This window comes from Nonomuraea basaltis (genome assembly GCF_005893125.1).
GTDB classification, from domain to species: Bacteria; Actinomycetota; Actinomycetes; order Streptosporangiales; family Streptosporangiaceae; genus Nonomuraea; species Nonomuraea basaltis.
This window is the reverse complement of record NZ_VCJS01000044.1, coordinates 1-55,353: the sequence shown is the minus strand read 5'-3', so window position 1 is coordinate 55,353 and position 55,353 is coordinate 1. Positions and strand designations below refer to the sequence as shown.

Genomic DNA, 55,353 nt, shown 5'->3' with positions numbered 1-55,353 from the left:
CTCGGCGGCGGCGCCGTGCTCAACGAGGAGACCCAGGCCCTGCTCGACGGCCACCACGTCGTCTACCTGCAGGTGGGGCTGTCCGACGCGATCCAGCGGGTCGGGCTCGCCTCGGCCCGGCCGCTGCTCGTGCTCAGCCCGCGCAGCCAGCTGAAGAAGCTCATGGACGAGCGGCGGCCCGTCTACGAGCGGCTGGCCGTGATGACCGTGGTGACGGACAAGCGCGCGCCCGAGGAGCTCGCCGACGAGATCGTGAGGGGGCTGCCCGCGTGATGACGGCGACAACGGTGAGAGGACTGCCCACATGAGCGCCGCGACGAGGATCACCGTACGCGGTGACAGCCCCTACGACGTGGTCGTCGGCACCGGCGTGCTGGCCGAGCTGACGACGCTGCTCAAGCCCGGCGTGCGCACGGTCGCCGTGATCCACCCGGCGAGCCTGCCGGAGATCTCCCGCCCGGTCTGCGCGGCGCTGTCCGAGAGCGGCTACGAGGTGGTCGAGCTGCCCGTGCCGGACGGCGAGCAGGCCAAGACCGTCGAGGTGGCCGCCCAGCTGTGGTCCGCGCTCGGCCGCTACGGCGTGACCCGCTCCGACGCCGTAGTCGGTGTGGGCGGGGGAGCGACGACCGACCTGGCCGGGTTCGTGGCCGGCACGTGGCTGCGCGGCATCCAGGTGGTGCTCGTGCCCACGACGCTGCTGGCCATGGTCGACGCGGCGGTCGGCGGCAAGAACGGCATCGACACGCCCGAGGGCAAGAATCTCGTCGGCACGTTCCTGCCGCCCGCGGGCGTGCTGTGCGAGCTGTCCACGCTGGACAGCATGCCGAAGGCCGACTACGTGGCGGGCCTGGCCGAGGTGATCAAGGGCGGCTTCATCGCCGACCCGAACATCCTCATGCTCATCGAAGAGGACCCCGAGGCCGCCACCCGCCCCGACGGCCCGCACACCCGCGAGCTGATCGAGCGCAAGATCCAGGTCAAGGCCGATGTCGTGGGCGCCGACCTGCGCGAGGCGGGGCTGCGCGAGATCCTCAACTACGGCCACACGCTGGCCCACGCCATCGAGCGCAACGAGCACTACGGCATCCGCCACGGCGAGGCCGTCGCCATCGGCATGGTCTACGCCGCCGAGCTGTCCAGGCTCTCAGGCCGCGCCAACCTCGTCGAACGCACCCGATCGATCCTCACCAGCGTCGGCCTGCCCATCTCCTACCACGCCGACGCCTGGCCGCAGCTGCGCGACCACATGCGGCTGGACAAGAAGAACCGCGGCGCCAAGCAGCGGTTCGTCGTCCTCGACGACCTGGCCAAGCCGGGCCGCCTCGAAGACCCCGCGGAAGAGCTGCTCGCAGCCGCCTACAAGGAGATCTCCGGATGATCCTCGTGCTCAACGGGCCCAACCTGCGCCGCCTCGGCACCCGCGAGCCGGACGTGTACGGCGCGGAGACGTTCGAGGACCTCGCCGAGCTGTGCCGCGACACGGGCCGCAAGCTCGGCGAGCAGGTCGAGGTGCGCCAGACCGACGACGAGGCCGAGATGATCGCCTGGCTGCACGAGGCCGCCGACGGCCGCATCCCGGTCGTGCTCAACCCGGCCGCCTTCACCCACTACTCCTACGCCTTGCGCGACGCGATCGCCCAGCGCAAGGCCCCGCTCGTCGAGGTGCACATCACCAACCCGGCCACCAGGGAAGAGTTTCGGCACACCTCCGTCGTCGCCGGGGTGGCGACGGGCACCATCGCGGGGTTCGGACTACAGTCATACGTTCTTGCGCTGCACGCGCTAGCGGAGATGAACACCACCTCATGAGGCACTACAGGTCCTTCGTCGCCCTGGGCGACAGCTTCACCGAAGGACTGAACGACGCCGGTCCCGACGGGCACTACCGCGGCTGGGCCGACCGGGTGGCCGAGCGGCTGGCCGCCGACGACCCGTCCTTCCGCTACGCCAACCTGGCGGTCCGCGGCAGGCTGCTCGACCAGATCATCGCCGAGCAGGTGCCGCAGGCCGTCGCGATGGCGCCCGATCTGGTCAGCTTCTGCGCCGGGGGCAACGACCTGCTCAGGCCGGGCAGCGATCCCGATGTGATGGCCAAGAAGGCCGCGCGCGCCGTACGCGAGCTGCGGGCGGGCGGCGCGGACGTGCTGCTGTTCACCGGGGTGGACCCGCGCGACACGCCCCTGATGCGGCGCCTGCGCGGCCGCTTCGCCATCTTCTACCTGCATGTGCGGTCCATCGCCGACCTGTACGGGTGCCGGCTCGTCGACCAGTGGTCGATGCAGGGGCTGCGCGACTGGCGGGCGTGGAGCGCGGACCGGCTGCACATGAACGAGGACGGCCACCGGCTGGTGGCGGCGCGGGTGCTGGACGTGCTGGGGGTGCCGTTCGAGGACTGGCGCAAGGACTGGCCGGCGCGTTCGGTGGATCCCCGCGCGCGGCGGCGCGAGGACGCCCAGTGGATCCGCGAGCACCTGGTTCCCTGGGTCGCCCGCCGCCTCCGCGGCACCTCTTCCGGCGACGGCGTCTCTCCGAAGCGTCCTGAGCTGTCCCCCTGGGTGCCTTAAAGCCCATATATTACGGCGGTGCCGTGGCCGGCCACCCGCCCTCCTGCCGCACCCGGCGCTCAGAACACGCGTCAGCCGGTCGACTCCGCTGCCAGGCGTTTCAGCGCCGCGCGTGGGATGGCCGGGTCAGTGGTGCGCCAGAACGGTGGGAGTGAGCCCAGGAGGAAGCCGCTGTAGCGGGCCGTGGCCAGGCGGGGGTCGAGGACGGCGATGACGCCCTTGTCGTCCTGGGCGCGCAGCAGGCGGCCCGCTCCCTGGGCCAGCAGCAGGGCGGCGTGGTTGGCCGCTACTGCCATGAAGCCGTTGCCGCCCTTCGCTGCCACGTGGCGCTGCCTGGCCGAGGTGAGAGGGTCGTCGGGGCGCGGGAACGGCACCCGGTCGATGATGACCAGCCGCAGCGACGGCCCCGGCACGTCCACGCCCTGCCACAGCGACAGCGTGCCGAACAGGCAGGTCGGCTCGTCCTCGGCGAACTGCTTGACCAGCAGCATCGTCGAGTCGTCCCCCTGGCACAGCAGCGGCACGTCCAGCCGTTCCCGCAGCGCCTCCGTGGCCGCCTTGGCCGCGCGCATCGACGAGAACAGCCCCAGCGTGCGCCCGCCCGCCGCCTCGATCAGCTCGGCGATCTCGTCGAGGTATTGCTGCGGCAGCCCGTCGCGCCCCGGCTGCGGCAGGTGCTTGGCGACGTACAGGATCCCGGCCTTCGGGTGGTCGAACGGCGAGCCCACGTCGATGCCCTGCCAGCCCTTGCCGTCGCCGAGCCCCCACTGCGCGGCCAGCGCGTCGAACGTGCCGCCCAGCGCCAGGGTGGCGGAGGTGAGGACCACCGTACGGTCCCCGAACAGCTTGTCGCGCAGCATGCCGCTGACGCTCAGCGGCGCCACCCGCAGCAGGGGCGGGCGCCGGTCGGTGCCCGCGTCGAGCCAGACCACCTCGGCCCGGTCGGCCTCCGAGTCGTGCCCGTACGCCTCCAGCATGCGCACCGCCGTGTCGTGCACCTCGTCCAGCGCCGTGAACGCCGCCTTGCGCTGCCCCGCCTTGTCCGGGTCGTCCTTGTCTGCGTTGCGCGGCCCCAGCGCTGAGATGCACCGCCAGGCCGTGTCGCGGATCAGCTGCAGCGTCAGGCCGAGCACCTGCGGCATCTCGTCGATGCGGCCCGGAGGCGCGGCGGCCAGCAGCGCCTTGAGGTCCTCGCCCGCCTCCAGCAACTGGTCGGCGATCGGCTGCTCGATCAGCCGGCCGACCCTGCGGACCGCCAGCCCGACCGACACCTCCGACAGCTCGCTGGTCACCACCGACGTCACCCGGTCGACCAGCTCGTGCGCCTCGTCCACGACCACGACCTCGTGCTCGGGCAGCACCGGCAGATCGCCCATGGCGTCGATGGCCAGCAGCGCGTGGTTGGTCACCACCACGTCGACCTCGCCCGCCCGCGCCCTGGCCAGCTCGGCGAAGCACTCGGCGCCGCTCGGGCAGCGGTTGGCCCCCAGGCACTCCTGTGCGCTCACCGAGAACTGCCGCCAGGCCTGCTCGCTCACCCCCGGCACCAGCTCGTCGCGGTCGCCGGTCTCGGTCTCCTCGGCCCACTCCTGGATGCGCTGCACCATGCGGCCGGTCGCGCTCACCTCGCGCGGGTCGAACAGCTGGTCCTGCTCATCGTCCTCGGGCCAGCCCGCCGTGGCCTTGTAGCGGCACAGGTAGTTGCGGCGGCCCTTCAGGATCGCGAACGTCGGCTCGTGCGGCAGCTCCTTGGCCAGCGCCTCGGACAGCCTGGGCAGGTCGCGGTCGACGAGCTGGCGCTGCAGCGCGATGGTGGCCGTGGAGATCACGACGGGCGATTCGCTGTCCATCGCGTGGCGGATCGACGGCACGAGGTACGCCAGCGACTTGCCGGTGCCCGTGCCGGCCTGGACCGCCAGGTGCTCCTCGCCGTCGATGGCCTGCTGCACGGCACGGACCATCGTGACCTGGCCCTGCCGTTCGCTCCCTCCGAGAGCGTTGACCGCGATGCTGAGCAGTTCGTCGACTGGCGGAAGATGGGAGTCCGGCACGGCAGTAAACGCTACCCGCATTTACCGGGTCGCCGTGCCGAACGCGGTGTGATCGGCCATACGCATCCCGGCATTCCGGAATCGTTTCGGCGACTCGCGTGGCAGACTGGTCGATCGGGACTCCAACTGGTCAAACAGATCTTCCTGTGTGTGATCAGAGGGGGTCACGGTGTATATGGGAAGGCCGGTTCAGTAGGGTTTTCCGAGGTTGAGTGGACGAATAAAGGCTGGTTAAAGCAGTATGTCTGCCATGTCGGAAGTTGTCCCGTTGCCGTCGTTCGGCGAAGTCTTCTTCGATGCACGAGGTCAGGAGCGGTGTCTCCGGGTCACGTGGCATGAGGGCACCCTGGTCCTCAGCCTGTGGCGTGGAGAGATGTGCACAGCGAGCTTCCGCATGCCGATGGAGGACGTCGGCCGGCTGCTCGACACCCTCGACGAGGGCTTTGCCGAGGCCACGGGCGAGCAGCCCGCCGTGCCCGCGCACGATCCGGGCACCGAGGTCATTCCGGGCACCGGTCAATACCAGCGGCCGCAGCCCGCCCCTCAGCAGCACCATCAGCAGCAGCCGCAGCAGCCCCTCGACGATCGGCCCACGGCCGCACTGTCGCCCAACGACGTCCTCGTGGCCAGGGGGCCGGCCCCGCAGGACAAGCTGGTCGCCTCGTACGGAGAGACCACGGGCCCCAGGGACGCGACTCCCGCCTACGGCGAGCGGCCCGCCGCCTTCACCGGCCCCCAATACGTCGAGCCGACCGCGCCGCAATACACCGGAGACCCCTTCAGCGGTCCCCAGTACACCGGAGACCCTCTCAGCGGCCCCCAATACGCAGGGGACCCCCTCAGCGGCCCGCAGCACTACCAGCAGCAGCCCGAGCCCTTCACCGGCCCCCAGTACATCGTCGAGAGCGATCCCGTCTACCAACTGCCCGGCGACCAGCGCCGGCCGGCGCCCAGCACCGACCCGCTCGGCTTCCCCTCCCAGGCCGCCGACCCCTACGCGGCCCCCCAGCACCGGTCCGACCAGTACCCCTCCGACCCGTACCAATCGGACCCGTACTCGTCCGACGCGTACACGCGGCGACCCGACGGCTACCAGCACTCCCAGCCCCAGCCACAGCCCCAGCAACAGCCACAGACTCAAAACCAGGCCGCCGGCCTGGGCACGCCCATGCACGGCATCCCGGGGGCAGGCCGCCGACGCTCGGCTCCCCAGCAGGCGCAGCAGCCCGTCCGGGACGACTACGGGGCCTACCAGCAGCGGGCCCCGCAGCCCAACCCGGTGGACCCGCTGCTGGCGCTCGGCCGACAGGAGCAGCAGTACCAGCCGCAGCAGCCCGACCCGAACATGTCCGCCCCGTACGCCGGGGACCCCATGTTCTCCACGGGCGAGCGCCTGCGCCCCGAGCAGCCGGACTATCACGAGCGGAGCGACCGCAGGGAGTGGTGACGCGCGGTTCGCTCCCGCCTCTGCCCACCGGTACTCTCTCGGCGAGGTGATTGGGCCGAGGCAGAAGGAGCGCCGGTGAATCCCACCCTGGGCCTGCAACTGCTGCTGGTGGCCGGCGGCGCCATCGCGGTGGCCGCCGTGGCCCGGCGCAAGGGCTGGCCTGCCCCGCTGCTCCTGGTGGCGGCCGGGCTGCTGGTCTCGCCCCTGGTGCCGGCGGTGCCGCTGGATCCGGACCTGGTGCTGTTCGTGTTCCTGCCGCCGCTGCTCTACTCGGCCGCGCTCGACAGCTCCTACCTGCGCCTGCGCGACGTCAAGCGGGCGGTGGCGCTGCTGTCGATCGGGCTGGTGCTGTTCACCACGGCCGTCGTCGGGCTGGTCGTGCACCTGCTGCTGCCCGACCTGCCGCTCGCGCTGGCGTTCGCGCTGGGCGCCATCATCGCGCCACCCGACGCCGTGGCCGCCGTCGCGGTCGGCCGGCGGCTGGGCCTGCCGCGCCGGTCGCTGACGATCCTGATCGGCGAGAGCCTGTTCAACGACGCCACGGCGCTGACGGCGTACCGGGTGGCGATCGGGGCGGCCGTGGGCGGCACCGTGGACCTGCTCGACAGCGTCGGCCAGTTTCTGATCGCCGCGGTGGGCGGGGTGGCGATCGGGCTGGCGCTGGCGTTCGCGCTCGCCTGGCTGTTCCAGCACACGCGCGACTCGCTGGTCGAGAACACGCTGATGCTGCTGATCCCGTTCGCCGCCTTCGCCGCGGCCGAGACCGTGCACGCCTCCGGGGTGATCGCGGTGGTGATCGTCGGCCTCTACCTGGGCCACCGCATGCACCTGCGCGGGTTCGGCACGCGGCTGGTGTCGGACGCGGTGTGGAAGGTCACCGACTTCTTCCTCGAGACGATCGTGTTCGCGCTGATCGGGCTGCAGCTCGTGACCGTGATCGAGGGCATCACCGGCTACAGCCCATGGGCGGTGGCGGGATACGCCGCCGCGGTGCTCGCGGTGACGATCGTCAGCAGGTTCGCCTGGGTGTTCGCCGCCAGCTCCCTGATCCGTGTGTTCGCCAGGGGGAGCACGCAGCCGCCGACCCGGCAGCAGTCGGTGATCCTCAGCTGGGCGGGCATGCGCGGGGTGGTGTCGCTGGCGGCGGCGTTCGCCATCCCGCCGGAGGTCGCCCCGCGCGATCGCGCGATGCTGCTGTTCCTCACGTTCACGACCGTGATCGGCACGCTGCTCATCCACGGCACCACGTTCCCCGCGCTGATCAGACGGTTGGGCGTGTCGAGCCGGCAGGAGCAGTACGAGGACCGTCTGGCCGAGGCGGCGGCCCAGCAGGCGGCGCTGGAGGCCGGCCTGGCCGAGCTGGAGCGGCTGGTCGCCGAGCAGGACAAGGAACCCGACGAGATCCAGAAGCAGGTCATCGACCAGCTCAGGGAGAAGTCGTGGCGCCGCTCGCTGAGCGCGTGGGAGCGCCTGGGCGGCGGCACCGGACAGGGTGGCGCGGAGACCCCGAGCGCGCTCTACCGGCGGCTGCGCCGCGACATGCTCCAGGCCGAGCGCCAGGTCTTCGTGCGCATGCGCGACGAGCGCCGCCTCGACGACGAGGTGCTGCGCGAGGTGATGGCCCAGCTCGACTTCGAGGAGGCCATCCTCGAGCGCTGAGCCCTAGCCCATCTGGCTCAGCCCATCTGGCTGTCCACGAAACACCACCGCCAGCTCTCGCCGCGCTCGAACGACTGGATCGCCGGATGGGCGGTGGCGTGGAAGTGCGCGGTGGCGTGCTTCATGGGCGAGGAGTCGCAGCAGCCGATGTGGCCGCACTCCAGGCAGCGCCGCAGATGGACCCACCGGCCGCCGGCGGCCAGGCACTCCTCGCAGCCGTCCGGAGTCGTCGCCGCGGGGTCGCCGGCCTGGGAAAGATGCTCGCACATTGCCATAACAGAAATCTTAGGGCCATCGTGCCGAGTTATTTTCGGTCGGCCCTCTTGTCGGTTGCCGGGCAAGCGTGGACATTGTGGTCATCGGGGGAGTGATGTAGGCCACACTGTCCGGAGGAGCTGCGCGTGCTGGAGGTTCGCAACCTCGAGGTCGTCTACGACGATGTGATGCTCGTGCTGCGTGGCGTGAGCCTCAACGTCCCGCCAGGCTCGATCGTGGCGCTGCTCGGCGCGAACGGCGCGGGCAAGACCACACTGCTGCGAGCGCTGTCCGGACTGCTCGACGTGCACGACGGCGAGATCACCAAGGGTGGCGTCACGCTGGAGGGCGAGCCCATCCACCACCTCAAACCGGCCCAGATCGTCCGGCGCGGGATCAGCCAGGTCATGGAGGGCCGCCGCATCCTGGCCGAGCTGACCGTCGAGGAGAACCTCAAAGTCGGCGGTCACACCGCGGCCACGTCCCACCTCGACCGCGTCTACGGGCTGTTCCCGCTGCTGCGCGAGCGGCGCAAGAGCGTCGCGGGCTACCTGTCGGGCGGCGAGCAGCAGATGCTGGCCGTCGGCCGCGCCCTCATGGCGGGGCCGTCGTACCTGCTGCTCGACGAGCCCAGCCTGGGGCTCGCACCGTCGCTGGTCGGGCAGGTACGCGACCTCATCGTGGAGATCAACCGGCAGGGCACCACGGTCCTGCTGGTCGAGCAGAACGCCACCATGGCCCTGTCCATCGCCTCCCACGGCTACGTCATGGAGACCGGGAAGATCGTCATGGACAAGCCTTCCAAGGAACTGCTCGCCGACGAGGACATCAAGGAGTTCTATCTGGGGGCCGTCCGGTCCTTCCGCGAGGTCAAGCACTACAAGCGGAGGAAGCGATGGCTCTCCTGACGTTCGAGGACGTGCACCTGAGCTTCGCCGGCGTCAAGGCCGTCGACGGGGTCTCCTTCGAGGTGGGACAGGCCGAGCTGCTGGCCGTCATCGGTCCGAACGGCGCCGGCAAGACGTCGATCTTCAACGTGCTCTCCGGCGTCTACCGGCCCCAGCGCGGCCGGGTCACTTTCCTGGGCGAGGACCTGCTGCTCAAGCGGCCGCACGAGATCGCCGCCATGGGCCTGGCGAGGACGTTCCAGAACGTCGAGCTGTTCCACAACCTCACCGTCCTGGACAACCTCATGCTCGGCCGCCACCACCACTTCCGCTACGGCGCCATCTCGGCCCTCCTCTGGTACGGCCGCGCCAGGCGGGCCGAACTGGCCGCCCGCGCCAAGGTCGAGGACATCATCGACTTCCTGGAGCTGGAGGCCTGGCGCCGCCACCCCGTGCGGCTGATCCCGTACGGGATCCAGAAGCGGGTCGAGCTGGGCCGGGCGCTGGCCATGGAGCCGCGGCTGCTGCTGCTCGACGAGCCGGTGGCCGGGATGAACCTGGAGGAGACCGAGGACATGGCCAGGTTCGTCCTCGACATCCGCGACGAGCTGGGCATCCCGGTCGTCCTCGTGGACCACGACATGGGGCTGGTCATGGACCTGGCCGACCGGGTGCTCGTGCTGGACTTCGGCCGCCCGGTCGCACTCGGCAGCCCGGCCGAGGTGCAGCAGGACCCCAAGGTGATCGAGGCGTACCTGGGAGGGGCCCATGGCCGGACGAAATGAGGCCATCATCAGACACAGCACCTTGGTCATGAGGCCGGCGAAGGAGACCTCATGACCATCGCGGACAGAGTGCTTGAGCGGGCCAGGGCGAACCCCGACGCCGTCGCCATGCGGCACAAGGACTTCGGCATCTGGCAGGAGGTGACCTGGGCCGCGTACTGGACCCAGGTCGAGCTGGTCGCGCACGCCCTGCTCGCGCTCGGCGTCGAGCCGGGCGACCGGGTGGCGATCCACTCCGAGAACCGCCCCGAATGGCTGTACGGCGACCTCGGCACGGTCGCCGTGCGCGGCATCACGGTCGGCCTCTACCCGACGAACCCGCCCGCCGAGGTCGCGTACCTGCTGGCCGACTCCGGCGCCACGGTCCTCATCGCCGAGGACCAGGAGCAGGTCGACAAGGCCCTGGCCGTCCTCGACGAGTGCCCCGGCCTGCGGCGCATCGTCTACATGGAGCCGCGCGGCATCCGCGGCCGCTACGACGACGAGATCCTGATGTCCTGGCCCGAGCTGCTCGCGCTGGGCGCCGAGCACCGGGCCGAGCACCCGGACGCGGTGGAGCGCCGCATGGCCGGCGCCGCACCCGACGACGTGATGACGCTGATCTACACCTCCGGCACCACCGGGCCGCCCAAGGGCGTCATGCTCACCGTCGCGAACGTCGAGTTCGCCGTCGAAACGCTCGTCACCGGCGGCGGCTTCACCTCGCCGCCGCCGTCCGAACGCGACCTCGCGCTGTCGTACCTGCCGCTGTGCCACGTCGCCGAGCGCGCGTTCACCGTGTGGTTCAACGCGGCGGCCGGTGCCCAGGTGAACTTCGCCGAGTCCATCGACACCGTGCAGGCCAACCTGCGCGAGGTGCAGCCGACGATCCTGTTCGGGGTGCCGCGGATCTGGGAGAAGGTCCTCGCCCAGGTCAACATCAAGCTGGAGTCCGCCTCCCCGCTCAAGCGGGCGATCACCAGGTTCTGGCTGCGGGTGGCGGACCGGATCGGCGACGCGCTGGTGCGCACGGGCGGCACGCACACGCTCGGGACGCGGCTGGCGTACGGGCTCGGCTGGGTGCTCTGCTTCCGCGCGCTGCGCGAGCGGCTCGGCATGCGGCGCGTCCGCTACGCCGCCTCAGGCGCCGCGCCCATCGCGCCCGACGTGCTCAAGTTCTACATGGGGATCGGCATCCCCATGCATGAGGTGTACGGCATGAGCGAGAACACCGCCATCGCCACCGCCAACCGCCCCGGCCGGGTGCGCCTCGGCACGGTCGGCGAGCCGCATCCCGGCATCGAGCTGAAGATCGACGAGGCCACCGGCGAGATCATGACCAGGCACCCGGGGAACTTCGCCGGCTACTGGCGCAACCCGCGCGCCACCGCCGACGTGCTTGATCCCGACGGCTGGCTGCACACCGGCGACGTGGGGGAGTGGGTCGGCGGCACGCATGTGCGGATCACCGACCGGATGAAGGACATCATCATCACGGCCGGGGGCAAGAACGTCGCGCCCAGCGAGATCGAGAACGCGCTGAAGGCGTCGCCGTACCTGAAGGAGGCCGTGGTCATCGGGGACCAGCGGCCGTACCTGGTGGCGTTGATCGGGATCGAGCCGGACACGGTGGGGGAGTGGGCGCGGCGGCGCGGCCTGCCGTACACGACCTATCGGGATTTGTCGGAGAAGCCGGAGACGCGGGAGCTCGTCCGGGGGATCGTCGACGAGGTGAACGCCCGGTTCGCGCGGGCCGAGCAGGTCAGGCGGTTCGCGTTCCTGCCCAAGGAGCTCGACCACGAGGACGGCGAGCTGACCGCCACCCAGAAGGTCAAGCGCAGCGCCATCGCCAAGCTGTTCGAGGACCTGGTCGAAGGGATGTACAGCCGGTGAAGGGGCTGCTGGAGTCCGTCATCAGGGGCCTGGGCAACGGCTCGGTGTACGCGCTGCTCGCCCTCGGGTTCGTGATCATCTACAAGGCCACGCGCGTGATCAGCTTCGCGCAGCCCGCGCTGATGCTGGCCGGGGCCGTCGCGGTGAGCTACCTGGCCGAGGTGACCGGCTTCTACGCCGCCGTGCTGCTGGCCGCGCTGCTCATCGCCGGGGTGGCGCTAGGCATCGAGCGGGTCGCGATCAGGCCCATGGTGGGACGGCCGGTGTTCGTGGTGGCGATCATCACGCTCGGCATCGACGTGGTCGTGCGGGTGGTGGTCAACGGTTTCATCGGGCGCGACGTGCGGCAGATGGGCGACCCATGGGGGTTCACGCAGGTCTCGCTCGGGCCGCTCGTGGTGCAGCAGCGCTGGCTGGCCATGCTGCTGGTGACGGCCGTGCTGGTCGCGCTGCTGTTCGCGTTCTTCCGTTTCACGAAGTACGGGCTCGCCATGCGGGCGGCCGCCTTCGACCAGGAGACCGCCCTGGCGCAGGGCGTCTCCGTGGGCGCGGTGTTCGCGCTGTCGTGGGGGCTGGCCGGATTCCTGGCGGCGATCGCCGGGATGTTCGTCGGCACCGGGCAAGGGATCGAGCAGCTGACCTGGGTGGTCGCGTTGAAGGCGCTGCCGGCGATCATCGTGGGCGGGCTCGACTCGCTCGGCGGGGCCGTCGTCGGCGGGCTGGTCGTGGGGGTGGTGGAGTCGCTGTTCCAGTCGTACCAGGGGGAGTTCGCGCCTTGGCTGGGACAGAACGTAGCGGTTGTATCGCCGTACATGGTGATGCTGATCGTCCTGCTGGTCAGGCCGTACGGCCTGTTCGGGACCCGGGAGGTCGAGCGGGTATGACCGAGACGCGCTCCACGGCGGCTCCGGCCGCCCCTGACATACCGACCGGACGGTCTCGTAAGGTACGCGGCCGGCCGCTGCTTTACACCTCTTACGCCCAGGACATGGCGCTGCTCGACACCCGGGCCAAACGGGTGTGGACGGGGCTGCTGGTGCTGCTCGCGTTCGGGCTGGCGGTGCTGCTGCAGGACCGGTCGCTGGAGGTGCTGGCGGGGGCGTACGTGCTGGCCATCGGTGCGATCGGGCTCAACATCGTCACCGGGTACGCCGGCCAGGTCTCCCTCGGCCACGCCTTCTTCGTCGCCATCGGCGCCTACACCGCAGCCGCCCTGTCCGGACCCGCCGGCGGAGTTCGGCTCGGCTACGGGATCGCGGAGATCTGGATCTGGCTGCCCGCCGCCGGGCTCGTGGCCGCAGCGGCCGGGGTGCTCGTCGCGCCGCTGGCCACCCGGCTGCGCGGCCTCTACCTGGCCATCGTGACGCTCGGCCTGGTCTTCCTCGGCGAGCACATCTTCAAGGAGTGGAAGGAGCTGACGGGCGGCCCCGGTGTGGGACGGGAGGCGGCGATCCCGCAGCTCTTCGGCGTGCGCCTGGACCAGGACGGCCCGCTCGGCACCAAGGAGCAGTTGCTCTACACGCTCATGCTGGTGCTGCTGATCGTCTTCGCCGTCGCGGCCCGCAACCTGGCCCGCTCGCGCATCGGCCGCGCCTTCGCCGCCATCCGTGACCGGGACATCGCCGCCGCGGTCATCGGGGTGCCGCTGACCCGCTACAAGGTCCTGGCCTTCGGCATCAGCTCCTTCTACGCCGGGTGCGCGGGCGCCCTCCTCTACACGATCTCCGGGTACGTGGAGCCCGGCTCGTTCAGCCTGCTCATGTCGGTCCAATTCATCGCGATGGTCCTGATCGGTGGCGTGGCCACCGTGTCCGGGGCGATCGCGGGCGCGCTGTTCATCTCGCTGTTGCAGCCTCTCACGAGGTCGCTGCCCGCGCTGGTGCCGTTCGTCAGTGGCGACACCACGCAGACCCCCAACGTGTTCCAGGTCGAGACCGTGCTGTACGGGCTGCTGATCGTGCTGTTCCTCATCTTCGAGCCGCGCGGCCTGTTCGGTCTGTGGATCCGGATCCGCAACTACTGGAAATCCTGGCCTTTTTCATACTGAGAAGGGATTTTTCATGAAGAGTCGCTCTCTGGTGGCATGCACTGCGATGGTTGCCCTTCTGTCCGCATGCGGCGTCTTCCGGGGGGACGACGAGGGCAGCAAGGGCGGCGTCCAGGCTCCAGGCATCACCGCGGAGCCCTGTCCCAGCGCGGTCGACAGGAACAAGGGCTGCATCTACCTCGGCACGATCTCCGACCTGACCTCGGGGCCGTTCGCGGCGCTGGCCGTGCCGATCACCGACGCTCAGAAGGCGTTCTGGGCCCGCGTCAACAAGGCGGGTGGGATCGGCGGAAAATACGAGGTGGACGTCACGCGCTACGTCCGGGACAACAAGTACAACCCGGAGGTGCACCGGCAGGTCTACAACGAGATCAAGGACCAGGTGCTCGGCCTGACCCAGACGCTCGGCTCGCCCACGACCGCCGCCATCATCGCCGACCTCAAAGCCAACAGCATCGTCTCCGCCCCCGCCTCGTGGACCTCGGCGTGGGAGTTCGAGGACGTGATCGTCGAGAGCGGGGCCAACTACTGCGTCGAGGCGATGAACTCGGTGGACTACGCGGTGGAGACGTACAAGCCGAAGTCGGTCATGGCCGTCCACCTGGCGGGCGACTACGGCGCGGACGCGGCGGCCGGCGCCAAGATCGCCGCGGAGAAGAACGGCCTGCAGTTCACCAGCGTGGAGACCCCCACGGGGGCCAACGAACAGGGCCGCGCCATCACCGAGATCACCAAGAACAAGCCGGACCTGGTCATCCTCACGACCGGCCCGGCCGACGCCGCGACGATCATCGGCCAGTCGGCGGCGGCCGGCTACAAGGGCAGATTCATCGGTACGGGCCCCACCTGGAACCCGGCGTTGCTGAAGTCCCCCGCCGCCCCGGCGCTGAAGGCCCTGTACGAACAGTCGGCTCCCGGCAAGCCCTGGGGCGCCGACACCCCCGGCCACCAGGCCATGCGCGAGGCGTTCCCCAACGTGACGGCCAACGAGGGGTACACCTCGGGCTGGGCGTGGGCGTATCCGCTGAAGGCGGCACTGGACAAGATGGTCGCCGGCGGAGACGTGAGCCGTAAAGGCCTGCTGGCAGCGGTGAAGACCCTGAAGACCGTGGACTACGAGGGCATGCTCCCACCGGAGGCCGGCAACTTCGCCGACGACGCCAACACGGCGACGTTCCGCCAAACCTTGATCAACAAGGTAGACGACAAGGCACCCACGGGCGTCTCCATCGTCAAGGACTTCTTCACAGGCCCAACGGCCCAGTCGTACACCTTCGACGGCCCCTGCTTCGCCAAGCTCTAGATGCTCCGGGAGGCCCAGGTAGCCAAGGACAACTGCTTGGGCCTCCGCAATGAGACGCGCTACGCGCGACAAGAGCTCGGACTGCGCCCTGTGGGGGCAAGCCCCCACACCCCCAGCTGGGGATCTTCCGATCCCCAGACCCCAGGTCGTTGGCCGGTTTCCGCATGTGCGACGTAGAGGCCCTCACACTCAGCAGGCGGCGAGGCCGTCTACGGCGCGAACAGTGTCGGCTTTACGCGTGATCGCTGTCGACGCAGCCTTCACCGGCGCTCGATCGGCCTGGTCGACTGTCGCGGCCATCTCCAGCCCATGGTCGATGGCCACAGCAGCGGTGAACGACCGGGACTTGAGGATCGAGGTGAACAGTCGAGAGAGCTCACTCTGGCCCTTCGCCTTGAGGATCTGGCGTCGTTCCTGCCGACTGATCTCAGCATAGGCCCACAGGTTGGACGTGTTCCCGTGGCCATCCAGGCACTCGAAGATGTAGTACCTGCGGTGCTGCTGGATGATCCCAGAGAGTGGAATGTCGTAGTGGTTGAGGATTTTGTCGATCTTCGCGGTATCGGCCGGGCGCCACGGCTCAGCGCCGATCCGTAGATGGATCTGATCACTCATCTCCGCCCTCCTTCCACTCTGGCTCGCCGAAGCATCCATTGAAACGGACGCTGTCATCATTAGACCATTCCCGCTTCTCGTCTAGATTCTCAACCGAAACGTGCAGCTGGTTCCATCTACTGGGGGTGTATTTGACCCGAAATCCTTTCTCGCGGAGTCTCCTGGCCGTCGTGTAGCGAACACCTTCTCCCTTGCGAGCACTCGCTGTCCGGTTCGGGAAGTTCGCCACGGCCTCGTCGACCGTGAGCTTGCCACGCATGAGCGAGATCGCGTTCGCGATATGCGGACGGACCGGATGGTCCTTGAACGGCTTGCCGTTGATCGGCCGCTCTCGTTGATGCCGAGCGTGAACGTCTCGTACTCCTGCAGCTTCTGCCCGTCCGAGCGATGGATGCCCAGCGACTTGGCGGTGGTGACGGTCTCACAGAGCCCGACCCGCTGCTCCAGTTCCATGAAGAACGTGTTCACCGACCCCCACGTGCCGGTCCGCAGTGTCTTCCACCCTGGCGAGCCCTCGTCGTTGGTGACCGTGTGGGTGGGGTCGCCGATGCTCTCGCCCTTGCAGTTCTTGAACGTCGCGTAGCCGGGCGCCCGGTAGCCGGCGCCCGCGGTGAGTCCGTCGTCAAGCTTCATGCCCTGCTCCAGCGCGCTGATCAGGGTGAAGGTCTTGAACGTGGACCCGGCCTGGAAGCCGATCCCGCCGCCGTGGGCGGCGTCCGCGACGACGTTGTACGAGATCTCGTTCCGAGCCTTGCGCCCGCCGTACGGCCTGCTGGCGGCCATCGCCTTGATCGCCCCGGTGCCCGGTTGGACCAGGGCCTCGGCGGCGACCGGGGCGTCGGAGGCTCGTACGTATGTCTGGATGGCCCGGTCCGCGGCCGCCTGCATGGCCGGGTCGATCGTGGTCCTGATCGTCAGGCCGCCGCGGTTGAGGGTCGCCAGGCGGGCCTTGGCCGTCTTGCCGAAGTCGGGATTGCTGAGGATCTCGTGCCGGACGTACAAGCAAAAATAGGGATATTTGCTGGATTCGCAGCCGCCGGGGAGCTCTGTGCCCTTGTAACCGAGCTTGGCGGACCTGGCCTTCGCCGCTTCGGCGGTGGTGATCTCGCCTAGCTCCGCCATCCGGTTCAGCACGACGTTGCGGCGGTTAACGAGCCGCTCCCGGTGCTTCCTGCCGAGGTTGGGGTCGGTGGCGTTGGGGTCCTGTACGGCGCCCGCCAGCGTCGCCGCCTGCGGCAGCGTCAGGTCGGCGGCCTTGACGCCGAAGAAGCGCTTGGCCGCCGCCTCGACCCCGTAGGCGCCGGCGCCGAAGTAGGCGATGTTCAGATATTTCCCGAGGATCTGCTCCTTGGTGTACTTCTCCTCGACGCCCATGGCGTACCGCAGCTCGTTCAGCTTGCGCGCGTAGCTGGCCTCCAGCGCCGCGTTCCGCTCCTCGTCGGTGCCGGCGGAGTTGAGCAGCACCTGCTTGACGTACTGCTGGGTGATGCTCGACCCGCCCTGGCTCACCCTGCCCGCCTGCATGTTTCTGGCGAACGCGCGGATCGTGCCCTCGATGTCGATCGCGCCGTGCTCGTAGAAGCGGTAGTCCTCGATCGAGACGATCGCCGTCTTCATGACCTCGGCGATCTCGTCGGAGCCGACGACCTCGCGATACTCCTCGTAGAACCGCGCGATCTCGCTCCCCTTGTCGTCCTGCACGATCGTGACCTCGGCCGGCGGCGGCTCAGTGAGGTCGGCCGGCCTGAGGTCGACCTCGCCGGCCGCCGTCACGAGCCCGAAGCCCGCGCCCCCCACGGCCGGGACTGCGATCCCGGCCACGAGCACGCCCGCCGCCGCGCCCGCGGCGGCGAGACGTACGATCTTCGTCCCCCGATTGGACATCAGAGCTTGCCGAGCCCGCGGGCCAGGATGGTGGCGGTCTTCGCGATGGCCTTGTCGTCGGTGGCGAGGCCCGGGGAGCGGTTGGTGTAGATCGCCATGATGATGGGAGCGACGCCCTTCTCAGGCCAGATGACGGCGATGTCGTTCCCACCGCCGAACCCCGTCGAGTTGGTGCCGGTCTTGTCGCCGATCGTCCAGGTCTTGGGCAGGCCGGCGCGGATGCGCGCGTCACCGGTCTTGCTCGCCAGCAGCCAGGCGTTGAACTGCTCGCGGTCCTTGGCCTGCAGGGCGTTCCCGGTCGTGAGCAGCCGCAGGTCGCGGGCGATGGCCGCGGGCGTGGTGGTGTCGCGCTTTTCCTTGGGCGTCCAGTCGTTGAGTTCGGGCTCATAGCGGTCGAGGCGGGAGATCGGGTCCTTCAGCGAACGGAAGTACTTCGTCAGGCCGGCGGGCCCGCCGATCCGCTTCAGCACCATGTTGGCCGCGGTGTTGTCGCTCACGGTGACGGCCGCCTCGCATAGCTGGGCGACGGTCAGGCCGTCCTTGACGTGCTTTTCGGTGACCGGTGAGTTGGGCCGCAGGTCGGCGGCCGTCCACTTGACGAGCTTGTCCATCAGGCCGGGCTCGGCAGTGCGGGCCCTGTGCAGCGCGGCCGCGCAGAGGGGCGCCTTGAAGGTGGACAGCATCGGGAAGCGCTCGCCCGCCCGGTACGTCACCGTCCTACCGGTCGCCGTGTCCAGGGCGTACGCGCCGATGCGGCCCTTGAAGGACGCCTCCAGCTTGCGCAGGTCCTTCCTGACCTGGGCCTCTCCCGAAACCGAAACCGCAACCGCTGGGGACGCCGCCACCGTCGCGGCCGAGGCCGTGCCCCCGCCGAGGGCGCCACCGGACAGGAGGGAGATGGCCAACGCGGTCGCGGGCAGCGCTGCTGCGAGGCGGCGGGGGCGGAGGTATCGCATGTCAAATCCTTGCCTGTCGTCTGTCAGAGGGCAGGAGCAAAGCAGATGCGATCAGGTGATGTCTAATAGCGATATCGGTAATCGATCGATATAGATTCTCATATGCATGCAGGTCAGGAGCTTGTGCTCACCTGCTACCGCAACGTGGACCGGGTGGTCTCCCTGGGCCGGCGACCAGGGTGACCACATCCTCTCCCGAGTCGTCGCACAGCACGTCATGACCCGTCCAAGGGGCGATGCTTGGGTAGGGTCGAGGTATGCGACTCCACAAGAGCCGGTTCGTGCCCCTCGCCGCCTTCGCCATCTGCGTCTTCGCCGTCGGGTGCGGTGAGGTCAACAGCACCATCGACAAGGCCCAGGCGTGCCTGGAGGCACCGAAGATCGTCACCCAGCTGGGCGCGCAGGTCACCAAGCTCACCGACGACCCCCAGGCCATGGACAAGGCCCTGGACGATGCCGCGGCCAAGCTCAACGACGTGGCCGACAAGGCCGCCAACACCACGATCAAGGAGGCGTCCGACGACTTCGCCAAGACGCTGAGCGGCATCAACGTCACCAACGTCAACGACGCCGTCGACGCGGCTCAGAAGGTCGCCACCGACTCGGCCGCCTACCTGGAGAAGGTGACCAAGGCCTGCACCGGCTGAGCCGGGATCCATCCCCCGCGGAACAGGCAATCCCGCGTTCTCTAGGGGGAATGTAGACGAATTACCGTTTTTTCCATGGAACCCGACCCGCGCTTCACGTTGGCCAACGAACGCACCTTCCTCACCTGGTTGAGCACGGCCCTGGCGCTCAGCGCGGGTGGGGTGGCCATGGCGGCGGTGCCGGCCGACGTGTTCGTGCCGTGGATCCGTACCGGACTGGCCGTCTTCCTCGTGACGCTCTCGGCGCTGGCGGCGGGCATGGCGTACCCGCGCTGGCGCAACATCCAGCGGGCGCTGCGCAACCAGGCGCCGCTGCCGCCGCCCGCGCTCGCCGCCGTCTTCGGGTACGGCGTGGCGGCTGTGGCCGTGATCGCCCTCGTTCTCATCGTCCTCTCAGCTTGAGGGGCCGATGATGGCACCCGAGGAGGAGGTCTGGGACCGTGGACTGCAGAGCGAGCGCACCAGGCTCGCGTGGGTGCGTACGGCCGTGGCACTGTCCACCGGCGGGCTCGGCGCGGCCGGGCTGTCGGTCAGGCACGGCCTGCCGGCACTCGCGGTGGCCGCGTTCGCGCTGGCCGCACTGTGCGGCGGCGTGCTGCTCATCAGGACGAGGGCCCGGTTCCGGCGGGTACAGGCGGCGCTGCACGGCGGCAGGCCCCTGGACGACGGACCCGACGCGGTCTTCGCCTGGCTGGGCACGCTCGGCGTGGTCGCAGGCGCCCTGACCTTTGTCTTCACGGTCCGGTGAGTCAGCTTGCGAGAATCCGTCGAACGGGCGGAGACTCGGAACCAAGGGGGTGACCTAAGTGGAGGAAGAGCGCAGAATCGTGCCTTTCGAGTGCCGTAGCTGCTGGCACGTCTGGGAAGAGGAGTATGTGGTCAGGCACGCCGAGGACGAGCACGGCAACGAGGGCGAGGTCTGGTTGCGCCACGGCCTGCCCGTGCCGCCGCCCTCGCCGGGCGCCATCTGCCCGCGGTGCGGCTGCCAGCACGCAATCATGTTCCCCGAGGGCTATCTGTCACGACATCCGGAACTGATTCCGCCGGAGAAGCCGGCGGCGCCCGACGCGACTCCGCTGCTCAGCCCGGTGCCGCGGCCTCTCTACTGACCATTAACCTGACAGAGGGTAAGGATTTAGTAACGGCAAGTGTCACAAGCCCGTCTTGCGAGGGCTGCGAAGCCGGACGGACACTCGGGTCGAACGGCGATCCGCAGCCGGGGGTGGTTCTCGTGCCCGACGGGTTCGAAACCCGTGTGACATGGCCTTTCGAATGCCTGCGTTGCCTGCGCGTGTGGGAGGAGGACTTCGTCGTCCGCCATCTCGCCGACGACCACGGCAACGAGACGCAGGTCTGGCTCAGTTCGGGAGTGACGGTGCAGCCGCCATGGTCGGGGAGCTGTTGCCCCGGCTGCGGCGCCTACCACGTGACGTCGTTCCCGTCCGGGCACCTGGCCCGGCATCCCGAGCTCCTGCCCGGGCCCGGGCCCGAGCCGGAGCCGGAGCCGGAGCCGTGCCTGGAGCCGCTGCCCGAGCCGGGCAGGGTGCCCGCTGAGCGGACACCGCTGCCCGGCCGGCTGCTCGTGGCGATCGGGGTGCCGGTGGCGCTGTTCGTCGGCTACGAGCTGTACACGAACCTCGTCGCCGCGGCGCACCCGCACCACTGAGGCGCTAGCTGAGGCTGTCCAGCCAGGCCTGGTGCAGGCCGGCGAAGCGGCCCGAGGCCGCGATGAGCCGGTCCGGTGGCCCGTCCTCGACGATCTCGCCCCGTTCCATGACCAGCACGCGGTCGGCGATCTCCACCGTCGACAGCCGGTGCGCGATGATCAGCGCCGTGCGGTCGGCCAAGATGGTCCGCAGCGCGCGCTGCACCAGGCGCTCGCTGGGCACGTCCAGGCTGGAGGTGGCCTCGTCCAGGATCAGCACGGCGGGATCGGCGAGGAACGCCCGGGCGAACGCGACGAGCTGGCGCTGCCCGGCGGACATGCGGCCGCCGCGCTTGCCGACCGCGGTGTCGTACCCGTCGGGCAGGCTCGCGATGAACTCGTGCGCGCCGATCGCCTTGGCCGCCTCGCGCACCTGCCGGTCGGTCGCCTCGGGCCGGCCGAACCTGATGTTGTCCGCCACCGTGCCGCTGAACAGGAAGTTCTCCTGCGTCACCATGACCACGGCCTGGCGCAGCGTGGGCTCGTCAAGGGTGCGCAGGTCGACGCCGTCGAGCAGCACCCGGCCTGCCGTGGGGTCGTAGAAGCGGGAGATCAGCTTGGCCAGCGTCGTCTTGCCCGCGCCCGTCGACCCGACCAGCGCCACGCTCTGCCCGGCCGGGATCGTCAGGTCGAGTCCGGGCAGGATCGGCATCTCCTCGACGTAGGCGAACCTGACGCCCTCGAAGCGCACCTTGCCACGCGCCCTGCCCTGCGGCAGCTCCTGCGGCTTGCGCGGCTCGGGCACCGACGGCTCCTCCTCGAGCACGCCCGACAGCTTCTCCAGCGCCGCGCCCGCCGACTGAAGCGTGTTGTAGAACTGGCTGACCTCCTGCATCGGCTCGTAGAACTGGCGCAGGTAGAGCATGAACGCGGCCAGCACGCCGACCTTGACCTCGCCGTTCAGCGCCAGCCAGCCGCCGTACAGCAGCACCCCGCCGATCGTCAGGTTGCCGATCAGCTTGATGCCGGTCATGAACGTGGCGCCGATCCGCATGCCCTGAGCGTTCGCGCCCCGGTAGTCGTCGTTGAGCTGCTCGAAGATCTCCTGGTTGCGCGGCTCCCTGCGGAAGGCCTGCACCGCGCGGATGCCGGTCATCGACTCCACGAAGTGCACGATCACCAGTGCCACCGTCTCCCGCGTGCGCCGGTAGACGATTACCGACTGCCGCCGGAACCACCGGGTGAACAGCAGCAGCAGCGGCAGCGGGATCAGCGCCATCAGGCCGAGGTGCACGTCCAGCACCAGCAGCAGCACGGCCGTGCCCACCAGCGTCAGCACGGCCTTGACCAGCGCGTCGAAGCCCGACTGCAGCAGCTCGGCGATGGCCTCGATGTCCGAGGTCAGCCGCGAGATGACGCGGCCTGAGGTGTACTTCTCGTGGAAGCTCAGGGACAGCCGCTGGAAGTGGTCGAACACCCTCCTGCGCAGCTCCAGCAGGATGCTCTGGCCGATCCCGCCCGACAGCCGCAGGAACGCCTGCCGGGTCAGCGCCTGCGTGACGGCAGCGGCCAGGATCACCCCGACCACGGTCAGCAGGACCGACGGGGCCGATCCGCGGGTGATCGGCGGGATCCCCTCGTCGATGCCGAGCGAGACCAGGAAGGGGATGGAGAGCCCGGCCGCGTTCGACACCACGATGATCGCGACGAGCAGCGCGATCCTCTTCCGGTACGGCCTGATCAGGTCGCCGAGCAGCCTGCGGGAGCGCTCCCGCAGCAGGACCGAGACCTTCTCCGGCAGCTCGTCCTGCTCCTCGGAGGCGACTCCGCGCCAGGACGCCGTGGACTCGGTGGACTCGGTGGTCGTCGTGGTCATCGCAGTGCTCCTTCCGAGGCGTCGTCGAAGTCGGCGTCCTGGGCCAGCAGCTCCCGGTATTCGGGTACTTCGGCCAGCAGCTGCTGGTGCTGCCCGACGTGCGTGATCGTGCCGTCGCGCAGCAGCGCCACCTTGTCGGCCAGCAGCACGGTGGAGGCGCGGTGGGCGACCACGATGCCGGTGGCGTCGCGCAGCACGTGCCGCAGCGCCTCCTCCACCAGCGCCTCGGTCTCCACGTCGAGCGCGGACAGGGTGTCGTCGAGCACCAGGATCCGCGGCCTGCTCAGCACGGCCCGGGCCAGGGCGAGCCGCTGCCGCTGGCCGCCGGACAGGGACAGGCCCTGCTCGCCGATGCGGGTGTCGAGGCCCCACGGCAGGTCGTACACGAACATGGCCTGGGCCGTCTGGATGGCGTCGGCCAGCTCTTCCTCTGTGGCGTCGAGGCGGCCCAGGGTGAGGTTCTCGCGCACGCTCATCGAGAACAGCGTCGGCTCCTCGAACGCCGTGGACACCACCGAGCGCAGGGTGGGCAGCTCCAGGTCGCGCACGTCGTGCCCGTCGATGGTGACGCGGCCCTCGGTGGGATCGATCAGCCGGGGCACCAGCGCGGTGAGAGTGGTCTTGCCCGCGCCGGTCGCGCCGACGACGGCCACCGTCTCGCCGGGGGACACCTCCAGCCAGACGTCGCGCAGCACCGGCTGGTCGGAGCCGGGGAAGCGGAACCCGACGCCCTCGAAGCGCAGGTGGCCGTGCGGCTGCTCGATCGTCTCGGTCCCGCCCTCGATGGCCGGGACCGTGTCCATGACCTCCATGAGGCGGTCGGCGGAGGTCATGGCCTCCTGGCCCATGGCCAGGATGTAGCCCATGCTCGCGATCGGCCACACGAGCTGCAGCATCAGCGTGGTGAAGGCGACCAGCGCGCCCAGCGTCAGCGAGCCCGTGCCGACGGCCAGCGCGCCGAGCAGCAGCACCAGGGCCAGCGTGATGTTGGGGATCACCTCGAGGAAGGCGAAGAACTTCGCCGACAGGCGCGCCTTGTCCATCGACGTGTCGTAGACCTTGCGCGCGCCGTCGTCGTAGCGGTCGTAGACGTGGTGGCGGCGGCCGAACGCCTTGATCGTGCGGATGCCGATCGCGGACTCCTCGACGAGCGTGGCGAGGTCGCCCTGCTCGTCCTGCACCTGGCGGGAGATCCTGATGTAGCGCTTCTCGAACCGCAGCGACGTCCACACGATCGGCACGGACGAGGCCAGCACCAGCAGCCCGAGCGGCCAGTACATGTTCAGCAGCAGCACGGTCACCGCGATCAGCTGCAGGATGTTCATGACCAGGAAGAGCATGCCGAAGCCGAGGAAACGGCGGATCGTGGACAGGTCCGTCGTGGCCCTCGATAACAGCTGGCCCGACTGCCAGTCGCCGTGAAAGCCCATCGGCAGGCGCTGCAGGTGCTCGTAGAGGTCGTCGCGGATGGCGGTCTCCAGGCCGAGGACCGGTTTGACCTGGGCCCACCGCCTGAGGAAGATCAGCAGCGCCTCGACGACGCCGACGCCGATCGCGAGCAGCCCGAGCGGGAGCAGCCCTTCGGAGTCACCGTGGGCCACGGGGCCGTCGATGACCTGCTTGCTGATGAGGGGAAGGGCGATCCCGGCGGCGATGCCGACGAGCGCGGACAGCCAGATGAAGACCAGTCTGGCGACGTAGGGGCGGAGGTAGGACTTCATCCGCCACAGGGAGTTGGAGGACAGCAGGGGACGGCTAGGGATGTGCGTATCGGGAGGCATCTCCTCCAGGCTAATACGCTGGATCAACCTATTTTCTGGGGTCGCGGGTGAGTTTCCCGTACCTGACGTGCGGAAACGTGAAGGATCATGTACTTTCGACGGTCCGCCGAAGGCGAACGGCGCGTGGGCAGCCGTCCCGGCGAGGCATAGAATGGGGCACCGATGATCAGTGAATCCGAGATGCCGCACCTGCGCCGCTGCGTCGAGCTGGCCGCGCAGGCGCTGGAGGCAGGCGACGAGCCGTTCGGCTCCGTGCTCGTCTCCGCCGGCGGCGCCGTCCTGGCCGAGGACCACAACCGGGTGGCGTCCGGTGACCGTACCCAGCATCCGGAGTTCGCGCTGGCGCGCTGGTCGGCGGCGCACCTGACGCCGGAGGAGCGGGGCGCGGCCACCGTCTACACCTCGGGCGAGCACTGCCCGATGTGCGCGGCCGCGCACGCCTGGGTGGGGCTGGGGCGGATCGTGTACGTGGCGTCGTCGGCGCAGCTCGCCGCCTGGCTGGCCGAGCTCGGCGTCCCCGCGCCGCCCGTCCGCACGCTGCCGATCAACGACGTCGCGCCCGGCGTGCCGGTGGAAGGGCCGGTGCCGGAGCTGGCCGAGCAGGTCAGGGAGCTGCACCGCCGCTGCTACCGCTAGCGGGTCTCCCCGTAGTCCGCCGGGGATGAGCGGCCTCGGTGTCTAGGAATCCGTGCCGAGGGTGATCGTCTCGGTGACCTCAGCGTGCCGCTCGGCCTCCTCCTGGGCGAAGCGCTCCGCGTCGAGCTTGTCGGCGATCTCCTCGTCCTGGTTCATCAGCGCGTCCAGCGACTGGCCGGCCATGTCCAGCACGCCCATATCCGCGTACGCCTGCTGCAGCCGCGGGCTCCACAGACCGATGTCCTTGACGCACGGCACGATCCTGCTGAACAGCAGCGACCGGAACAGCCGCAGGTACTCCGACTGGTCCGTGGCCTGCATGGCCTCCTCGACCTCGGACTTCGACAGGCCCAGGTTCTCCCAGGTCTCCCGGCCGCGCAGCCGGTCGCGCATCAGGTAGCAGCCCTCGATGACGAAGTCCTCGCGCTCGCGCACCTCCGTCTCGGACAGGTCCCGGTAATAGTCGCGCAGCGCCATCCGGCCGAACGCGACGTGCCTGGCCTCGTCCTGCATCACGTACGCGAGGATCTGCTTGGGCAGCGGCTTGGTCGTGATGTCGCGCATCACCCCGAACGCCGCCAGCGCCAGCCCCTCGATGAGGACCTGCATGCCCAGGTACGGCATGTCCCAGCGCGAGTCGCTCAGCGTGCTGTCCAGCAACGCCTTGAGATGCTCGTTGATCGGGTACGCCAGGCCCACCTTCTCCTGCAGGAACCGGGCGTACGTCTCGGCGTGGCGGGCCTCGTCCATCGTCTGCGTGGCCGCGTAGAACTTCGAGTCGAGGTCGGGGACCGACTCCACGATCTTGGCGGAGCAGATCATCGCGCCCTGCTCGCCGTGCAGGAACTGGGAGAACTGCCAGGCCGCGCCGTGCAGCCGGACATCCTGGCGGGTCTTCTCGCTCATCCGGTCCCAGAGCGGGGTGCCGTAGATGGCGATGGTCTGGTCGGGGATCCCGAGCACGTTGTACGGATCGACCTCGAGGTCCCAGTCGATGCGTTTGGCCGAGTCCCACTGCTTGTCCTTGCCCTTCTGGTACAGGGCCAGCATCCGATCTCTGCCGTCGTCGTATTCCCAGGTGAACCGGCTGGCGCCGGACATCTCGACGTCCCAGGTGGAGAGCTCGGCGGGGATGGTGTAGAGATCGTGCGTCGACATAGGTCCTCCGCAGGGGGGTTACGTACACCGTACGTCCACGTTTCGAGACTTGCACGTACGGTGTACGTCAGTCAATAGAATGAGCTATGCCCACGGAGCCCCTGTCTCGCGGCCGCATCGTCGCCACGGCCATAGACCTCATCGAGCGCGAGGGCGCCGACGCGGTCTCCATGCGGCGCATCGCGGCCGAGCTGGGCGTCGGCGTGATGTCTCTCTACAACCACGTGCCCAGCAAGGACGCACTGCTCAACGGCGTGGCCGAGGCGGTGCTGAGCGAGATCGAGTTCACCGACGACCCCGACGCGCACTGGACCGACCGGGTGCGGATGCAGGCGCGGGCGTTCCGGCAGATCGCGCACGACCACCCGCGCTCGACCATGCTCGTGGTCAGCCGCCAGCTCCACTCCGCCGCCGGCCTGCTGCCCGTCGAACGCGCGCTGGCCACGCTGCGCAGCGCCGGGTTCGTCGGAGCGGACGCGGTCAGGATGCTGCGGATGTTCATCGCGTACATCGTGGGCTCCCTGCTGCGGGAGGTCGGCGTGACGCCTTCCTTCGCGCCCGTCCACGACCGGACGGTCACGGCGGAGGGCGTCGATCCCACCCTGTTCCCCGAGGTCAGCTCGCTTGCGCCGCTGCTGGACGAGTGCGACCACGAGGCCGAGTTCGAGTTCGGGCTCGAGCTGCTGATCCAGGCGATCGTGGCGCACGCGGCTCGTAAGGAGGGCACCCGGTGAGGGGTGCCCTCCCGGTCGTCAGTACCAGTTGTGCGATCTCCAGTGGCCCCAGGCGCCGCACGGCCTGCCGTACCTCCCCTTGATGTAGGCGAGGCCCCACCGGATCTGAGTCTCCGGGTTGGACCTCCAGTCGCGGCCCGCGCCGCTCATCTTGCCCGCGGGCAGCGCCTGCGGGATGCCGTACGCGCCCGACGAACGGTTGAGCGCACGATGGTTCCAGTTGCTCTCCCTGGTCCACAGGTTGTCCAGGCAGCGGAATTCCCGAAGGTTCCACGATCGCTGGACTATGTGGTCCAGAGCGATCTTCTTGTTCCTGTTCCCCGGCCGGACTGTCGTGATCTTGGGTTGCGCTGATGTCGTCCAGTGCCGGATCCTGATCGAGGGCGCCGCCTCCGCCGAGGCCGTCGTGGTGGCGCCGAATGCGGTGAACGCGCTGACGGAGATGAGAGTGCTGCTGAGCACGCGTTTGCTGTCCAAGTCGATCCTCGCTGTCGGGTCGCGTGCGGACAGGCGCACTTGATCTCGGCGCCCTGCCGGTCCGCGTCCGTGGCTCGGACGCGGAGGGTCCGCCCCGGCCCTCCGGGTCCTGCTCCGCCCGATCGCGCTGGGCGGCCCGGAGGGCTCCGCGACGTGTCCTTTAGCACGATTCCTATTACGCGCTGTCACGTTGGGTCATACATCTCGACACGCGAAGGACAGGTGTTTGTGTGATCGTTGCGGATAAAAGGCCCGCTCGCTGTACCGGGATTGCCCGGCCCGCCGCTCACATGGCGTTCCCTTGCCGGAAAGTGCGGGCAAGCCTGGGGTTTAGCTCAGTACCAACGGTGGGATTGGAAGTGCGCCCACGCGCGACACGGCGAGCCGTACCTCTGCTTGATGTATCCGAGTCCCCACTTGATCTGGGTGCGGGGGTTCGTTCGCCAGTCACGGCCCGATGAGGCCATCTTGCGCCCGGGCAGCGCCTGCGGGATGCCGTAGGCGCCCGAGGAGCCGTTGGCGGCGCGGTGGTTCCAGCCGCTCTCTCTGGCCCAGAGCCTTTCCAGGCACCTGAACTGGGCTTTGTTCCAGCCTCGCGCGGACACCAAGGGCTTGGCGATCGACTTGTTCCTGCTGCTCGTCTGGGAGCTCTGCGCCTGTGCGGCCGAGGCGCCGCCTGCCGCCACCAGGGTGGCGGTCAGGACGAGGACGCCGATACGGCGGAGCATGGGCATGCGGATTCCCTCTCGAAGGGGGTACATGGACCGCGCCACCCTGCCCGATAGGCACCTTTCATCGCGAATTGACCATGAAAGGGTAGATCGTCAGCAAAGATCCCAATATTCGGTTGTTCAGCGGTTTTGTCGGATAAATGAGGACTACGTCACATTTCTGGGTCTGGAGCCCCCGGCGGGGTTCTGTAAGGTCTGAACATGAGCCTCAGTGACATCCCGCTCCGCACCGTCACGGACACTCCCACCACTTTGGGCGAGCTGACGGCCGGCAAGCTCGCCCTCATCGTGAACGTCGCCTCCCGCTGCGGCCTCACTCCGCAGTACGACGGCCTGGTCAAACTGCAGGAACAGTACGGTCCGCGCGGCTTCACGGTGATCGGCGTACCATGCAACCAGTTCGCCGGCCAGGAGCCCGGCTCGGCGGAGGAGATCCAGGAGTTCTGCTCGACGACGTACGGCGTGGACTTCCCGCTCCTGGAGAAGACCGACGTCAACGGCCCGACCCGGCACCCGCTCTACGCGGAGCTCACTCAACTGCCGGACGCGACCGGCGAGGCGGGGGACGTCCAGTGGAACTTCGAGAAGTTCTTGGTGGACGGAGAGGGCAGGCCGGTTGCCCGTTTCCGCCCCGGCACAACCCCCGAGGACCCCTCAATAACCTCAGCCCTCGAAAAGCTCCTTTAACCGGGCGCGGGGCCCAAACAGGCCGCCCGTTCGAGCGATTTCGCCGTTGCCTTCCTCGCCATGCAGCACATCACTTCATCGAGTGAATCAATGCCATCGATGTAGTAATGCGTGTGCTGTACCATTCGGCGCTGTGGGTGAGGAACTGGGACGCCGGGAACGCAAAAAACAGCGCACGCGCGAGGCGCTCGCCGCCGCGGCGGTGCGGCTGTTCGAGAGGCAGGGCTACGACGAGACCACGGTCGCCGAGATCGCCGAGGCGGCCGACGTGTCCACCCGGACCTTCTTCCTGCACTTCCCCGCGAAAGAGGACGTGCTGCTGGCCAACGTCCAGGTACGGGTCGACATCGGGCTGCACACCATCGCCGGGCGACGCCCCGGTGAGGCGGCGCCCGACGTCCTGGCGCGGGCGGTCGAGGAGATGATCGCCAACACCTGGCGTACCGACTTGCCCAGCGGGATGGCGGGGTTGCGGGCCGGCCTGGTCACCTCGTCCCCGGCGGTGCAGGCCCGGCTGCTGCAGCGTGTGCTCGCCGCGCACGCCGAGCTGGCTCAGGCGCTGCGGCAGGCCTACCCGGAGGAACTGGACGAGGTGGACGCCTCCGCGCTGGTCGGCGCGGTGATGGGCGCCGTCGGCGCCGCCGGGCTCACCAGCCTGCGGCGGGGCGACGCGCCCGAGCAGGTCCGCGACGCCATGCGCCGCGCGGCCGATCTCGCCGTCCATCGCCGCTGAGTACACGCGATCGGTCAGTTCTTCGTGAGGTCGGCTGCCAGGTCAGGGGTTGTGGAAGGCGATCTCGGGGTTGGCCGGTGAGGGACCGCTGAGCAGCGGTTGCTTCTTGCCCTTGAGATGCAGGTCGAAGAAGGCGCCGATGTAGGTACGGGTGATCTCCAGCGAGCGCTGCGGGGAGAGGTTGCCGGGGCCGGACATGCCGGCCTCCTTCTGGAGGATGGACAGGTCGGTGAAGCTGGTGTGGTCGGTATGGGCCATGGTGAGCCAGCGCTTCCAGCCGCTCATGTTCGGCCAGTTGCCGTCCCAGGTGTGGTCCTTGCCGGGGATGTGGTCGGCCTGGCTGCCCAGCAGGAGGAAGGGGCGGCCGCCGAGACTGTTGGCGGGGATCGAGGCTCCCGCGCCGCTACACCGGCGCGCCTGCGCGGTGAGACGTCGTGTTCCCATGTGTTGTAGGGCGAGAAGCGCGAAACGATCAGCAGTGAGCCAGGATTTCAGGGCCATCTCAGTGGGTTTTTCTCCTGGCTGGGCGTAAAGTAGGGTCCCGCATCCTATGTAGCTAGGGGTTTCGGCATGCTGGTGGGATTTCGGGCCGCTAATGTGCTGTCGTTTTGCGGAGAATTGGAGCTGTCGCTCCTTGCCCCGGATGGGAGCGACCGCGCCGCACGCGCGGCCGGCGGCTTGCGTATCTCCTCAGTGGCCGCAGTCTTCGGGGCCAACGCCTCCGGTAAGACCAATGTCTTGGAAGCCATGCGCTGGATGCATCATGCGGTGCTGGACTCGGTAGCCGACTGGGCGCGGGTCGAAGGCGTACCCAGACGGCCTTTCGCGCTGGAGCGCGAAGCCGCGAACGAAGCCTCCCTGTTCGAGGTGGACGTCGTCCTCGGGCAGGACAGGTATGTCTACGGCTTCGAGGTGTCGGACGTGCGCGTGGAGACCGAATGGCTCCACGTCTATCCGGGTGGAAGCCGTCGTCGGCAGGTCTGGTTCGAGCGAGACGCCGAACGACCGGAGCACGGCCTGCCTGAATACCGCTTTCCCAGCGACTGGCTGAAGGGCGCGAAGCGGCCCTTGATCGACTACACCAGGCCCAACGCGCTGTTCCTCACGGCGGCGGGGTCGCTTCAGATGAAGCAGCTGGCGCCGTTGCATGACTGGTTCAAACACAATCTATGGTTTGTCAGGCCGGGGGACGACCTGCGACAGCGTGACGCGCGCATGCGATGGGCGCTCCTGCGCCCGGGATTCCGCGAGCGGGTCGAAGGTCTTCTGGCCGTGGCCGATCTCGGAGTCATCGGATTGAAGGTCCAGGACAGGGGCGAGGAGACACCAGAGGTCTCCCTCGTTCACCTCGGCAAGGACGGGCCCGTTCCGTTCGACATGCGCCAGCAGGAATCCTTCGGGACACTTGCCTGGTTCGCCTTCCTGGGGCCGCTTCTCGAAGCGCTCGACCATGGAGCGGTGTTGCTCGTCGACGAGCTGGACTCCAGCCTCCATCCGCTGCTGGTGGCGGAAGTCGTCCGCCTTTTCGAGGACCCCGTGGCGAATGCGCGCGGAGCGCAGCTCGTCTTCACCGGACACGACGTGACCCTGCTGAGCAAGGCGCACGTCGAACGCCCGCTGGACCGCGAGCAAGTGTGGATCACCGAAAAGCGGAAGACCGGCGAGTCCGAGCTCTATCCGCTGACCGCTGTGGGGGTCCGTGCGGACGAGAGTCTTGAACGCGGATATCTGCGCGGGCGGTACGGAGGCGTGCCCCGCCTTGGGCTCGGTGCCATGGCTTTGGAGGTCGAAAGGCATTCGGCCGGGGGCGGCGCGTGAGTCGCGTGCGGAGGAAAGGTCCGCCCACCGGGGGCGCCCGCGTGCCGCGCGTCGTGAGCGAAGGCCGCAAGCGCAAGGTCATCTACGCAGTGGTCGAAGGAGAGAGCACCGAACGCGACTATTTGGGCTACCTGGAGGATCGGTTCGGTGGCGACCCGCCCGCGTTCGAAATCCATGTCCTGTGGAGACGCAGAGGACTGAAGCCTCAAGAAGTGGTGGATTGGGCGCTGGACAAGCTCCGTGAGATAGATGATCCACGGCGGGAGCAGGTGTGGGTGCTCTTCGACAGGGACGATCACAGTCGGGTCGAGGAGTCCTATGCGCGGGCCGAGGCGGCGGGGGTGAACGTGGCCTTCTCACACCCCTGTTTCGAACTCTGGTTGCTGCTCCATTTCACGGCTGCGCTTGCGGGTGGGCAGAACTCGAAGAGCGTACAGGAGCCGTTGAGAGCGGCACACCGGGCCTTTCAGACCTTCGACAAGCGTCTCGACGCCGCCCATCAGGCGGCGCTGAACGGCAACGAGACTGAGGCCGCCGGCCGGGCGAGGGCGCTGATCAATAACTGCCCGAGCATGGTGTGCGCCGCGAAGCAAGGGCACGGGGCGGAGTGCAAGGTGCTCGATCGTGTTCCTTCGACGGACGTGTGGCGGCTCCTGGCGGAACTCGGCATCGTGCCCCGCTGACACGTCAGCGGTGGGGGCCGCAGCTGCCTCGGATGATCAGCTCTGTCGGCAGGATCACGCTGCGCGGTTTCCTGCTTCCGGCACGCAACACCAGCTCCGCCGCCCGATACCCCATGTCCCGTCCCGGCTGGGCGATCACGGTCAGCGGCGGGGAGCACAGTTCGGCCCATGGCACGTCGTCGTACATCACCAGCGACACGTCCCGCGGCACCCGTAGGTCCAGCTCCCTGGCCGCCAGCACGGCCGCCTCCCCGAGCACGTTCCCCCCGGCGACCACGGCCGACAGGTCCGGGCGGCTCTGGAACAGGCCCGAGGCGGCGGCGTAGGCCGAGTCGCGGCTGCCGGTGCCGGACACCACCAGCTCCTCGTCCACCGGCGACCCCACCGCCTCCCTGAAGGCCGCCACCCGCCGGTCGTGGCCGGGGCCGCCGAGGAAGGCGATGCGCTTGTGGCCCAGGCCCCTCAGATAGCGGACTGCCGTACGGATGCCCGCCCGGTCGTCGGCCACCACTGCCGGCACGTCCAGCGGGCGGGTCTGCTGGGTGGGGGAGAGGCCGTCCAGGAGCATGAGGTCGTCGACCGCGACCGTCCCCCGGTTCTCCTGGACCGCCTGGGCGGGAAGACGGTCGGCGAAGACCACCGTCATGCCCGCCCGGATCGCCGGCGTCCACGTGTCGGAGTCTCCCGTCGGCACCGCGATCACGCGGTCCACGCTCTGCTCCAGCAGCATGCCGATCAGCTCGGACTCCTGCTCCGGGTCGTCGCCCGTCGAGCCGAGCACGACCGGCTCGCCGGCCGAGCGGGCACAGGCGAGGACGCCCTCGGCCAGCTGCCCGTAGAAGGTGTCGGTCAGGTCGGGGACGAGCAATCCCATGCCGCCGGTGCGGCGCTGGCGCAGGTTGCGGCCGAGCGCGCTGGGGCGGTAGTCGAGCTGCGCGGCGACGGCCAGGACGCGTTCCCTGGTGTGCGGGCTGGCCGAGCCGCCGGACAGCACCCTGGACACGGTCGCGACGCCCACACCTGCCGCCGCGGCCACATCCTTGATGGTCGCCCGCTTCTCCATGGAAACGATTCCATCATGGTTTCAGCGGAACGGGAAGACTTGCGTGCCGACAACGGCTGGTCACACGGTAACCCTTGACACGGATGTCCGTTTCCGGTGAGATGCTTGAAAACGTATCCACGCGAGTGGGGCACGGAATCAACGTCCGGGCAATGGCCCTGGAGCGCGAAGGAATGTCATGGCATCCATCGTTCTGACGAACGTCGACAAGATCTACGCCGGTGGCGTTAAGGCCGTGGACGGGCTCAACCTTGAGATCAAGGATGGCGAGTTCATGGTGCTGGTCGGACCGTCCGGTTGCGGTAAGTCGACCGCGCTCCGGATGATCGCGGGCCTGGAGGACATCAGCGGGGGTGAGATCTCCATCGGCGACAAGGTCGTCAACCACCTGCCGCCCAAGGACCGCGACATCGCGATGGTCTTCCAGAACTACGCGCTCTACCCGCACATGACGGTCGAGGAGAACCTCGCCTTCGGCCTCAAGCTTCGCAAGATGCCCAAGGCGGAGATCCAGAAGCGCGTCAACGACGCCGCCAAGATGCTCGGCCTGGACACCTACCTCAAGCGCAAGCCGGCCGCCCTGTCTGGTGGTCAGCGCCAGCGTGTCGCCATGGGCCGCGCCATCGTGCGTGAGCCGCAGGCCTTCCTCATGGACGAGCCGCTGTCCAACCTGGACGCCAAGCTCCGCGTCTCCATGCGCGCCTCGCTCAACACGCTGCACGAGCGCCTCGGCGTCACCACCGTGTACGTCACCCACGACCAGGTCGAGGCCATGACCCTCGGCGACCGCGTCTGCGTCCTGCGCGACGGCCTGCTCCAGCAGGTCGACACCCCGCAGAACCTGTTCGACAAGCCGGTCAACCTGTTCGTGGCCGGGTTCATGGGCTCGCCTTCGATGAACTTCGTCACCGCCGAGCTCGTCCGCGACGGCGGCGCCGTCGTCTCCTTCGCCGACATCAAGCTGTCGATCCCCGAGTCGACCTTCTCCGACAAGCCGGGGCTCGACCAGTACATCGGCAAGAAGATCATCCTCGGCATCCGCCCGTCCGACTTCGAGGACGCCACCTCCGCGGGCACCCACGCCAACGGCTGGGCCACGCTGCCGGTCAAGGCGGAGGTCACCGAGGAGCTGGGCTCCGAGATCAACGTGCTGTTCCTGATCGACGCCCCGCCGGTCGAGCACAAGGACACCGTCGCCGCCGCCGACACGGGCGACGACGAGGAGGTCGCGCTGCCGCTCGTGGGCGACAAGTCCCTGTGGACCGCCCGCGTCAACGCCCGCAGCCACGTCCGCCCCGGTCAGAACATCGACCTGGTCCTCGACACGCACAACCTGCACTTCTTCGACCCGGCGTCCGGTCTGGCCATCGGCCACGAGGCCAACCGCTGAGCCTCCCGCTCTCCTGGTTCCCGGCCGTGAGCCCAGCTCACGGCCGCTCGGGCCCCCACCGCGACCCCCTCCCGCGGTGGGGGCCCGCTTTTTTTGCGCGGGTCATCGCGAGGGTACGGTCAGCGGCGGCCGAGCCTGCCCGACACGAGGCTCTGGAGATTGCGCGGCACCAGCCGGCCGATCGCCACGATGGCCTTGTAACGCAGGTCTGGAACCGACACCCGCTTGCCCAGCGCCAGGTCGCGCATCGCCTCCCGCACCACGTCGTCGGCCTTCAGCCAGAGGAAGCCGGGAATGCCGGCGGTGTCCATGGTGGCCCGCTGGTGGAACTCGGTGCGCACGAATCCCGGGCACAGCGCCATGATCTTGATGCGCGGGTTGCCGATCTCGGCCGCGGCGGACTCGCTGAAGTTGACCACCCACGCCTTGGACGCGCTGTAGGTGCCGCGCGTGAAGAACGCCGCCACGGACGCCACGTTGATCACCGCGCCGCGATCGCGCTCCCGCATCCCGGGCAGCGCGGCCAGCGTCAGCCGGAGCACGGCCTCGCAGTGCACCTTGAGCATGCGGACCTCGTCCGCGACCGGCACGTCAGGGAAGGGGTCCGGGTGGCCGAATCCGGCGTTGTTCACCAGCAGGTCGATCCCGTCTCTGATCCTGGACTCGACCTTGGCGATTCCCTCGTCGGTGGCGAGGTCGGCGGGCAGCACCTCGACGCTCACGCCGTACCTGAGCTTGAGCTGGTCGGCGGCCTCGGCGAGCCGGCTCTCGTCCCGCGACACCAGGACGAGCGAGTACGCCTCGGCGGCCAGGCGCCGGGCGAACGCGGCGCCGATGCCGACGGTGGCACCGGTGATCAATGCGGTTGGCATGCCTGAACCCTAACGCGCATGGCAGGATGAACGGCGTGCGCCTCGTCGTGGCTGTGCTCCTCTCCCTCATGACCGTCACCGCCTGCGCGGCCGAATCTCCGCCACCTCCCGGGTCGGCGACCCTCGGGCCCGAGACGACGACCGCCGCCCCGCCGCCGGCCACCTCGGCGGCGACGAGTCCGGCCGAGCGCGGCGAGCTGCGGTTCAAGAAGATCGCCGAGTTCGAGCAGCCGGTGGCGTTCGCCGTGCGCAAGGACGACGACCGGATCTACGTCGCCGAGCAGACCGGCCGGCTGCGCACCTCTGCGGGCGACACGGTGATCGACCTGTCGCGAGAGGTGAGCGGCGGCAACGAGCAGGGCCTGCTGGGGGTCGCGTTCCACCCGTCCGGCCGGTGGGTCTACCTCGACTGGACCGACGCCCAGGGCCGCACCCACGTCACCGAGTGGGCCTACGACGGCTCCAAGGCGACGGGCCGGCGCGACGTGCTCACCCAGGACCAGCCGTTCGCCAACCACAACGGCGGCCAGCTCGCCTTCGGCCCCGACGGTCACCTCTACATCGCGCTCGGCGACGGAGGCAGCGCGGGCGACCCCCAGGGCAACGGCCAGGACCTCGGCACGCTGCTCGGCAAGATCCTGCGCGTCGACCCGCGGGGCGGCCGGCCGTACAAGGTGCCGGACGACAACCCGTTCGTCGGGAAGGAGGGCGCGAAGCCGGAGATCTGGGCGTACGGGCTGCGTAACCCCTGGCGGTTCACCTTCGACCGCGACACCGGCGACCTGTGGATCGGCGACGTCGGGCAGAACGCGTGGGAGGAGGTCGACTACCAGCCCGCGGGCTCCGAGGGTGGCGAGAACTACGGGTGGAACCTGCGCGAGGGCGACGAGCCGTTCCGCGGCGGGAAGGGGCGCGAGCTGGTCGACCCGGTGATCGTCTATCCGCTGAACGATGGCGGCAACTGCTCGGTGATCGCCGGGTACGTCTACCGGGGCGAGAAGATCCCCTGGCTGCAGGGGCAGTTCATGTACGGGGACTACTGCGCCGGATGGATCAAGGCCGGTCCCGTCGACGAGCTGGAGAAGGCGGCCGAGGTCGGCAAGGTCGAGCAGCTCTCGTCGTTCGGCGAGGGGCATGACGGCGAGCTCTACGCGCTCAGCCTGCGCGGCCCGCTCTACCGCATCGAGCCCGCCTGAAACCGGCTCAGCCGGCCTGAAGCCGGATCGAGCCTGGCTCTGAGCGGCTGAGCCCGTCTGAGACCGGCTCAGCCCGCCGTGTCACCTCTGCCCGGCGGTGTCCGCCTGACCTGCTCGATCAGGTTCTCTACCCGGTCGTTCAGCCGCGCCCCCCGGGCCCAGCCCGCGTAGTGCGCGAGGAAGACGACCACCTCGCGCAGCTCGGTCTCGGTGAGGTCGCCGCCGCGCAGGGCCGCGTCGAGCTGCACGTCGGTCATGTCGTCGAGGCCCTGGCCGACGAGCAGCCCGAGGAGGAGCAGGCGGCGCTCCCTCACCGACAGGACCGTCCTCGACCAGATGTCGGCGAACTGGCGCTCCGCCGCCATGCCGAAGGAGTCGACGGTCTCTATTGCGGGTTCTGTCATCGCGCGCTCCGGGTGTCGGTAGGGGGCGAGCTTCGCCGTCCCTGCGGCGGTCCGCGAACGCGGCCCACCATAGGGATCCTCATATCTTTCGCTACTTCCTGAGTTCAACCAATGGGGGTTGCATGAACGTTGTACCGGAAGGGTGAGGCCCCAGGCGCACGCCACGGTTCGATCTGTAACAAGTAAAGCCAATGCACGGCCAAGATTTGGTCAAGATTTCTCACCGTGCATCGGGCTCATTCCGCCTGAAAGCGGGCACAACAACTCCGTTGGTCCGTAAAGCGGAGGTAAGCCCTGGTGAAAAGGACACGGGCTTTGATCGCGCTCATGGTCGCGGTCTTCGTGCTGTCGGCGTGCGGGCAGCCTGAGTTCACTTACGTTCGCGACCGGGCGGGCACCACGTACTTCAAGGTGCCGTCCTCGTTCACGCAGCTCAACGCGAGCGCCATCGAGACGTACCTGACCGGTGACCATCCCAACTCGCAGGCGGCGCTGCTGCGAGCCCAGCGGGTCTGGTCGACGGCCTTCGACCAGTCGGCGGATCCGTCCGTCGATCACCTGCTGAAATCGGCGGATCCCTTCCTCTACGCAACCGTGCACCAGCTCACCGAGGAGCAGCGGGACGGGGTCTCACTCAACCGGCTGCGCGACTTCATCCTGCCGGTCACCGAGCAGATGCGCGAGCTCTATCTGCAGCAGTCGGTGGCGACCGGGCAGCCGCCGATCTTCCAGAACTTCGCGCTCCTCAACGACGAGGTTCTGACCCTGGACGACGGCGCCAGGGGGGTCCGGGTCCGCTTCAACTACCAGATCGGCAACGACGTCCAGACGTTCGACCACACCGCCATCCTCGACGAGTCGGGCACCACGGTCTCCGTCATGCTCATCGCCTGCCAGTCGATCTGCTTCAGCAAGCGCGCCGCCGAGTTCGACAAGATCGCGAGTACCTTCAAGCTGCTCCGGCTGCCTGGATGAGGGAGCACCATTGACCACGACCGTTCACCATGAAGGGCTGCGTGCCCCCGGCAGCGGGCCCTCTGACCCCGACTCCGTGACCAGGAAGAAGATGCAGTTCTGGGATCGGAGCAAGTTCCTCATCGCCCTGGTGCTGGCCTACCTCATCCTCACGTGGAAGGTGATGGCCGACTTCCAGGGCGTCGCCACGTTCCCCGAGGCCGCGCAGAAGATCGCGTACGAGTATCAGTGGATCTTCTGGCTGCTCGGCGTGGAGGTCGTCCGCCAGCTGCATTTCCTCGTCAGCGAGCACTGGTCGGCCTACCACCGCTTCTGGAGCCAGAAGGTCTTCGGCGGCTTCGAGCGCTGGACGCATCGCCGCTTCGACGACTGGACGAGGTACCGCCTCTCGCGGGCGCTCAAGATCGCCTTTTTCGTCACGCTGATCGCGCTGGTGCTGGGCGCGGTGCTGGACGTCAGCCCGTTCGTGGCGCTGATGCAGGCGCCGGCGCTGATCTGGCAGGCGCTGCCGTTCCTGCTGCAGATCGTCTTCCTGTTCTTCGTGGTCATCATCCAGTTCGTGGGCCTGTTCTGGTTCCTGTCCAGGGGCGGCGTCGAGACGTACTTCCCCGACGACATCAAGACCCGCTTCCGCGACGTGTGGGGGCAGGACCACGTGGTCGAGCGCGTCCAGGAGAACATCGTCTTCCTGGAGCGGCCCGACGAGATCGAGACGCGCGGCGGGTACGTCCCCAGCGGCCTGCTGCTGTGGGGCCCGCCGGGCACCGGCAAGACCCTGATGGCCGAGGCGGTGGCCGGTGAGACCGGCAAGCCGTACGTGTTCGTGGATCCGGGCGCGTTCACGAACATGTTCATGGGCATCGGCATCCTGAAGGTGAAGTCGCTGTTCAGGAAGCTGCGCAAGCTGGCACTCCGGTACGGCGGCGTGATCGTCTTCTTCGACGAGGCCGACTCCCTCGGCAAGCGCGGCAGGCTCGCCCAGCAGGGCCCGCCCGGGCAGGGCGGCTTCTCCGGGCTGTCGGGCTTCGCCGGCTGCCACGGCCTCAACTACCTGTCCGACGAGACCCGCCAGGTGCTGGCCTTCCGCGCCAGGCGCGAGGAAGGGGAGGAGCCGGGCCGGCGCAACCGCTTCTTCATGGGCGGCGGCATGAACGGCAGCGGGGACCCCGGCACGCTGCAGGCGCTGCTCACCGAGCTGTCCGGGCTCAAGAAGCCGCGCGGGTTCTTCAACCGGCTCGTGCGGCGGCTGCTCGGGATGCGGCCCAAGCCGCCGCCCAAATACCGCATCCTCGTCATGATGGCCACGAACCGGCCGGACGCGCTGGACGAGGCGCTGCTGCGGCCCGGCCGCATCGACCGCATCTACAAGGTCGGCTACCCGTCCAAGGCCGGGCGGGTGCGCACGTACCAGGGCTACTTCGACAAGGTCGATCACGAGCTCACCCCGCAGCAGATCGACAAGCTGGCCACGATCACCCCGTACGCCACCGGCGCCACGATCAAGGACCTGGTCAACGAGTCGCTGATCACCGCCATCCGCGACGGGCGCGAGATCATCACCTGGTCGGACGTGCTGCGGGCCAAGCGGCTCAAGCAGCTCGGCCCGCCCGAGGACGTCGAGTACATCGAGCGCGAGCGGCACGCCGTGGCCGTCCACGAGGCCTGCCACGCCGTCGTGGCGTACGTGACCCGCTTCCACCTCGAGATCGACATCGCCACCATCGAGAAGGGCGCCGACTACCTGGGCATGGTCGCCTCGATCAAGCCCGAGGACCAGTTCACCCGGTGGAAGTCGGAGCACGAGGCCGACATCATGGTCTCGCTGGCGTCGCTGGCCGGGGAGCGGATGTTCTTCGGCGAGGACAACTCCTCCGGCGTGTCCGGCGACCTGTTCTCGGCGACGTACCTGACCGCGATGATGGAGTCGTACTGGGGCATGGGCTCCGGCGTGACCTCGCTGCCCGCGCTCCAGGAGCTGGAGATCATGGGCGGCAAGGCCATGCGCAAGCGGACCCCCGGCGGCGGCACCATCGGCATCACCGAGCGGGAGCCGGCCAAGCGCGATCCCGACCTGGCCCCCGACGTGCTGGGGGAGCGGATCGAGTTCAACCTGGTGCGGCTGCTGGAGAAGACCGAGCGGCTGCTGCAGGAGCACCGCAGGGAGGTGCTCTGCGTGGCGCACGCGCTGGAGACGCACAAGACGCTCAACGGCGACGACGTGGTGGCGATCATCCGGCGGGAGCCCGGTCCGCTCATCGACGGCACGATCTACGCCTCCGAGGAGCTCTACCAGGAGCTGGAGGAGTACCACCGGGACGCGGCCAGGGCGCACAAGGAGCACAGCCGCATCGAGCGCGAGCTGCCGGGCGTGGTGGAGGAGCCCGTCGAGCTGTCGCCGGCCGCCTTCAGCGGCACCGGCGCCCTCCAGATGGCGCCCCCGGCCGTTACCGTCCAGCCCCCGGCAGCCGCCGTCCAGCCCCCGGCCGTTACGATCCAGCCCGCGCCGGTGATCACGCCTGCCGGCGATCGGCCCGAGTTCGTGCCGTGGGCGCCCGACGCGGCGCCGCCCGCGCCCCAGCCCCCGCCCGCGCCGCCCGTGCAGGTGCCCGTCGTGGTGGAGTCGGCCACGGCGCCGCCGCCACCGCGGCGCCGGACCGTGGGCCGGGTCTGGCTGGTCGTCGCCAGCCTGCTCGGGCTCGTGGCGCTGTCCATCATCGCCGCGCTGGCGGTGACGGGCACCGGCGGCAGCGGTGCCAACACGGCGGCCTCCACCATGGTGGCCTCCCCGGGGCTGCTGCTCCTGCTGTTCGTGGTGGTCGTCGCGGTGATCGTGGGCGCCGGCCTGGCGCTGGTCGCGATCAAGGGGGTACGCGCGTCCCAGGCCAAGGCCGAACGCGAGCGCGACGAGGCCCACGCCCGGGCCCAGCTCCTGGCCGCCGCGATGGACCCGGACACGGCCATGCGGCTGCTCGGCTACGACGGCAACGGGCGCGACGGCCGTACGTGAGAGCGGGCACGGCCGGTGCGCTCAGCGGCGCCGGTCGTGCTCCTCGTGAACCCTGCGCAGCAGGGCCATCAGATGCGCACCCCGAGCCGTGCGATCGGCTCCACCAGCTCCTCCTCCTCGTAGGCGAAGTGCGACGACAGCACGGCCGCCAGCCGGTCCGCCCGCTGCCTGACCCGGTCGATCCTGGCCGGGCTCCGCAGCAGCTCCACGCACGCCTCGTCGAGGCGGGCGAGCAGCTCGGCGATGACCTCGTGCTCCTGCTCCAGCTTCTTGATCACCGGCGCGAGCGCGGAGTCGCGCTCCAGGAGGGCCGGGAGCACGCCCTCGTCCTCGATCGTGTGGTGCACGGTCAGCAGCCGGCAGAACGTCGCGCAGTACGTGCCGAGCGTCCAGTGGTTCTGCCGGGCGGCCAGCCGGTTGATCGCCGAGCGCAGTGCGGCCGCGTCCAGCCGGCCCGCCGCCACCTGCTCGACCGCGTCCTGGACCTGCCGCATCTCGTGCCGGTAGCCGTCGTGCACCTCGACCAGGTGGCGGCCGAGCCGCCGCTGCTCCGGCGTGAGCTCCGCCGGGTCGTGCTTGGGCGCGCGGGGCCGGCCCGCCTCGTCCAGGTCCGTGAGCGTGACCGGCCGCTCGGCCGGCTCCGGCGCGGGCCGCCCCCGCTCCCTGGCCACGGCCTCGCGTACGGCGGGCGCGACCTCCTGGGCGAACGTCCGCAGATCGTGCTCCGCCTCCAGCCCAGGCGCCAGCACGAATCCGGTCATGCCGACCTCGAACACCAGCTCCGTGAGCTGCTCGCCCCACAGCGCCGCGGGCCCGTCGAGAAATCCGGTGCCGGGCAGCGGTGAGAAGGTGCCCCCGATGTTGTAGATCTTGCGGATCTCCGCCGGGTCGCGCCCCGAGTCCGCGGCCGCCGCGTCGAGCACCTTGACCTGCGCCGCCACCGCCTCGGGCGGGCTGTAGAAGGACGAGGGAAGCCAGCCGTCGCCCATCCGCCCGGTCAGTTCCAGCATCCTGCGCTTGATCGCGCCGATCCAGATGCCGATCGGATGCGCGGGGAACGGCCCGGGCCGCGCCCCGCCGAGCCGGTAGTGGTTGCCCTCGAAAACCACGGGGTCGCCCGGCGTCCACAGCGCCCGCAGCACCGTGATGGCCTCGGCCAGCGCCTCGATGGACTCGGCGGGGGAGAGCCGGCGCCCGCCCATCGCCGCGATCGCGTCCCAGAACGCGCCCGCGCCCAGCCCCAGCTCCACGCGGCCGCCGCTGAGCAGGTCGAGCGAGGCGGCGGCCCTGGCCAGCACAGAGGGCGGCCGCAGCGGCAGGTTGACCACGTCGGGCACCAGCCGGATCCGCTCGGTGCGCCCGGCGACGGCCGACAGCAGCGTCCAGGTGTCCAGGAAGCCCGCCTGATAGGGATGGTCCTGGATGCCGATCAGGTCGAGGCCGAGCCGGTCCGCCAGCGTGACCTGGCGCAGCAGCCGGTCGCGGCCCTCGGCCTCGGGTGACAGGAACGCGCCGAACCACAGATCGTGCATGAGCAATCCCCCTGAGTGAAATGGTCGCACGGCGCCGTGAACCCTGAATCTCTGACCCGCGTCTTACGGGTTATGCATCGGGTCGTCTCGCTTGCCGTCTTCTGCCTCCTGCTCGCCGGATGCTCGGACGACAAGGAGTGCACGCTCATCGGCACCCCGGTCGGGGTGTCGGTGAACGTCAAGGGTCCGCTGGCGGGCCGGGCGGCGGCCGCCTCGATGGAGGTGTGCTGGGACGGCGCCTGCGAATCGGCCCGCGTCGAGCTGATGCCGACCCATCGGGCGGGCAAGGAGACCTGCTCGGGCGACACCTGCGCGGTGACGCCGGTGCCTGACGGCGGCAAGCACGGGTTCGGCGACGTGCCGGGGCTGCCCGACCGGCCCGTACGGGTGCGGCTGGAGCTGCTGGACGCCGCCGGTGCGTCCGTGTTCGAGCGCCTGCTCGAGGTCACGCCGCGGCTGCGCTACCCGAACGGGCCGGACTGCGGGGCGGGCGGCCCGAATGCCATGCTGACCGTCGAGGGCGACGGCGCGGTGCGCGAAGGGTAAACGCGGGACATGCGTTCGCCTTGGTAAAGGATGGCTGATTAACACGCCGTTCACATGTGGGCAAAAACGGGGAAACGGCTGTCCATAAGACTCGGCGTGGCTGAGAAGAACCCTGAAAGGATCGCAGTGAGCTACAAGGCTGAGTACATCTGGATCGACGGCACCGAGCCCACGGCTCTGCTGCGCTCGAAGACCAAGATCCTTTCCGACGGGGCCGAGCCTCCGGTCTGGGGCTTCGACGGCTCCAGCACCAACCAGGCAGAGGGTCACTCGTCGGACCGCGTGCTCCGCCCGGTGTTCACCTGCCCGGACCCGATCCGCGGCGGGGCCAACGTGCTGGTCCTGTGCGAGGTCGAGGAGATCAACGGCGACCCGCACGTCAGCAACACCCGCGCCCTGCTGCGCCCCATCGCCGAGCAGTATGCCGACCAGGAGTCCTGGTTCGGCATCGAGCAGGAGTACACCTTCTTCAAGGGCAGCCGCCCGCTCGGCTTCCCTGAGGGCGGCTTCCCCGCTCCGCAGGGCCCGTACTACTGCGGTGTCGGCGCCGACGCCATCTTCGGCCGCGAGATCGTCGAGCTCCACCTCGACCGTTGTCTCGCCGCCGGCCTGGCGATCTCCGGCATCAACGCCGAGGTCATGCCCGGCCAGTGGGAGTTCCAGGTCGGCCCGGCGAGTCCGCTCGACGTCTCCGACCACATGTGGGTGGCCCGCTGGCTGCTCTACCGCACGGCCGAGGAGTTCGGCGTGGAGGCCACGCTCGACGCCAAGCCCGCCCGCGGCGACTGGAACGGCGCCGGCGCGCACACCAACTTCTCCACCAAGGCCATGCGCGAGGGCTACGAGGCGATCATCACCGCCTGCGAGGCGCTCGGCGAGGGCGACAAGCCGATGGAGCACATCACCCAGTACGGCGTCGGCATCGAGAGCCGCCTGACCGGCGCCCACGAGACCGCCCCGTGGAACAAGTACAGCTACGGCGTGTCCGACCGCGGCGCCTCCGTGCGCATCCCGTGGCAGGTCGAGGTGGAGAAGAAGGGCTACATCGAGGACCGTCGCCCGAACGCCAACGTCGACCCGTACGTCGTCACCCGCCTGCTGGTGAACACCTGCTGCTCGGCGCTGGAGAAGGCCGGCCAGGTCTGACCGCTCTGACAAAAGGGGGCCCCGCGGGGCCCCCTTTTCGTCATGAGAGGCGGAAGTCCAGGTCTGGGACGATCTCCGCGACGTCCATCTGCGCCTTCTGCAGCCGGCCGGAGTGGTCCCAGTTCATCGCCTGCCAGCGGGTGAACTGGTCGAGCACCCACATGCCCGACTGGCGGCTGCCGTTGCCGGACTTGCCGTTGCCGCCGAACGGCAGGTGCGCCTCCGCCCCCGAGGTGGAGTTGTTGACGCTGACCATGCCGGCCGAGACGCCCTCGCGGAAGCGGAAGGCGTGCTTCGGGTCGGTGGTGTAGATCGAGCTCGACAGGCCGTAGCCGGGCAGGTTGGCCAGCTCGACGGCCTCGTCGAGGGTGCGGAACGTGGTCACGCCCACGATCGGGCCGAACGTCTCCTCCATGAACAGCCGGTCGCCGGGCTTGACGCCGTCCACGACGACGGGGTGGTAGTAGAGGCCACCATCGCCGTCGAAGTCACCGCGCGGGTTGTCTTTGGTGATTTTCCCGATATTTCCGGACACGACCTTGTGGTGGGGCTGGAGCCAGGTCAGGTACTCCTCATAACGGTCGGCGAACTTCTGGTCGAGCAGCGGGCCCGCCAGCACGTCCTGCGCGGGGTCGCCGATCCTGGCCTCCCGCACCGCCCGCGCGAACCGCTCGACGAACGCGTCGTGGACGCTCTCGTGCACGATGACCGTGCCGAGGCTGGTGCAGCGCTGGCCCGCGGTGCCGAAGCCGGCGAACAGCGCGCCCTCGACGGCCAGGTCCAGCTCGGAGTCCGGCATGATCACCATCGGGTTCTTGCCGCCCAGTTCCAGGCAGGCCGACTGCAGGTGCCGCCCGGTCAGCTCGCCGATCTTCCGGCCGACCTCGCTGGAGCCGGTGAAGCCGACCTTGTGCACGGTGCCCTCGTCGAGGGCGAGCTCCAGGCCGCGGAAGGTCTCGGCGCCGTCGGCGAAGACGATGTTGAGCACGCCGTCGGGCAGCCCCGCCGCCGTGAACAGCTGGAACATGGCGTGCGCGGAGGCGGCGGCGTACTCGGCGGGCTTCCAGACGACGGCGTTGCCGCACAGCAGGGCCGGGACCAGATACCACGACGGCACGGCGACCGGGAAGTTGCCCGCGGTGACGACCGCCGCCACGCCGACCGGGTTCCGGAACGTGAACAGGTTCTTGTCCGGCATCTCCGACGGCACCGTCTGCCCGTAGAGCCTGCGGCCCTCGCCGAGGAAGAAGTCGCACGTGTCCACGATCTCCCGCACCTCGCCACGGGACTCGGCGTACGGCTTGCCGATCTCCTCGGTGACCAGCCGGGCCAGCCGGTCGGTGTTGGCCTCGACCAGCCGCCCGATGGAGGCGATCACCCGGCCGCGCACGGGTGCGGGCACCCTGGCCCACTCGCGCTGGGCCTCCTTGGCGGCGCGGCAGGCGGCGGCGAACGCGCCGGCGTCGGCCAGGCCGACCTCGGCCACGACTTCGCTCGGCCGGGCCGGGTTGGTCGACTCGTATGTGGCTGTCGTGGCGGCCTCCTTGCCACCCACGACGGAAACGATTTGACGGCTCACCGCTGCCCTCCTCATAAGTTCTCCGGACAGACCATCATCCCTCAGGAAACGTTAGGGTGCGCCGCTCTCCAGGGCCAGTTTGCGCAGCTCCGGGCCGTACGCCGGGTCGGCGAGGGCCGCGGCGAACTGAGCCCTGAGGTAGTCGAGCGGGGAGCCCGTGTCCCACCAGGTGCCGTCGATGACCTGCCCGTAGACCGGGTGCCCGGCGGCGGCGTGGCGGTGCAGGGCCTCGGTGAGGTAGATCTCGCCCTGGGGGTGGTCGTACCACCTGCGCGTCGCGGCCTCCAGCTCCTCGACGACGCCGGGGGTGATGACGTACCCGCCGATCGCGGCGTACCTGGAGGGGGCCTCCCGTGGGGACGGCTTCTCCACCAGGCCGGAGATCCGCAGGCGGCCGCCGCCGAGGTCCTCCTCGACGACGGGCACGCCGTAGCGGGCGGCGTCCTTGATCGCCATCGGCATCAGGGCCAGGACGGGGGCCTGCGTGGCCTCGTACGCGGCCTTGAGCTGCTTGGCCCGCGGCACCTCGGCCACGAACACGTCGTCGGCCCACAGCACCATGAACGGCTCGTCGCCGATGACGCGGGCGGCGTTGAGCACGGGGGTGCCGTTGCCGTACGGGCCGTTCTGGTACAGGTACGTGATGTGGGCCAGGGACGACAGCTCCGCCACCGCGCCGGCCAGTTCGTCCTTGCCGGCGGCGCGCAGCTGCAGCTCCAGGTCGGCGTCCGGGGCGAAGTGCCGCTGGACGAGCTCCTTGCGGGCCGAGGTCACGATGGTGATCTCGTCGATGCCGGAGTCCACGAGCTCGCGGATGGTGTGCTCGATGACGGGCTTGTCGCCGATCGGCAGCATCTCCTTGGGCAGCGCCTTCGTCAGGGGCAGCAGCCGGGTGCCCAGGCCGGCCACCGGGATCACGGCTTTGTGGACCATGTGACTCTCCTTGATCGAGGTGGAGAGTGCCGACGTTACCTCAGGGGCGTCTCGGTGATCATGCCGGTGAGCACGTCACGGATCACGTGCCGCGCGTTGGCCGCGATCGCCGGGTTCGTGTGCAGGTAGTGGGGAGCTGGATGAGCGCCATGGACAGCGCCCGGCCGCGGCCCCTGGCCCAGGTTGCCGGTGCCGGGCACGCCGACCTCGTGGAGCAGTACCTCGCCGAGAACCTGGCCGAGCAGATCAGGCAGGGCGTGCTGCGGCCGGGCCAGGCGCTCCCGTCGCAGGCCCGCCTGGCGAGCGACCACGGCATCGGCCGGGACCGCGTCCGCAAGGTGATCGAGGCGCTGGGAGACATGGTCGAGACGGTGCCCGGCGCGGCACCTTCGTCAGGCCGGTTGCGTGAGGATGAGGTCGGCGACCCGGCGGGGCAGGCCGGGGGACAGGAACGTGTGACCCATGCCGGGGATCGTCCGCAGCCGCGCGTGCGGGATCTCCGCGGCCAGCGCCTCGCCGTGCGGCAGCGGCAGCAGTGGGTCCTCGGTGCCGTGCACGACCAGCGTCGGCGCCTTGATCGAGGACAGCGGGACGCGCCGGTCCTCGGTCATCAGCCGGCCGGCCGCGTCGTGGTTGAGCGCCGCGGCGGGATCACCGCTCCGGTCGTACGACGCCTCGACGAAGCGCTGTGCGGCATCCTCGTCGAACGGCAGGACGTCGCCGTTCAGCACCCGCCAGGTCTCCAGGTTTGCGGCGATGTGCTCCTCGCGGGTCGTCCGCGGCCCGGCCGCCGAGCGGGCGAGATGCTCCAGGAACCGCGGCGCGGGCGGCGGCAGGTCGCCGGGATCGGGCGCCTGCCCGGCCAGCGCCCGCGCCCACACGGGGCCTGCGGCGGCGCCCATCGGACTCGTCATGATCGCGGTCAGCGCCGTCACGCGCTCCGGGCGGTGCGCCGCCAGCCACTGGCCGATCGCGCCGCCGAGCGACGCGCCGGCGACGTGGGCGGCGGCGACGCCGTGGCCGTCGAGCACCGCGATCGCGTCGGCGGCCAGGTCGGCCAGCGTGTAGGGGTGCTTGGCGAAGTCCACGCAGGTGGACCGCCCGGTGTCGCGGTGGTCGTACCTGATGACCTGCCGCCCGCCGGCCACGAGCCTGTCCACCAGCTCGTCCGGCCAGCCGATGCCCGCCGTGGAGGTGCCCATGACGAGGAGCACCACGGGATCCGCGGGGTCACCGAATCGCTCGGTCCACAGTTGCAATTCTCCAGAGGGAACGAATTTCTCCTCGATCGCAGCCATGGCCGTCAATTTACCGAATTCAGGCGCGTTAGTAAAAAGTGCGTTATTTAGCTATTTATGGTATAATGTATTCACCATGAGCGGTTCTGGGCGGGCGAGTCCGCCGAGCCCGCGATGTCCCGCCGGGCGCTGACCGCCAGGCTTTCGGCCAGGTCAGCGAGCGCCCGCGCGGCCGCCAGCTCGTCCCCGATCTCCGGCACCGCCGGGTCCGACGGGTTGCGGCGAGCGCGCCCGGCCCCCGTCACCTCGATGCCGTCGTCCGTGGTCAACGCCGCTCGCGCCGAGGTGTCGTCGCCGTCCTCGGTCAGCTGAATTCGCACGGTCCATTCTTTGGCTTTCATGGCACACGGCTGCCCGCTCACGGCCCGGTGAAACTATGCGGGAACTCGTCCTGGGCCGGGGCCTGCTGCGCGGTCCGGGGTCGCTCGCCGACATGTTCCGGCTGATGGATAAACCGCGGGACTATGCGGTGAAGTCGGCGAAATCGAAGCCCGGTGACACGACGCAGCTCACCAGCACCGGCTCGGCGCCCGCCGGGCGGGCCGACTGCCAGACCCCACCCGGCACGACCGCCTGCGGCACGTGACCGTCCTCCACCTGCGGGCCGAGCGTCACCGTGGCGTCCCCGACGGTCAGGGTCAGGGGGCCGCCGCGGTGCCACAGCCACACCTCGTCCGACCTGACCATGTGCGGCACCGACTCCTCGCCCGGTTGCAGCAGGAAGTAGATGCCGGTGGCGCTGGCCCGCGGCCCCTCGTACCCGTCCGGCCGGAACGTCACCGCCGACCGCCAGGTCTCGCGGAACCAGCCGCCCTCCGGGTGCGGGAGAAGGTCGAGCGCCGCGGCGACGGGCGGTCGCTCGACGAACGCCACCGGGGCGCCCGCCACGTCCCTGCGCAGGAAGCGGGTGCCGTCGAGGACGAGCTGCCCGTCCAGCGGGCTGGCCAGGGCCGCGGCCTCGTCGGCGACTTGTACGGACGGGCCGTCGGGGTAGATCTTCAGCTCCACGTGGCCGAGTTTAGGTGGAAATTTCAGGACAAGGTTGGTCGCCCCCCGAGGGCATCCAGCGCCTCCGCTGCTCGTCTGTCCGGGACGGAGGTGACCGTCGGCAGATCGGTTCCCGGGCTCGCCGCGAAATGTCGGCCGGAGTGGCTAGTCTGCGGCAGGTGATCGAACGGTGGAGCCGTGATCAGGTGCTCGCCCTCGCCCCCGACGCCTCCTCGCAGAAGGCGGCCCAGGGGGTGGCGGTGCCCGGCAAATGGTCCTTACGCGGCACGACGGGCATGGTCCTGTACGGCGCGTGCAAGGGCAGCGGGGCCAACCCCTACCTGGCCTGCGTCGACCTGACCGAGCCCGCTTACCGGTGCAGTTGCCCGAGCCGGAAGTTCCCCTGCAAGCACGCGCTCGGGCTGCTGCTCATGTGGTCCGCCGACGGGGTGCCCGAGGTGGAGGCGGCCCCGCAGTGGGTGACGGAGTGGCTGGAAACGAGGGCCGAACGCGCCGCCAAGGCCGCGGCCCGCCTCGAGGCCGACCGTGCCGAAGGGGCCGCCAAGGGCGCTGCCACCGAGCAGGGCGACGCCGGGCGAAGTGGCGTCGGGGTTTCGGCGCGTTCGGGCGGCAAGCGGGGCGCCGTCGCCGGCGCGGAGTCCGTCCGCCATGCGCGCGTCGCATCCGGGCTGGCGGAGCTGGAGCGCTGGCTGGCCGACCAGGTGCGCCAGGGCCTGGCAGGGGTCGCCGAGCATGAATGGGACGGCCTGGCCAAGCGGCTCATCGACGCCCAGGCCCCCGGGGTCGCGGGCATCGTCTCCCGCCTGGCGCAGGTGCGTGCGGAGGAAAACTGGCCGGGGCGGCTGCTGGAGGAATACGCCCTGATCAACTTGCTCGCCGTCGCCTACCGGCGGCGAGCCGACCTGCCCGGCCCGCTGGCCCGGACGGTCCTGATCCGCGCCGGCTTCCCCGTCACCAGGGAAGAGGTGCTGGCCAGGCCCGCGGTCCGCGACCTGTGGGACGTGCTGGGCAGGCGCGACGAGCAGCATGACCGGCTGACGGCCCGCCGCGTCTGGCTCCGCGGCCGCCGCACCGGACGACCGGCGCTGATCCTCTCCTTCGCCCCGCAGGGCCAGCCCTTGGACGCCTCCCTGGTCACGGGCACCGTCATCGACGCCGACGTGACCTTCTACCCGGGTGCCGCCCCTCTGCGCGCCCTGGTCGCCACCCGCCACGGCACCATCCCCGCATCCGACCTCGTCTCCAGCCACGGCACGATCCCTGAGCCGGGGCCTGCCGGCCGGCCCGCTGCTCCGCATCCGGCCGTGCCGCCGGGTGTGTCGCCAGAGGAGGCGCTCGACGAGGTGGCCCGGGCGCTGGCCGAGGATCCGTGGACGGAGTCCTGGCCGCTCGTGCTGGAAGCGGTGGTGCCCGAGCGGGCCTCGATCGGCGGCCTTCCCCTGCACCCCAGGTCCCGCGATCCCTGGCGGCTGATCGCCGTCTCGGGAGGGCACCCGCTGACGGTTGCCGCCGAATGGACGCCGCAGGGCCTGCGCCCCCTGACCACCTGGGACGAAGACGGAACGGCGGTGATCCTTTGAGCACCTGGGAGGAGCTGGCGTCGGCGGCGCTCGTGGGCACCGAGCGCAGGCCGTACCAAGGCGCGCTGCTCGAGGACGCGGCGGTCGAGGTGGCGAGGCGGCGGGCCGGGCGGCGGCCGATCGAGGTCGCCCGGCCGGAGCCCGCGCCCGAGGAGGAGCGTTCCGCCGTCGCCCGGCGCGCGGCCGAGCGCCTGGTGAGGATCATGGGCGGTGAGCACGAGAGGTTGCTGCCCGAATGGCTGGCCGCGGCGGCGGAGACCGGCCGCAGGGTGCCCCCGTACGTGCTGCCCGAGCTGCTCGAACGCGGCCGCCGCGACCGCTCGATCCGGGTCCACCTGGGCGTGCTGGCCGGGCAGCGCGGCAGGTGGCTGGCCGCGCAGAACCCCGCGTGGGCCTACCTGCTGGAGGAGCCGACGGGTGAGACGTGGGAGCTGGGCGGCGCGGCCGACCGGCTGGCGCACCTGCGCGCCCTCAGGGCGGCCGACCCCGCCCAGGCCCGGGAGCTGCTGGAGAGCACGTGGGAGCGCGAGACGCCCGACGATCGGGCCGAGTTCGTCGAGGCGCTGGCCGACGGGCTGAGCATGGACGACGAGCCGTTCCTGGAGGAGGCGCTGGACGACCGCCGCAGAGAGGTGCGCCAGGCCGCCGCCAACCTCCTCACCCGCCTCCCCGGCTCGCGCCTGTCCCGGCGCATGGCCGAGCGCGTGAGGGCCTGCCTGACCATCGCCGGGAACGTCATCGCCATCGAAGCCCCCCACGAGTGCGACAAGGCGATGGAACGCGACGGCGTCCGCCCCAAACCGCCCAGAGGCCTGGGCGAGCGCGCCTGGTGGCTCCAGCAGATCATCGCCCGCGCCCCGCTCGCGGTCTGGGGTCACTCGCCTGGCCGGCTGCTCCAGATGAGGATCCACGACTGGGACGCCGACGTGAAGACCGCCTGGGTCCGCGCCGCCGTACTGCAGAAGGACCCGGAGTGGGCGCGCGCGATGTTCGGCTGGGACCCGATCGCCGACCTCCTGGAGTCGCTCCCGCCCGACGAGCAGCAGGAGCTCGCCGCCGACTTCGTCCGCGAACACGACCTGGACAGCCAGCTGATCATGGTGCTGGGCGGCGTGTCGTCCCACTGGCGCGAGGGACTCGCCACGGCCGTGCTCCGAAAGATCGTGAAGGTGGCCACCACGCAGCCGTGGAACCTCGGCGAGCTGGTCAAGCTGGCCGGCGAGCACATCGACCCGGCCCTGTTCCCGCTGGCCGAGAGCTACTCGCCGGTCGAGTCCATTCAGCAGGTCGCCGCCCTGCTGCGGTTCCGCGCCGACATGTACAGGGAGCTATCACCGGAAATGACATCCCGCACCTCGGTCATGAGACCGACGAAGGAGACCCCGTGACCGTTCTGCGCCCGCACGCGGAAGACCAGTACGCCGAGGAGCTGGCGCTCCTGGCCAAGGACGACGACCGGCGCAGGCCGCCGGGCTGGAAGCTCTCGCCATGGGCCGTCACCACGTACATCCTGGGCGACGGCGACCGGGTCACCCCCAAATACGTGGGCGCGCGGCGCATCGTCGAGGTCGCCGTCGCCACGCTGGCGACCGACCGCGCGCTGCTGCTGCTCGGCGTGCCCGGCACCGCCAAGACGTGGCTGTCGGAGCACCTGGCCGCCGCCGTCAGCGGCGACTCGACGCTGCTCGTGCAGGGCACGGCCGGCACGGCCGAGGAGGCCATCCGGTACGGCTGGAACTACGCCAGGCTGCTGGCCGAGGGCCCGTCGATCGAGGCGCTGACCCCGTCGCCCGTGATGCGCGCGATGGCCGAGGGCCGCATCGCCCGCGTCGAGGAGCTGACCCGCATGCCGTCCGACGTGCAGGACGCCCTGATCACCGTCCTGTCGGAGAAGACGCTGCCGATCCCCGAGCTCAACCGCGAGGTGCAGGCCGAGCGGGGCTTCAACGTCATCGCCACGGCCAACGACCGCGACCGGGGCGTCAACGAGCTGTCCAGCGCGCTGCGCCGCCGCTTCAACACGGTCGTGCTGCCGGTGCCGGCCACCGCCCAGGAGGAGGTGGACATCGTCGCGCGCCGCGTCACCCAGCTCGGCCGGGCGCTGGAGCTGCCCGAGACGACGACGGGGCTAGCGGAGATCCGGCGCGTGGTGACGGTGTTCCGGGAGCTGCGCGCGGGCGTCACCGAGGACGGGCGCACCAAGGTCAAGTCGCCGAGCGGCACGCTCTCGACGGCCGAGGCGATCTCGGTGCTCACCAACGGCATCGCGCTGGCCGCCCACTTCGGCGACGGCGTGCTGCGCCCGGCCGACGTGGCCGCCGGGATCGTGGGGGCGGTGGTGCAGGAGCCGGTGTCGGACCGGGTGGTGTGGCGGGAATACCTGGAGACCGTGGTCCGGGAGCGTTCGGACTGGCGGGACTTCTACCGCGCGTGCCGCGAGGTCACATGAGCGAGCGAACAAACAGAGACAGCGTGTACGTCCTGGGGGTGCGGCATCACGGGCCGGGGTCGGCGCGGGCCGTGCGGGCGGAGCTGGAGCGCCTGCGCCCCGACGCGATCCTCATCGAGGGCCCGCCAGAGGCCGACCCGCTCATCCCGCTGGCCCCTGACCTCGAACCGCCGGTCGCGCTGCTCGCCCACGTGCCCGGGGCGCCCGCCCGCGCCGCCTTCTGGCCGTTCGCCGCGTTCTCGCCCGAGTGGCAGGCCATCCTGTACGGCACGTCCGCCGGCATCCCGGTGCGCTTCTGCGACCTGCCTGCGGCCCATTCACTTGCCGACGACCGCGATGACGAAACACCGGACCTGCGGGCCGACCCCATCGGCTCGCTCGCCGCGGCCGCCGGATACGACGACCCGGAACGCTGGTGGGAGGACGTGGTCGAGCACCGCGGCGACACGCCTTTCGAGGTGATCGCCGAGGCCATGGCCGCCGTGCGCGAGGGCTACGAGCCGGACGAGCGGGAGGCCAGGCGCGAGGCGTACATGCGCAAGACCCTCCGCGCGGCCCTCAGGCAGGGCCACGGACGGATTGTGGTGATCTGCGGCGCCTGGCACGTGCCCGCGCTGGCCGGGCCGCTGCCCCCCGCCACGGCCGACAACGCGATCCTGCGCGGCCTGCCCAAGGTGAAGGCCGAGCTGACGTGGGTGCCGTGGACGTACGGGCGGCTGGCCTCCCGGAGCGGCTACGGCGCGGGGATCACCTCGCCGGGCTGGTACCACCACCTGTTCAGCGCCCCCGACCGGCCCGTGGAGCGGTGGCTCGCCGAGGCGGCCGCCGTGCTGCGTGACGAGGGCCTGGCGGTGTCGTCGGCGCACGTCATCGAGTCCGTACGCCTCGCGGACAGCCTGGCCGCGCTGCGCGGCCGCCCCCTGGCCGGGCTCGGCGAGGTCACCGAGGCGGCCAGGGCCGTGCTGTGCGAGGGCGACGACCTGGCCGTGGAGCTGGTCCAGCGGCGCATGGTCGTCGGCGACCGGCTCGGCCACGTCACGGACGGCACGCCGATGGTGCCGCTCCAGCGCGACCTGCGCGACCAGCAGCGGAAACTGAAGCTCAAGCCGGAGGCGCTCGACCGCGAGATCGACCTCGACCTGCGCAAGCCGCTCGACCTCGACCGCAGCCACCTGCTGCACCGGCTGCGGCTGCTCGAGGTCGGCTGGGGCACGCCGGGGCAGGCGCGCGGCAAGGGCACGTTCAGGGAGACGTGGACGCTGCAGTGGCGGCCAGAGCACGATCTGGCGCTCATCGAGCACGCCGCTCTGGGCACCACCGTGGCCGCCGCCGCCGCGCAGCGCGCCAGGGATCTGGCGGGGACCGAGGCGGCGGCGCTGGCGGATCTGACGTCGCTGGTCGAGCAGTGTCTGCTGGCCGAGCTGCCGCAGGCGCTGCCCGAGGTGCTGGCGGCGCTGTCGGCCAAGGCGGCGCTGGACACCGACGTCACGCACCTGATGGCGGCGCTGCCCGCGATGGTCCGCGCCCACCGGTACGGCGACGTCCGCGGCACCCCGGCCGAGGGCCTGGCGGCGATCGTGGAGTCGATGCTGGACCGCATCTGCGTCGGGCTGCCGGTGGCGGTGACGGGGCTGGACGACGACGCGGCGGCCGGCGTGCTCAAGCACGTGGACGCGGTGCACGCGGCCGTCGCCCTGCTCACCGAATCCCCGCCCGGCGCCACAGGCGGAGAGCCCGCCGAAGGCGGCGGTCCGGCGCCGCGGGCGCGGTGGCTGGGCACCCTCAGGGGCATCAGCGACCGGCCGGACCTGCACGGCCTCATCGAGGGCCGGCTGACCAGGATCCTGCTGGACTCCGGCGAGCTCGCCGACGCGGGCGACCGCATGTCCAGGGCGATGTCCCGCGGCCAGACCCCGGCCAGGGCGGCGGCCTGGGTGGAGGGGTTCCTGGCCGGGGGCGGGCTGCTGCTGGTGCACGACCCGCGCCTGCTCAACCTGGTGGACGGCTGGCTCACCGGGCTGTCCGGCGACCAGTTCACCGACGTGCTGCCGCTGCTGCGCCGCACGTTCGGGAGCTTCGCCGCACCGGAGCGCAGGGCCGTCGGCGAGCGCCTGCGGTCGGCGGGACGCGCGGAGGGGGAGCGGGACGTGGACGAGCGGCGCGCGGCGGCGGCCGCCGCGACCGTGCTGGCGATCATCGGGAGGACTGAACGGTGACCGAGGCCGATGAGCGCATGCGCAGGTGGCGGCTGGTGCTGGGCGGCGGCGACGCCGACGGCACCGGGTGCGGCCTGCAGGGCGCCGACGTGCAGATGGACGCGGCCCTGGCCGCCGTCTACGACCTGTCTCCTATACACATCTCCGAGCCCACGAGACCCTAAGACAACTCGTATGCCGTCTTCTGCTTGAAAAAAAAAATAAGAAGAGCTCCGAAACCATGAGACC

General features: G+C 69.9%; 54 protein-coding genes and 1 pseudogene (1 of these 55 only partly in view). 35 read left to right on the top strand and 20 right to left on the bottom strand.

The annotated features are described in order from the left end of the window. The 4 genes in view from EJK15_RS22005 to EJK15_RS21990 are tightly spaced (at most 31 nt apart) and all read left to right on the top strand, a layout consistent with a single transcriptional unit that may run on beyond the window. Positions 1 to 273: the 3' portion of a shikimate kinase gene (locus tag EJK15_RS22005; protein ID WP_206061029.1), read on the top strand. It extends 249 nt beyond the left edge of the window; 273 of the gene's 522 nt are visible here — the last part of the coding sequence; its start codon lies beyond the left edge, outside the window; its stop codon occupies positions 271 to 273. Positions 274 to 304: 31 nt separating this feature from the next. Next, entirely contained in the window at positions 305 to 1,378 is a 1,074-nt protein-coding gene (aroB, locus tag EJK15_RS22000) for a 3-dehydroquinate synthase (protein WP_138712338.1), read from the top strand. Continuing rightward, entirely contained in the window at positions 1,375 to 1,809 is a 435-nt protein-coding gene (gene aroQ, locus EJK15_RS21995; protein WP_138712337.1) for a type II 3-dehydroquinate dehydratase, read from the top strand. Before aroB ends, aroQ begins: the two co-directional genes overlap by 4 nt. Further along, complete coding sequence (locus EJK15_RS21990) at positions 1,806 to 2,564, top strand: SGNH/GDSL hydrolase family protein (RefSeq protein ID WP_138712336.1); 759 nt, start codon at positions 1,806 to 1,808, stop codon at positions 2,562 to 2,564. Before aroQ ends, EJK15_RS21990 begins: the two co-directional genes overlap by 4 nt. Positions 2,565 to 2,635: 71 nt before the next feature. On the opposite strand, the gene EJK15_RS21985 is transcribed toward EJK15_RS21990, so the two are convergent. Next, positions 2,636 to 4,636 carry an ATP-dependent DNA helicase gene (locus tag EJK15_RS21985; protein ID WP_138712335.1) on the bottom strand — a complete coding sequence of 667 codons (2,001 nt, stop codon included), beginning with the start codon at positions 4,634 to 4,636 and terminating at the stop codon, positions 2,636 to 2,638. A gap of 229 nt (positions 4,637 to 4,865) precedes the next feature. Between EJK15_RS21985 and EJK15_RS21980 the strand changes: the two genes are divergently transcribed. Both EJK15_RS21980 and EJK15_RS21975 read left to right on the top strand, forming a co-directional pair. Then, complete coding sequence (locus EJK15_RS21980) at positions 4,866 to 6,062, top strand: chromosomal replication initiator protein DnaA (RefSeq protein ID WP_138712334.1); 1,197 nt, start codon at positions 4,866 to 4,868, stop codon at positions 6,060 to 6,062. Between the two features lie 75 nt (positions 6,063 to 6,137). Continuing rightward, complete coding sequence (locus EJK15_RS21975; RefSeq protein ID WP_171074457.1) at positions 6,138 to 7,721, top strand: Na+/H+ antiporter; 1,584 nt, start codon at positions 6,138 to 6,140, stop codon at positions 7,719 to 7,721. Between the two features lie 17 nt (positions 7,722 to 7,738). On the opposite strand, the gene EJK15_RS21970 is transcribed toward EJK15_RS21975, so the two are convergent. Then, a complete protein-coding gene (locus tag EJK15_RS21970; protein ID WP_171074456.1) occupies positions 7,739 to 7,996 on the bottom strand; it encodes a UBP-type zinc finger domain-containing protein in 258 nt (85 codons plus the stop codon). Between the two features lie 126 nt (positions 7,997 to 8,122). Between EJK15_RS21970 and EJK15_RS21965 the strand changes: the two genes are divergently transcribed. Genes EJK15_RS21965 through EJK15_RS21940 form a run of 6 tightly spaced genes read left to right on the top strand, consistent with a single transcriptional unit; the run spans position 8,123 to position 14,870 of the window. Further along, positions 8,123 to 8,884 carry an ABC transporter ATP-binding protein gene (locus EJK15_RS21965; RefSeq protein WP_138712333.1) on the top strand — a complete coding sequence of 254 codons (762 nt, stop codon included), beginning with the start codon at positions 8,123 to 8,125 and terminating at the stop codon, positions 8,882 to 8,884. Beyond that, complete coding sequence (locus EJK15_RS21960) at positions 8,872 to 9,648, top strand: ABC transporter ATP-binding protein (RefSeq protein WP_138712332.1); 777 nt, start codon at positions 8,872 to 8,874, stop codon at positions 9,646 to 9,648. The genes EJK15_RS21965 and EJK15_RS21960 overlap by 13 nt, the downstream gene beginning before the upstream one ends. 51 nt (positions 9,649 to 9,699) lie before the next feature. Further along, entirely contained in the window at positions 9,700 to 11,520 is a 1,821-nt protein-coding gene (locus EJK15_RS21955) for an AMP-dependent synthetase/ligase (RefSeq protein ID WP_138712331.1), read from the top strand. Next, entirely contained in the window at positions 11,517 to 12,404 is an 888-nt protein-coding gene (locus tag EJK15_RS21950; protein ID WP_138712330.1) for a branched-chain amino acid ABC transporter permease, read from the top strand. The genes EJK15_RS21955 and EJK15_RS21950 overlap by 4 nt, the downstream gene beginning before the upstream one ends. Beyond that, entirely contained in the window at positions 12,401 to 13,567 is a 1,167-nt protein-coding gene (locus tag EJK15_RS21945; protein WP_138712329.1) for a branched-chain amino acid ABC transporter permease, read from the top strand. Before EJK15_RS21950 ends, EJK15_RS21945 begins: the two co-directional genes overlap by 4 nt. 46 nt (positions 13,568 to 13,613) lie before the next feature. Further along, on the top strand, positions 13,614 to 14,870 hold the full coding sequence (locus EJK15_RS21940) for an ABC transporter substrate-binding protein (RefSeq protein ID WP_206061028.1): 1,257 nt from the start codon (positions 13,614 to 13,616) through the stop codon (positions 14,868 to 14,870). Between the two features lie 189 nt (positions 14,871 to 15,059). Here the strand turns inward: EJK15_RS21940 and EJK15_RS21935 are convergent, their stop codons facing one another. The 3 genes from EJK15_RS21935 to bla form a co-directional block, all read right to left on the bottom strand. Further along, a complete protein-coding gene (locus EJK15_RS21935) occupies positions 15,060 to 15,485 on the bottom strand; it encodes a hypothetical protein (RefSeq protein ID WP_138712327.1) in 426 nt (141 codons plus the stop codon). 81 nt (positions 15,486 to 15,566) lie between these two features. Next, positions 15,567 to 17,369 (bottom strand): transglycosylase domain-containing protein, encoded by a 1,803-nt coding sequence (locus tag EJK15_RS21930; RefSeq protein ID WP_240777129.1) that lies wholly within the window; start codon positions 17,367 to 17,369, stop codon positions 15,567 to 15,569. After that, positions 17,369 to 18,325 (bottom strand): class A beta-lactamase, encoded by a 957-nt coding sequence (gene bla, locus EJK15_RS21925; RefSeq protein WP_138712326.1) that lies wholly within the window; start codon positions 18,323 to 18,325, stop codon positions 17,369 to 17,371. The genes EJK15_RS21930 and bla overlap by 1 nt, the downstream gene beginning before the upstream one ends. A 257-nt stretch (positions 18,326 to 18,582) precedes the next feature. Between bla and EJK15_RS21920 the strand changes: the two genes are divergently transcribed. The 5 genes from EJK15_RS21920 (at position 18,583) to EJK15_RS21900 (ending at position 20,638) form a co-directional block, all read left to right on the top strand. Next, positions 18,583 to 18,972, top strand: a complete 390-nt coding sequence (locus tag EJK15_RS21920) for a hypothetical protein (RefSeq protein ID WP_138712325.1) — start codon at positions 18,583 to 18,585, stop codon at positions 18,970 to 18,972. A 75-nt stretch (positions 18,973 to 19,047) separates the two neighbouring features. Beyond that, the gene (locus EJK15_RS21915) at positions 19,048 to 19,374 is read left to right on the top strand and encodes a YidH family protein (RefSeq protein ID WP_138712324.1); all 327 of its coding nucleotides are present in this window, start codon (positions 19,048 to 19,050) and stop codon (positions 19,372 to 19,374) included. 7 nt (positions 19,375 to 19,381) lie between these two features. Further along, positions 19,382 to 19,720 (top strand): DUF202 domain-containing protein, encoded by a 339-nt coding sequence (locus tag EJK15_RS21910; protein WP_240777128.1) that lies wholly within the window; start codon positions 19,382 to 19,384, stop codon positions 19,718 to 19,720. A gap of 79 nt (positions 19,721 to 19,799) precedes the next feature. After that, positions 19,800 to 20,081 (top strand): hypothetical protein, encoded by a 282-nt coding sequence (locus EJK15_RS21905; RefSeq protein WP_138712323.1) that lies wholly within the window; start codon positions 19,800 to 19,802, stop codon positions 20,079 to 20,081. Between the two features lie 146 nt (positions 20,082 to 20,227). Beyond that, the gene (locus EJK15_RS21900) at positions 20,228 to 20,638 is read left to right on the top strand and encodes a hypothetical protein (protein WP_138712322.1); all 411 of its coding nucleotides are present in this window, start codon (positions 20,228 to 20,230) and stop codon (positions 20,636 to 20,638) included. A gap of 4 nt (positions 20,639 to 20,642) precedes the next feature. Here the strand turns inward: EJK15_RS21900 and EJK15_RS21895 are convergent, their stop codons facing one another. Both EJK15_RS21895 and EJK15_RS21890 read right to left on the bottom strand, forming a co-directional pair. Beyond that, the gene (locus tag EJK15_RS21895) at positions 20,643 to 22,493 is read right to left on the bottom strand and encodes an ABC transporter ATP-binding protein (protein ID WP_138712321.1); all 1,851 of its coding nucleotides are present in this window, start codon (positions 22,491 to 22,493) and stop codon (positions 20,643 to 20,645) included. Then, entirely contained in the window at positions 22,490 to 24,274 is a 1,785-nt protein-coding gene (locus EJK15_RS21890) for an ABC transporter ATP-binding protein (protein WP_240777127.1), read from the bottom strand. Before EJK15_RS21890 ends, EJK15_RS21895 begins: the two co-directional genes overlap by 4 nt. 162 nt (positions 24,275 to 24,436) lie before the next feature. Between EJK15_RS21890 and EJK15_RS21885 the strand changes: the two genes are divergently transcribed. Next, positions 24,437 to 24,910 carry a nucleoside deaminase gene (locus EJK15_RS21885; protein ID WP_138712320.1) on the top strand — a complete coding sequence of 158 codons (474 nt, stop codon included), beginning with the start codon at positions 24,437 to 24,439 and terminating at the stop codon, positions 24,908 to 24,910. Between the two features lie 42 nt (positions 24,911 to 24,952). On the opposite strand, the gene EJK15_RS21880 is transcribed toward EJK15_RS21885, so the two are convergent. Continuing rightward, positions 24,953 to 26,068 carry a ferritin-like domain-containing protein gene (locus EJK15_RS21880; RefSeq protein ID WP_138712319.1) on the bottom strand — a complete coding sequence of 372 codons (1,116 nt, stop codon included), beginning with the start codon at positions 26,066 to 26,068 and terminating at the stop codon, positions 24,953 to 24,955. Between the two features lie 86 nt (positions 26,069 to 26,154). On the opposite strand from EJK15_RS21880, the gene EJK15_RS21875 reads away from it, so the two are divergent. After that, positions 26,155 to 26,802, top strand: a complete 648-nt coding sequence (locus EJK15_RS21875) for a TetR/AcrR family transcriptional regulator (protein ID WP_138712318.1) — start codon at positions 26,155 to 26,157, stop codon at positions 26,800 to 26,802. A gap of 18 nt (positions 26,803 to 26,820) precedes the next feature. On the opposite strand, the gene EJK15_RS21870 is transcribed toward EJK15_RS21875, so the two are convergent. Both EJK15_RS21870 and EJK15_RS21865 read right to left on the bottom strand, forming a co-directional pair. Continuing rightward, positions 26,821 to 27,279: an aggregation-promoting factor C-terminal-like domain-containing protein gene (locus EJK15_RS21870; protein WP_138712317.1), complete on the bottom strand. Its 459-nt coding sequence runs from the start codon at positions 27,277 to 27,279 to the stop codon at positions 26,821 to 26,823. Positions 27,280 to 27,614: 335 nt separating this feature from the next. Next, positions 27,615 to 28,013 (bottom strand): aggregation-promoting factor C-terminal-like domain-containing protein, encoded by a 399-nt coding sequence (locus EJK15_RS21865; RefSeq protein WP_338089883.1) that lies wholly within the window; start codon positions 28,011 to 28,013, stop codon positions 27,615 to 27,617. A gap of 198 nt (positions 28,014 to 28,211) precedes the next feature. Between EJK15_RS21865 and EJK15_RS21860 the strand changes: the two genes are divergently transcribed. Together EJK15_RS21860 and EJK15_RS21855 are read left to right on the top strand one after the other, a co-directional pair. Then, the gene (locus EJK15_RS21860; RefSeq protein ID WP_138712316.1) at positions 28,212 to 28,697 is read left to right on the top strand and encodes a glutathione peroxidase; all 486 of its coding nucleotides are present in this window, start codon (positions 28,212 to 28,214) and stop codon (positions 28,695 to 28,697) included. A 133-nt stretch (positions 28,698 to 28,830) separates the two neighbouring features. Next, entirely contained in the window at positions 28,831 to 29,430 is a 600-nt protein-coding gene (locus EJK15_RS21855) for a TetR/AcrR family transcriptional regulator (protein ID WP_138712315.1), read from the top strand. A gap of 42 nt (positions 29,431 to 29,472) precedes the next feature. Here the strand turns inward: EJK15_RS21855 and EJK15_RS21850 are convergent, their stop codons facing one another. After that, positions 29,473 to 29,874: a hypothetical protein gene (locus tag EJK15_RS21850; RefSeq protein WP_138712314.1), complete on the bottom strand. Its 402-nt coding sequence runs from the start codon at positions 29,872 to 29,874 to the stop codon at positions 29,473 to 29,475. Between the two features lie 126 nt (positions 29,875 to 30,000). On the opposite strand from EJK15_RS21850, the gene EJK15_RS21845 reads away from it, so the two are divergent. Then, positions 30,001 to 31,248 carry an AAA family ATPase gene (locus tag EJK15_RS21845; protein WP_138712313.1) on the top strand — a complete coding sequence of 416 codons (1,248 nt, stop codon included), beginning with the start codon at positions 30,001 to 30,003 and terminating at the stop codon, positions 31,246 to 31,248. A gap of 41 nt (positions 31,249 to 31,289) precedes the next feature. Further along, positions 31,290 to 31,931: an RloB family protein gene (locus EJK15_RS21840; protein WP_171074455.1), complete on the top strand. Its 642-nt coding sequence runs from the start codon at positions 31,290 to 31,292 to the stop codon at positions 31,929 to 31,931. A 4-nt stretch (positions 31,932 to 31,935) separates the two neighbouring features. Here EJK15_RS21840 and EJK15_RS21835 read toward each other — a convergent pair whose 3' ends face one another. Further along, a complete protein-coding gene (locus EJK15_RS21835) occupies positions 31,936 to 32,994 on the bottom strand; it encodes a LacI family DNA-binding transcriptional regulator (protein ID WP_138712311.1) in 1,059 nt (352 codons plus the stop codon). A 178-nt stretch (positions 32,995 to 33,172) separates the two neighbouring features. Between EJK15_RS21835 and EJK15_RS21830 the strand changes: the two genes are divergently transcribed. Continuing rightward, positions 33,173 to 34,384 carry an ABC transporter ATP-binding protein gene (locus EJK15_RS21830; protein WP_138712310.1) on the top strand — a complete coding sequence of 404 codons (1,212 nt, stop codon included), beginning with the start codon at positions 33,173 to 33,175 and terminating at the stop codon, positions 34,382 to 34,384. Between the two features lie 119 nt (positions 34,385 to 34,503). On the opposite strand, the gene EJK15_RS21825 is transcribed toward EJK15_RS21830, so the two are convergent. Next, on the bottom strand, positions 34,504 to 35,256 hold the full coding sequence (locus EJK15_RS21825; protein ID WP_138712309.1) for an SDR family NAD(P)-dependent oxidoreductase: 753 nt from the start codon (positions 35,254 to 35,256) through the stop codon (positions 34,504 to 34,506). Between the two features lie 26 nt (positions 35,257 to 35,282). Here EJK15_RS21825 and EJK15_RS21820 point away from each other — a divergent pair, with 26 nt between their 5' ends. Continuing rightward, positions 35,283 to 36,452: a PQQ-dependent sugar dehydrogenase gene (locus EJK15_RS21820; protein WP_420847081.1), complete on the top strand. Its 1,170-nt coding sequence runs from the start codon at positions 35,283 to 35,285 to the stop codon at positions 36,450 to 36,452. A 68-nt stretch (positions 36,453 to 36,520) separates the two neighbouring features. Here the strand turns inward: EJK15_RS21820 and EJK15_RS21815 are convergent, their stop codons facing one another. After that, positions 36,521 to 36,856: a carboxymuconolactone decarboxylase family protein gene (locus tag EJK15_RS21815; RefSeq protein ID WP_138712308.1), complete on the bottom strand. Its 336-nt coding sequence runs from the start codon at positions 36,854 to 36,856 to the stop codon at positions 36,521 to 36,523. A 297-nt stretch (positions 36,857 to 37,153) separates the two neighbouring features. On the opposite strand from EJK15_RS21815, the gene EJK15_RS21810 reads away from it, so the two are divergent. After that, the gene (locus EJK15_RS21810) at positions 37,154 to 37,831 is read left to right on the top strand and encodes an LptM family lipoprotein (RefSeq protein ID WP_138712307.1); all 678 of its coding nucleotides are present in this window, start codon (positions 37,154 to 37,156) and stop codon (positions 37,829 to 37,831) included. Positions 37,832 to 37,841: 10 nt separating this feature from the next. Continuing rightward, positions 37,842 to 40,838, top strand: a complete 2,997-nt coding sequence (locus EJK15_RS21805) for an AAA family ATPase (RefSeq protein ID WP_138712306.1) — start codon at positions 37,842 to 37,844, stop codon at positions 40,836 to 40,838. 68 nt (positions 40,839 to 40,906) lie between these two features. Here EJK15_RS21805 and EJK15_RS21800 read toward each other — a convergent pair whose 3' ends face one another. Continuing rightward, entirely contained in the window at positions 40,907 to 42,370 is a 1,464-nt protein-coding gene (locus EJK15_RS21800) for an LLM class flavin-dependent oxidoreductase (RefSeq protein WP_138712305.1), read from the bottom strand. A gap of 72 nt (positions 42,371 to 42,442) precedes the next feature. Between EJK15_RS21800 and EJK15_RS21795 the strand changes: the two genes are divergently transcribed. After that, complete coding sequence (locus EJK15_RS21795; RefSeq protein WP_138712304.1) at positions 42,443 to 42,916, top strand: hypothetical protein; 474 nt, start codon at positions 42,443 to 42,445, stop codon at positions 42,914 to 42,916. Between the two features lie 126 nt (positions 42,917 to 43,042). Continuing rightward, positions 43,043 to 44,062: a glutamine synthetase gene (gene glnII / locus EJK15_RS21790; protein ID WP_138712303.1), complete on the top strand. Its 1,020-nt coding sequence runs from the start codon at positions 43,043 to 43,045 to the stop codon at positions 44,060 to 44,062. A gap of 40 nt (positions 44,063 to 44,102) precedes the next feature. On the opposite strand, the gene EJK15_RS21785 is transcribed toward glnII, so the two are convergent. Then, positions 44,103 to 45,641 (bottom strand): aldehyde dehydrogenase family protein, encoded by a 1,539-nt coding sequence (locus EJK15_RS21785; protein ID WP_138712302.1) that lies wholly within the window; start codon positions 45,639 to 45,641, stop codon positions 44,103 to 44,105. 51 nt (positions 45,642 to 45,692) lie between these two features. Continuing rightward, positions 45,693 to 46,574 (bottom strand): UTP--glucose-1-phosphate uridylyltransferase, encoded by an 882-nt coding sequence (locus EJK15_RS21780; RefSeq protein ID WP_138712301.1) that lies wholly within the window; start codon positions 46,572 to 46,574, stop codon positions 45,693 to 45,695. Positions 46,575 to 46,714: 140 nt separating this feature from the next. Here EJK15_RS21780 and EJK15_RS77655 point away from each other — a divergent pair. Beyond that, a pseudogene (locus EJK15_RS77655) lies at positions 46,715 to 46,867 on the top strand (hypothetical protein); the annotation flags it as partial. A gap of 99 nt (positions 46,868 to 46,966) precedes the next feature. Here EJK15_RS77655 and EJK15_RS21770 read toward each other — a convergent pair. From EJK15_RS21770 to EJK15_RS21760, 3 genes are all read right to left on the bottom strand, one after another. Further along, a complete protein-coding gene (locus EJK15_RS21770) occupies positions 46,967 to 47,872 on the bottom strand; it encodes an alpha/beta fold hydrolase (RefSeq protein ID WP_138712300.1) in 906 nt (301 codons plus the stop codon). A 71-nt stretch (positions 47,873 to 47,943) separates the two neighbouring features. After that, a complete protein-coding gene (locus EJK15_RS21765; RefSeq protein ID WP_338089881.1) occupies positions 47,944 to 48,192 on the bottom strand; it encodes a dsRBD fold-containing protein in 249 nt (82 codons plus the stop codon). A 142-nt stretch (positions 48,193 to 48,334) separates the two neighbouring features. After that, positions 48,335 to 48,880 carry a cupin domain-containing protein gene (locus tag EJK15_RS21760; protein ID WP_240777124.1) on the bottom strand — a complete coding sequence of 182 codons (546 nt, stop codon included), beginning with the start codon at positions 48,878 to 48,880 and terminating at the stop codon, positions 48,335 to 48,337. Positions 48,881 to 49,038: 158 nt separating this feature from the next. Here EJK15_RS21760 and EJK15_RS21755 point away from each other — a divergent pair, with 158 nt between their 5' ends. The 5 genes from EJK15_RS21755 to EJK15_RS70760 are packed head-to-tail and all read left to right on the top strand — an operon-like array spanning position 49,039 to position 55,289. Further along, positions 49,039 to 50,460 (top strand): SWIM zinc finger family protein, encoded by a 1,422-nt coding sequence (locus EJK15_RS21755; protein WP_240777123.1) that lies wholly within the window; start codon positions 49,039 to 49,041, stop codon positions 50,458 to 50,460. After that, on the top strand, positions 50,457 to 51,848 hold the full coding sequence (locus EJK15_RS21750; protein WP_240777122.1) for a DUF5691 domain-containing protein: 1,392 nt from the start codon (positions 50,457 to 50,459) through the stop codon (positions 51,846 to 51,848). The genes EJK15_RS21755 and EJK15_RS21750 overlap by 4 nt, the downstream gene beginning before the upstream one ends. Then, positions 51,845 to 52,909: an ATP-binding protein gene (locus EJK15_RS21745; RefSeq protein WP_138712298.1), complete on the top strand. Its 1,065-nt coding sequence runs from the start codon at positions 51,845 to 51,847 to the stop codon at positions 52,907 to 52,909. The genes EJK15_RS21750 and EJK15_RS21745 overlap by 4 nt, the downstream gene beginning before the upstream one ends. Beyond that, positions 52,906 to 55,125: a DUF5682 family protein gene (locus EJK15_RS21740; RefSeq protein ID WP_138712297.1), complete on the top strand. Its 2,220-nt coding sequence runs from the start codon at positions 52,906 to 52,908 to the stop codon at positions 55,123 to 55,125. Before EJK15_RS21745 ends, EJK15_RS21740 begins: the two co-directional genes overlap by 4 nt. Next, entirely contained in the window at positions 55,122 to 55,289 is a 168-nt protein-coding gene (locus tag EJK15_RS70760; RefSeq protein ID WP_171074452.1) for a hypothetical protein, read from the top strand. Before EJK15_RS21740 ends, EJK15_RS70760 begins: the two co-directional genes overlap by 4 nt. Positions 55,290 to 55,353: the final 64 nt, after the last annotated feature.

Excerpts from the sequence above, each read along its gene's own strand:
- bla (WP_138712326.1), bottom strand. The coding sequence starts at position 18,325 with ATGCGATACCTCCGCCCCCGCCGCCTCGCAGCAGCGCTGCCCGCGACC.
- EJK15_RS21885 (WP_138712320.1), top strand. The coding sequence starts at position 24,437 with ATGATCAGTGAATCCGAGATGCCGCACCTGCGCCGCTGCGTCGAGCTG.
- EJK15_RS21955 (WP_138712331.1), top strand. The coding sequence starts at position 9,700 with ATGACCATCGCGGACAGAGTGCTTGAGCGGGCCAGGGCGAACCCCGAC.
- EJK15_RS21990 (WP_138712336.1), top strand. The coding sequence starts at position 1,806 with ATGAGGCACTACAGGTCCTTCGTCGCCCTGGGCGACAGCTTCACCGAA.
- aroB (WP_138712338.1), top strand. The coding sequence starts at position 305 with ATGAGCGCCGCGACGAGGATCACCGTACGCGGTGACAGCCCCTACGAC.
- aroQ (WP_138712337.1), top strand. The coding sequence starts at position 1,375 with ATGATCCTCGTGCTCAACGGGCCCAACCTGCGCCGCCTCGGCACCCGC.
- EJK15_RS21835 (WP_138712311.1), bottom strand. The coding sequence starts at position 32,994 with ATGGAGAAGCGGGCGACCATCAAGGATGTGGCCGCGGCGGCAGGTGTG.
- EJK15_RS21850 (WP_138712314.1), bottom strand. The coding sequence starts at position 29,874 with ATGGGAACACGACGTCTCACCGCGCAGGCGCGCCGGTGTAGCGGCGCG.
- EJK15_RS21800 (WP_138712305.1), bottom strand. The coding sequence starts at position 42,370 with ATGCACGATCTGTGGTTCGGCGCGTTCCTGTCACCCGAGGCCGAGGGC.
- EJK15_RS21770 (WP_138712300.1), bottom strand. The coding sequence starts at position 47,872 with ATGGCTGCGATCGAGGAGAAATTCGTTCCCTCTGGAGAATTGCAACTG.
- EJK15_RS21795 (WP_138712304.1), top strand. The coding sequence starts at position 42,443 with ATGCATCGGGTCGTCTCGCTTGCCGTCTTCTGCCTCCTGCTCGCCGGA.
- EJK15_RS21780 (WP_138712301.1), bottom strand. The coding sequence starts at position 46,574 with ATGGTCCACAAAGCCGTGATCCCGGTGGCCGGCCTGGGCACCCGGCTG.
- EJK15_RS21830 (WP_138712310.1), top strand. The coding sequence starts at position 33,173 with ATGGCATCCATCGTTCTGACGAACGTCGACAAGATCTACGCCGGTGGC.
- EJK15_RS21875 (WP_138712318.1), top strand. The coding sequence starts at position 26,155 with ATGCCCACGGAGCCCCTGTCTCGCGGCCGCATCGTCGCCACGGCCATA.
- EJK15_RS21960 (WP_138712332.1), top strand. The coding sequence starts at position 8,872 with ATGGCTCTCCTGACGTTCGAGGACGTGCACCTGAGCTTCGCCGGCGTC.
- EJK15_RS21895 (WP_138712321.1), bottom strand. The coding sequence starts at position 22,493 with ATGACCACGACGACCACCGAGTCCACCGAGTCCACGGCGTCCTGGCGC.
- EJK15_RS21865 (WP_338089883.1), bottom strand. The coding sequence starts at position 28,013 with ATGCCCATGCTCCGCCGTATCGGCGTCCTCGTCCTGACCGCCACCCTG.
- EJK15_RS21920 (WP_138712325.1), top strand. The coding sequence starts at position 18,583 with ATGCGACTCCACAAGAGCCGGTTCGTGCCCCTCGCCGCCTTCGCCATC.
- EJK15_RS21740 (WP_138712297.1), top strand. The coding sequence starts at position 52,906 with ATGAGCGAGCGAACAAACAGAGACAGCGTGTACGTCCTGGGGGTGCGG.
- EJK15_RS21825 (WP_138712309.1), bottom strand. The coding sequence starts at position 35,256 with ATGCCAACCGCATTGATCACCGGTGCCACCGTCGGCATCGGCGCCGCG.
- EJK15_RS21860 (WP_138712316.1), top strand. The coding sequence starts at position 28,212 with ATGAGCCTCAGTGACATCCCGCTCCGCACCGTCACGGACACTCCCACC.
- EJK15_RS21915 (WP_138712324.1), top strand. The coding sequence starts at position 19,048 with ATGGAACCCGACCCGCGCTTCACGTTGGCCAACGAACGCACCTTCCTC.
- EJK15_RS21880 (WP_138712319.1), bottom strand. The coding sequence starts at position 26,068 with ATGTCGACGCACGATCTCTACACCATCCCCGCCGAGCTCTCCACCTGG.
- EJK15_RS21970 (WP_171074456.1), bottom strand. The coding sequence starts at position 7,996 with ATGGCAATGTGCGAGCATCTTTCCCAGGCCGGCGACCCCGCGGCGACG.
- EJK15_RS21935 (WP_138712327.1), bottom strand. The coding sequence starts at position 15,485 with ATGAGTGATCAGATCCATCTACGGATCGGCGCTGAGCCGTGGCGCCCG.
- EJK15_RS21930 (WP_240777129.1), bottom strand. The coding sequence starts at position 17,369 with ATGTCCAATCGGGGGACGAAGATCGTACGTCTCGCCGCCGCGGGCGCG.
- EJK15_RS21985 (WP_138712335.1), bottom strand. The coding sequence starts at position 4,636 with ATGCGGGTAGCGTTTACTGCCGTGCCGGACTCCCATCTTCCGCCAGTC.
- EJK15_RS21815 (WP_138712308.1), bottom strand. The coding sequence starts at position 36,856 with ATGACAGAACCCGCAATAGAGACCGTCGACTCCTTCGGCATGGCGGCG.
- EJK15_RS21980 (WP_138712334.1), top strand. The coding sequence starts at position 4,866 with ATGTCGGAAGTTGTCCCGTTGCCGTCGTTCGGCGAAGTCTTCTTCGAT.
- EJK15_RS21945 (WP_138712329.1), top strand. The coding sequence starts at position 12,401 with ATGACCGAGACGCGCTCCACGGCGGCTCCGGCCGCCCCTGACATACCG.
- EJK15_RS21890 (WP_240777127.1), bottom strand. The coding sequence starts at position 24,274 with ATGCCTCCCGATACGCACATCCCTAGCCGTCCCCTGCTGTCCTCCAAC.
- EJK15_RS21940 (WP_206061028.1), top strand. The coding sequence starts at position 13,614 with ATGGTTGCCCTTCTGTCCGCATGCGGCGTCTTCCGGGGGGACGACGAG.
- EJK15_RS21910 (WP_240777128.1), top strand. The coding sequence starts at position 19,382 with ATGATGGCACCCGAGGAGGAGGTCTGGGACCGTGGACTGCAGAGCGAG.
- EJK15_RS21845 (WP_138712313.1), top strand. The coding sequence starts at position 30,001 with ATGCTGGTGGGATTTCGGGCCGCTAATGTGCTGTCGTTTTGCGGAGAA.
- EJK15_RS21820 (WP_420847081.1), top strand. The coding sequence starts at position 35,283 with ATGAACGGCGTGCGCCTCGTCGTGGCTGTGCTCCTCTCCCTCATGACC.